This is a genomic window from Williamsia sp. SKLECPSW1, assembly GCF_054332755.1.
In genome coordinates this window covers 2,052,049-2,108,987 of the sequence record NZ_JBTGLI010000001.1, presented here as the reverse complement: position 1 = coordinate 2,108,987, position 56,939 = coordinate 2,052,049, and the positions used below count along the sequence as shown (strand labels likewise).

Sequence of the window (56,939 nt, the reverse complement as noted above, 5' to 3'; positions counted from 1 at the left end):
CCACGGGTCGCCACCGGTGTCGCGCAGCCCCGCGAGCTCGCGGTGGTATCCGTCCTCGATCGGCTCGATCTCGGTGGCGACGAACTGGGATACCGCGTCGACCAACTCGGTCGCTCGCAGTGACGGCGAGAAGTCCATCCCCCGAGGCTACGACCGCCCGTCGATCAGGGACGGGCGCGCCGGCGACGGCGAGCTGTCTCGGTGAGTTCTGCCGCGCTGGTGAGCTTGACCCGAGGGCGCCCGGCGCCACGACCCCGTTCCCGCTCGACCCGGTCGATGGTGCGGATCCCACGACGACGTATCGGGGTGACACCCCGCTTGCGGAGGAACGCCTCGAACCCGTCGGCGTCGCGGGTCGCGGGCGGCAGCACACCGTCCGCGATGTCGTCGATGACCGCGCCGACCGTGTCCTCGGCGCAGGCACGGTTGGCACCGATACCCCCGGACGGGCCGCGCTTGGCCCACCCGACGACGTAGGAACCGCGCAGCACATCGTCGCCGTCGACGACGCGACCGTCGCGGCTCGGGATCATGCCCGCCTCGGCGTCGAACGGCAGCCCCGCGATGGGACGCGTGCGATAGCCGATCGAGCTGATGAGGTTGTCGGCGGCGATGTCGTACTCGCGGTCGCCGGAACGCACACGGACAGCGGTCATCGCGCCCCCGTCCCCGACCACCTCGACGGGCCGGGTCCCGAAGACGAACACCACGCGACGGCGTCCCGGTTCGGGAGGCCCTGCGAACGTCGTGGGGTCGACGTCGTCGGCGTCGAGTGTGACGACGTCGACGCCGGGCATCGAGGTGAGCGCGGCGAACTCGGCCTTCGTGTAGGCGGCGGTCTCGGGTCCACGACGTCCGAGGAGGACGATCTCCGAGGTCGCGTTGTCGTCGAAGAACGGCAGCGCGCGGTCGGCGATGTCGGTGCGACGCAACGCGTCCGAGGACGTGTGGAACAGGCGCGCGATGTCGAGGGCGACGTTGCCGGTGCCGACGAGGACGGTGCGACCGACGACACCGGGACGCAGCGGGTTCCCCACGTCGGGGATGCCGTTGTACCAGGCGACGGTCTCGGTCGCGGACGTGCTGCCCGCCAGGTCCTCGCCCGGGATCCCCACTCTGCGGGGCTCGGACGCGCCGACCGCGTAGATCACCGCGTCGAAGTGGGATCCGAGATCCTCCGGCGAGACGTCGACCCCGACCTCCACGCCGGCGAGCACGGTGACCCGTGGATCGCGCAGGTGCAGGTCGAAGCCGGCCATGATGTTCTTCGTCGCCGGGTGGTCGGGTGCGACCCCGGACCGGATCAGTCCCCCGGGCGTCGGGAGCTTGTCGATGACGGTGATCGCGGCAGTCGTCCGGTTGAGCACCGTGCGCAACGCATATCCCGCCGACGGCCCGGTGCCCACGAGGGCGATGTACAGACCCTCGGGGAGCCGCGGGATCCGCGCGTACTGCGTCTGCGTCGGCCCCGGGTCGATCTCCGCGTCGCGGTAGTAGGCGGCGTTCACCTCGGCGAAGTGCGCGTCCTTCGGGCCCAACCGGTCGACCGGGAAGATCGCGTCGACCGGACACGCGTCGGCGCATGCGCCGCAGTCGATGCACTTCTCCGGGTCGATGTGCAGGATGTCGGCGGTGCCGAAGCCGGGCTCGCCGGGCGCCGGGTGGATGCACCCCACGGGGCACACCGAGACGCACCCGGCGTCGCTGCAACACGACTGGGTGATCGCGAAAGCCATTGCGCGATCAGAGGATGTGTGCGCGGCGGTACCAGAACGCCGCGGGGCGGGTGAGCAGCCCGACGCTGTCGAGGAACTCCATCAGGTGCGTGCAGCTGCCGCGCATCATCGAGTGGAAGTGGCTGTTCTTCCTGCGCGCGGCCATGGCCTGCTTGCGGTCGAGACCGGCGTTCTCATAGGCCTCCGGCGAGTGCAGGCTGCCGACGATGACGAACCCGGCGATCGCGATGATCAGGGCGCTGATCTGGCGACGCAACCAGCCCACACCCTGCAGCGAGTCGCGGACCTCCTCGCGGGCGAACTTCATGTGCCGCGATTCCTCGAGGACGTGGATCTCGTTGATGGTGCGCACGAAGGGCAGCACGCGGTCGTCGTTCATGCACCCGCGCTGCAGGACGTCGAGGACCTCCTCGGCGACGAGGATGCCCGCGTACGCGACCTCCTTGCGGGCGAGCAGCTTGAAGCCCTGGCCCAACCACCCGACGAGACGCGACGGACGGTAGGAGGTGCCGACGAGCTTCTCGGAGCCCTTGGCGAACATCAGCGAGTGGCGGCACTCGTCGGCGATCTCGATGAGCGACCACTGGAACTCGGGGCTGTGGTACTGCCCGAGGTACTGATCGCGCAGCACCATCTCCTGCAGGATCATCTCGAACCAGATGCCGTTGGACGCGACCGACGCGGTCTCGTGCTTGGTCAGCTCGATCTGCTGCTTCTCGTCCAGGCCGTTCCACAGGTCGGTGCCGTAGAGGGTGCACCACTCGGGGCTGCAGCCGTACTTGGTGGGGTCGACCGGCGCATCCCAGTCGACCTCGGTCATCGCATTGCGCGACAGCCGTGCGGCGGAGGCGATCAGACGGTTCGAGACCTCCTGCGCACCCTGGTCGAGCCGGGACTCCTGGGTCGCCCCGCTCGTTGCCGTGTTGTCCGCGACCACCGTCATCGTGCACCTCCGTCGTGAGACGACTTCGCTGTCGTCATCGATCGTGACAATTTCTGTTGTCGTCAACGTTCATTGTCACGATACGACTTGGGTGCACGTGTGTAAACCCACTGACGAGAGGCCGGTCGACGGCCGCGTCAGTGATCTACGTCACGAACAGCTCGCCCATTCCTGCGGGTCACAGAGTCGCCCCGTCATCAGACGCGGATGTAGTCGTCGGATCGCAGGTGCTGTGCGCGACGGCGGTAGGACCACATCGACCACTGCCAGTTGTGGATGTCGTGCCCGGCGCGGTCGCGGTACCAGTTCCGGCATCCCGCCCACACCGTCCGACGCTCGGCGCGTCGCACCGCACGCCGGAACCGGTCGTGGACCTCGGCCCGCACCTCGAGGGCGCCGCCGCGGCCGATCGCATCGACCGCCTCGAGGATGTGCGCCGTCTGGGTCTCGAGCATGAACACGATCGAACCCGCGCCGAGGTTCGTGTTGGGCCCGTAGACCAGGAACATGTTGGGGAAGCCGGGTACCGCGAGTCCGAGGTGTGCCGCCGCGACCTCCGCCCACTCCTGCTCGAGCGTGCGGTCATCGCGACCGCGGATGTCCAGGCCGTGGAGGAAACCGGTGGTCGCGAACCCCGTCGCGAGGACCACGACGTCCACCGGGTGCGTCGTCCCGCCGGCGACGAGCCCGTCGGGGGCGAATCCCTCGACCGCGTCGGTCACCACGTCGACGTGCGAGCGCTGCAGCGCCGGATACCAGTCGCTGGACACCGTGATCCGTTTGCACCCGATCTGATGATCGGGGGTGAGCGCCTCGCGGAGTTCGGGGTCGGGCACTGCCGCGCGCAACTGACGGAGGAACAGGCGACGCATCAGCGACATCGCCTGCGGGAAGCGCCAGAACGCCAGCGTGAACAGCTCGAACATCGCCCAGATCCCCGTCCGGGCGACGGCGGAGTACCCGGGCAGCGAGCGGTGACGCGAGCCGTACTCGGCGTCCGGGCGGTCGAGGACGTAGGGCGCGCTGCGCTGGACCACGGTGAGGTGCTCGACGTCGTCGACGATGGCCGGGACCACCTGCACCGCGCTCGCGCCGGTCCCGACGACCGCGACACGACGCCCGGTGAGGTCGACGTCGTGCCGCCACCGCGCCGTGTGGAACACCTCGCCGCCGAAGCCGGACGCCGCGATCACCCCGGGCGAGGCCCATGCCGGCACCGACGGGACCGACAGCTGACCCACCGCCGGGACGAGGACGTCGGCGACATGGGTGGTGCCGTCACCGAGTTCGAGGTGCCAGCACCTCTCACGCCACGCCGCGGACCGCACCGTCGTCGACAGTCGGATGTGGTCACCCACACCTGCCTCGTCGACGCAGCGGTGGAGATAGGCATGGATCTCCGGGCCCGGGGCGAAGCGGCGTGACCACGTGACCGTTCGGGCGAAGGAGTAGCTGTAGATGTGCGACGGTGCATCGCACGCCGCTCCCGGATAGGTGTTGGCCTGCCACGTCCCGCCGATGTCGTCGGCCTGCTCGAACACGACGAACGACCGATGCCCGCGGGCGGCCAGTCGGAGGGCGACGCACAGGCCACCGAAACCCGCGCCGATGATCGCCACACGCGGCTCCGACGACGGCATCACCGATGATGGACACGTCTGCGGACAGAGGTCAACCGTCCCGGAGGCGTGCTCCGGTCAGCGCTCGGGTGCGATCACGAGGGAGGCGATGACGCGCTCGACCCCGTGGTCCTGATCGGACGCCCGCGACTCCGTGATCCGCGACATCGGCGCGGAGATGCGAGCACCCCCGCCGACGGGCTGGAGCTCGACGAAGTCGACGGGACTGTGCCGCAATGCCGCGACCCGGCACACGCACCTGCGGCCGTCCGGGAGCGCGACCGACACGAGACTGCCCTTCACCATGCCGTGCTCCTCCCACCCACGCCCTGGTCCGGGCGCGCTCGGTGAGGGCGTACCCCCGTCGAGGACGAGCGAAACGGCGAGCGCCCGGCTACTGGTAGCTGATGTAGTCCGGCGCCGGCGACAGCGCGAGGACCTGCGCGGGCGACATCACCCCGACGTCCTGCCGGTAGAAGACCTTGAAACCGGGGTGCATACGCGGATCGGCGAGCTCGCCGTACTTCCGCACCTTCGTCGGGATGGTCCCGAACCCGTCGGTGTGGTTGACCAGTGCGAGGTCCGTCGGCACGACGAGCGATGCGCGAGCGGTGATCATCTCCGGCGTGAACTGGTGCAGCACCAGTGGCTTCTGCGGCAGGTCGAGTCGTCGCGTCACCGCGGACAGCCAGGTCGTCACACCGTCGACCTCGCCCGCGGACACCGAGCCGATCTGCGTACCCGGCACGACCCCCCGCGGCATGCGCCACTCGGCGTCGAGAGCGAGCCCGACATCGGGCTGCTCCAGGAAGCGTTGCCACCGTTCCACCTGTGGCAGGAACGGGCACTGCCCCGGTTGGACGTCCAGCACCAGCATCTGTCGATGCGCCCGGGCTGCGGCCAGATAGCGGTCCACGTCGCGATCGGAGATCGCGTGGGCGTAGCAGCCGTCGGGTCCGGGCGTCGGGTCGGCGACGGTCACGATCATCTCCATGACCGGCAGCACGGGTCGACCGGGGCGCGCGTAGGCGGCGGCCTGGCGTTCGAGCCGATCGGCCGCCTGATCCGCGGTGCCCACACCCAGTGCGCCTAGTCCGCCGCCGTCGTCGGTGCCGTACAACGCGACGAGCCGGTTCGCCGGGAAGATCGTGCGCCCACCGCGCGGCAACTGGGGGACGGACGGGGCTGCAGACGACGAGGACGCCGAGACCGCCGGCCGGTCGACTGTGGTCGGCGACGACGTCGAGCACGCCGTCCCGGTCACCGCGAGGACCGTGGCGGTCACCGCCACCACGACGCGCCGGAGCCCGGACGCCGCCCCGCCCCGTCCGACTCCCGCCCTGTCGCCTCCCACGATCGGTGATCGTGCCACCCGCCGCCGCACACCCGACCAGGTGGGCCGGATCCGGCGGGGCGGGCGTCAGGAGCGGGTGACCCCGACCGGCCGCAGCAGATCCTCCGGGGAGAGCAGGGAGACCTGGTCGGCGAACCACGGGCTGAACGCCCAGGGAGCGTGCTCGACCGCGGTCCAGACGTCGGCGACGTCGGCCCATCGGTGTTCGGCGACCTCGTCGGCGGCGGGCGCCACCTCCCCGACCGGGCTCGCCAGGAACACCGGACAGATCTCGTTCTCCACGATGCCGCTCGCGTCCACCGCGCGGTAGCGGAAATCCGGTAGGACACAGCGCAGATCGGTGACCGCGAAGCCGAGCTCACGCGGCGCGTAGCGGTGGACGGCGTCGTCGGTCGCCTCGTCGGGCCGGGGATGCCCGCAGAACGAGTTGGTCCAGACCCCGGGCCACGTCCGCTTGGTCAGCGCGCGGCGCGTCATGAGGATCGCACCCTCGTCGTTCACGACCAGGCACGAGAAGGCGCGGTGCAGAGGCGTGTCGACGGTGTGGACGGTGGCGCGGTCCGCGACCCCCGTCGGTCGACCGGCCTCGTCGGTGAGGACCACCAGATCAGCGTTCATGTCTCCCGACCCGTCGTCGCCGCCATTCTGAACTGATCGTACAGAAAACGCGAGGGTCGCGGCGGCATGGCCGACGGCCACCGCGACCGTATCGAGACCGTCCGGGTCGACGGGGTCACTGTTCGGCCGCATCTGTGACCGTGGGCACGAGCCCCCTGCCCAAGACCTCCCGGCGCTCGTAGCGTGACAGCGATGACCGATCCCGACGACCTCCCCGACCGCGACCCCGACAGCCCCGACGGCGCCGGATCCACCCCTCCCGCAGCGGAATCCACGTCCTGGGTGCATGACGACGCAGATCCGGCGGTGACCCGGCGCTTTCCGCCCGGCGGACGCACCGGAACGATCCTGGCCGCCGTCGTCGTCCTCCTGCTGCTCGCTCTCGTCGTCGCCGTGGCCGTCGGCGTGGGGATCAACTACGCCACCTGACCTGCTCGGCGCACCCGTCCGCACCGACTGTTACCGTGGCTATGTTTGCGATCTTTCATTCGTGATCAATCATGCTCGGCGCGCGGGGTGGTCGTCGGCGTACGAAAGGTGATGCCAGCGTCTGGGTGGGGAGCGGATCGGCGGGCCACGTCGCCCACGTGGGTGCCGTCGCGCGACATGGCCATCGACAGCCCGATACGGGTCACCACCACGATGGCGTGTGTCAGCTGCGCAGGCTGGGCCGCGGTGGCGGCGGCGTCCGGACTCGCCCCGTCGGCCGCCGACACGGTCGTGCTCTGGGCCCTGGGCGCCCTCGCCCTCCTGCTGGCCGTCGCGGCGGTCGCCACCCCGATGACGTTCGAGGGTCGCGGAGCGGTGGCCTTCGTGCTCGTCGCCGACGTCGGGATCGCGGTGGGGGTGACCCGACTATCCGACGAGACCCTGTCCCTGGTGGGGTGTTCGCTCTTCGTCTTCGTCGGTGCGTTCGCCGCACTCCTGGTCGGCCGGACCGCCTTCGCGGCCCACGTGGTCGTCTCCGTCTCCGCCCTCGTCGCGGTGGCGTCGTCGGCGACGCCCGGCGGGAAGACGACCCTGCTGCTCAGCCTGTCGACGTGGCTCGCACTCGGTGTCCCGCTCGGCCTCCGGGCACTCTGGCGTGACCTCCGTCCGCGCGCCGCCATGGCGTACACCGATCCGCTGACGGGCGCGGCGAATCGCGCCGGACTGGAACGCAATTTCGCCTCGCTGCGCACCGTGGCGCACCGACGGCACCTGTCCGTCGCGGTCGTCACCGCCGACCTGGACCGGTTCAAGGCCGTCAACGACATCCACGGGCACGCCGTCGGGGACGCGGTGATCACCGAGGCCGCCGAGCACCTCTTCCGACACTTCGGAGCCGGCGCGACGATCGCCCGCCACGGCGGCGAGGAGTTCACCGTGCTGGTGGCCGGCGAGCCCGGGGAGGTCCGCTACCGGGTGACGACCCTGCCCACCGTCACGCCGGGCGTGTGGGGTCCGCCGGTGACGATGAGCGTCGGCGCCGCCTGGTGTCCCACCGACCCCGACGACCACACCGACGCCCTGTGGTCGGCCGTCGGTGTCGCGGACGCAGCCATGTACGAGGCGAAGGCCGACGGCGGCAACTCCTGCCGAAGCCGGCTCTGAGCGCCCGTCCCCCGGTTCACGCCGACGCCGGAGTCGGCTCTACCCGCCTGCCACGTGGTCGACCGCACGGTCGGCGCGGTCGGCGCGGGCGGCGCGCACCCGCGCGGCGTCCCTGCCGGCGAGGGTGTTGGTGACGCCTGCGCGGGAGCCGGCGAGTTTGGCCTCGATGTGCTCTGCGACGGTGATCGGCGGGTACAGGGCGGGACCGTCGGTGGCACAGGTGGAGAGGGTCTCGATCCGGGCGTCGGTGTTCCCGTCGTGGAAGAACGCCGCGGAACGTCGGCGCAGGATGGTGCCGTCGACGACGGGCGGCGCGACCCGGTGCAGGGTCGACATCCACCGCTCGTTGGTCCACCGCGCCAGCAGATCTCCGAGATTGACCAGCAGCGCGCCCTCGGCGGGACTGACGTCGTGCCAGTCGTCGTCGCTCCCGAGGATCTGCAGGCCGGGAACCTGGTCAGCCCACAGCACGGTGACGATCCCGTAATCGGTGTGTTCGCCCATGCCCACGAGTTCGTCGTCGAGGTCGACGGTGGTACCCGCAGGGAGGGCGTAGTTGTTCATCCGCAACACGTCGAGTGAATGGTCGGTGTAGCCGGCGAAGTGGTCGGGGTCGAGCCCCAGTGCGTCGGCGAAGATCCTCGTCAACACCCGTGCGACGCGGGCCGCTTCGGCGAAGTAGGCGCCGACCCGCTGCTCGAAGCCGTCGATCCGGGGCCACACGTTGTCGGCGTAGTGCGGATGGGGCAACGAGTCGGCGTCGGGATAGGTGGCGGCCGTCGCCCCGATGTTGAACGCCTCGAAGAAGTCGTTCATCCGCCGTGCGGACTCCACTCCCAGCGACAGGCTCAACGACTCGGACCTGGGCGGGCTGTACCCCCGGTTGATCTCGGCCGGGGTGCGGTGACGACTCTTCTCCTCGAGGTCGAGGGCGAAGAACTCGTCCATCGCCGACATCAGGCCGTCGATGACCCCCGCGGGGATCCCGTGACCGACGATCTGGATGAAGCCCACAGTGCGACAGGCGGAATCGATCTGGGACGCGACCTGGGACCGCGCCCCGGCCGTACCGGCCGGGGACACATAGGCATCGATGTCGATGAGGGGGACTTCGAACACGGCGGCAACTCCTGACGAGAACGGAGGTCCACCGGTACCGGCGGACCCTGGGACGGGACACGCCGCTTCACGCTTTCCCGCCCAGGCATCCGTCTGTCGGGATCCGGGGCTCGCTTTCATGAGCGTCACGGTCAGGCTAGGACCGCGATGTTGCCGCTGCGTTACACCGGTGGCGCGACCTCGCTCGCGCGATCGTCGGCCGCGGTGCCCGGCAGACGGGTGGGTGCGTCTGCCGAGCCGCACGGGCTCAACGGGTGGTGTAGCCGCCGTTGGCGAAGATGGTCTGACCGGTGATCCACGCACCCTCGTCGACGAGGAACTCGACGATGGGCGCGATGTCCTCGATCCGGGTGAGCCGGTTGCCCATCGCCTGGCTCTTGTGGAACTCGACGCGCTCCGGGGTCTCCTGGCCGTAGAAGAACGGGGTGTCCATCGGGCCCGGCGCGACGGCGTTGACCGAGATCCCGCGATCGGCGAGCTCTTTCGCGGCGGCACGGGTGAAGTGCTCGACCGGGGCCTTCCCACCGGCGTAGGTGGAGTAACCGTCGGTGAACGCCGCGAGCAGCGCGGTGACGACGGTGACGATCTTGCCGTCGTCGTTCAGATGGCGGGCGGCTTCCTTGATGAAGAAGTACGCGGCTTTGGCGTTGATGTCGAGCATCGAGTCGTACTCGTCCTCGTCGGTCTCGACGATCGGCTTGCGGAGCACCTTGCCCGCGGTGTTGATCGCGATGTCCAGGCCTCCGAGTTCCCGCGTCGCGGTCTCGAAGACCTCGTTGACGACGCCCGGGCGGGTCAGGTCGCCCTGGACGCTCACCGCGGTACGGCCCATGGACTCGATCGCGGCGACCGTCTCGGCGGCAGCATCGGCGGTGGCGGCACTGTTGTAGTGCACCGCGACATCGGCACCGCTACCGGCCAGCGAGCGACTGATCAGACCACCCAGGTTCTTGGCGCCACCGGCGACGATCACTTTCTTTCCCTGCAAAGACATGGTGAGACGGATTCCTTTCGATCACGGTGTGTCGGACACCCCGAACGTATGGACGCGATCGACAAAGGAAAAGCAAAAAAGATCTGTGTTCGGACAATCAAAGCTTGTGGATCGGACAGATCACCACGACACTGCGAGGGTGAGCGCGCCACGGACACCGCTGAACCTGACACGCCTGCGTCACTTCGTCGCCGTGGCCGATGGCGGCAGCATGACCTCGGCGGCGGCGGAGCTCCACCTCACCCAGCAAGCCGTGAGCACCTCGATCCGTCAGCTCGAACGCGAGCTGGGTGTCGCCCTCTTCGCTCGCGCCGGACGCCGCGTGCACCTCACGCCCGCCGGGCGCACTCTGCGAGACGGGGCCACGACCCTGCTCGCCGCCGCGGATCACCTCGCCACCGCCGCCACCGCCGCCGCGGTCGAGTCACCGCGCCCCTTCGTGGTGGCGCACACCCCGGCCATCACCTCCGACGAGGTCTTCCTCGCCATGTCGCCTGTCCGAGACGCACTGCCGGAGCTGCCGATCGAGGTCCACCAGGTGTACCCGGGGGCGCTGACCGGTGGACTTCTCGACGGCACCTACGACATCGGACTCCGCCGCGGTGTCGTGCCCCCGACGCAACTGGTCGGGGCCGTCGTCACCTACGACCGGTTGCACGTCGCCGTTCCGGCCGAGCACCCCCTGGCCGACAACGACACCGTCACCATGACCGACCTCGCCGCGCACCCGCTCACCGTGTGGGCACCGCCCGGCGAGTCCTTCTACACCGACTACCTGCTGTCGATCTGTCGTCGTGCCGGGTTCGATCCCGTGGTCCACGTCAACACCGTCCAGGGGACGACACCGGCGACAGCGGTGGTGGGCACCGACGGCTTCGCGTTCGTCACACAGGCACCGGGGAGCATCCTCGGCGGCCGTGCGGTGATCGTTCCCATCGACGACGCACCCCGGGCCCCCATACAGGCATTGTGGTTGCCCCACACGCACTCTCGTCCCCGCGAAGCCCTGATCGCCGGACATCCGCCCGATGCCCACACGTAGCCACGGGCGCGATGGTGCTACCGGTCAGGCCGCCTGTGCGGTGTGGTCACCCTCGGACGCGACACCACCGCTCGCAGGCGCGCCAGGGTCGCGGCCAGGATCCGCGAGACGTGCATCTGGGAGATACCCACCTCGCGCGCGATCTGGGACTGCGACATCGAGTCGAAGTAGCGCAGCACCAGGATGCGGCGTTCACGGGCAGGCAGCGCGTCGATGGCGGGCCGGACAGAGACGAGCTCGTCGACCTGCCCGATCCGTTCGTCCCTGCGGCCGAGTGAATCCCGGATGGCCGGACTGGCGTCGTCGCCGAACTGCATGTCGATGGAGGTCGTGTGGTACGACGCGCCGGCGATCAGGCCGTCGATCACGTCGTCGACACCGAGACCGGTCTCCGCCGCGATCTCCGACGGCCGGGGCGAGCGCCCCAGACGCTGCGTCAGCGCATCCGAGACGCGCGTGATCCGCAGGTAGTTCTCCTTGGTCCGACGCGGGACGCGCATGCACCAGGCCGCGTCGCGGAAGTACCGCCTCACCTCACCCATCACCGTCGGGACAGCGAACGACAGGAAGTCGCTCCCCCTCTCGGGGTCGTATCGGTCGATCGCGTTGACCAGCCCGACGCGCGCTACCTGGACGAGGTCGTCGTAGGGCTCGCCGCGACCCCCGAAACGACGCGCGACGTGGTCGGCGAGGGGGAGACATCGGTCGATCACCGTGCTGCGTAACCGATCCCGGTCGTCACCGACCATCGCGTGCATGGTCGCGAGCTGGTGCGGGACGTCGGCGTAGCCGTCGTCGCGGGCCGCGCGAGGGCGGGCACCACCGAGTCGGATGGACGGGTCGGAAGAATTGTCGGAGTACATGAATCACCCTGTTTTCCGGGTTGATCAGGAGTCGGCGCGCCGACATGGCCGGCGACCGCGCCACGTCTGCGGGAGTTCAGAGGGAACTACAGACCCGGGTGTGCGCACTTCTCGCGCCGACAACCGGGATGATGCGGGGCTTCCAACTCAACCGCCGCGTCCGGTCCTCCACCGATGGTGGCACGTTTGCGCCGATCTGCCCACCCTGCCGGGCCTCATCCGCCGTCGCGGCCCCGCGCCGGTGCGTCACCGTGACGTGCCGATCACTCAGCGAGGGAGGGACCCGAACGCGACGGTGAGCAACACCAGAGCGAGCAGGAGCAGACCGACGATCACGGCGACGCCACCGTGTTCACCGAGCAGGAGGCGTTCCGGATCGAATGCCTCGACGATGCCGTCCTCGCCGGTGGCCGGCGCGGTCGGGGTCATGGCACCGCCTGCCGAGGCGGCGGTGGGGGACGGAGCGGGGGCCGCCGTCGCGGCGTCGAGGCGGGTCATGTCGGCACCGCTGGGTTCGAGTGGGTCGGTGGTCGGGTGCATGAGCATCCCTCCAACAGTGGGGGTGGCCGGACTCCGGTGTCTGCATCCGACGGACCTGTTGATCGTAGGTTCCGATGACCAGTGCGAACGAATCCTCGGGCGCCTCGCGGCCGGATCGGTACGACGCGCGCATGAGGTAACGATGAGGTCACGAATCCGCGTGCCCAGAAATCAACACAGGTTGAGAAATCGGCGGATCAGCCCACGCCGGGTTGGACGTTTGCCCAAACATCGCGAGCCCGGGTCTGGTCATTTGAAAGTCTCGGAGCCGAAACGACTCGTGTACTGAGCGACGCTTCATACCGTCTGCGCGTCGGTCGATCACGCGGTCGACGCCACTCACAGACACACGGGGAGTCCAATGTCCGTCTCGAACACCCGCCTCCGGCGCGCAGCAGTCGCCTGCATGTCGGTGGCCGCGGCCGTAGGCATCACGGTCGGCGCCACGGGTCCGGCCACCGCCGCACCTTCGGTCCAGCAGTTGGCCGACGTCATCAAGACCGGCCTGAAGTCACCGAAGACCTCCAGCAACCTGCAGGCGAGGCAACAGAACGTCACAACCGCCGCAGCGCCCTCGATCATCCCGACGGGCACGGACAGCACGTCGAGCGAGACCGTCGGCGTCGGACCGCGTCAGACCCGGTTCATCCCGGCGTTCGCCTACTCGGCCTTCCACCCCGACGCCGCGCCTCCCGGTGCGAACAACTACAGCTGCAAGCCCAAGTCCGGTCAGCGGCCCGTCGTGCTCGTGCACGGGACGTGGGAGAGCGCCTACGACAACTTCGCGATGATGTCGCCCGACCTGACCAAGGCCGGCTTCTGCGTCTACACGTTCAACTACGGCAAGCTCAACATCTCCAACGGCGGCGGCGTCATCTCGCTCATCCCGGGCGCGAACGGCACCGGCGACATCCCGACGTCCGCCGGTCAGCTCGCGACGTTCGTCGACAAGGTCCTCTCGCGGACCGGTGCGTCGAAGGTCGACATCGTGGGTCACTCGCAGGGCGGCGTGATGGCACGCCAGTACCTGAAGTTCAACGGCGGCCAGGCCAAGGTGCAGAAGCTGATCACCCTGGGTGCCACGAACCACGGGACCACCCTGGACGGGATCGGCGCGCTGGGTCGCACCATCAACAACCTCGGTATCGACATCCTCGGGGTCGCGTCGCTGCCCGTCGGCGTCTCCGGCATCCAGCAGGTCGTCGGATCGGACTTCATCAACAACGTCAACGCCGGCGGTGACACGCTGCCCGGGATCGACTACACGATCATCCGCACGAAGTACGACGAGGTCACCACCCCGTCGGAGTCGACGTTCCTCAAGGCCGGACCGGGTGCGACCGTGAAGAACATCACGCTGCAGGACGGCTGCCCGATCGACTTCTCCGATCACGTGTCGATGTCCTACTCGCCGCGGGCGATAACCCTCGTGCAGCAGGCCCTCGACCCGTCGACGAAGCTCGTCTGCACCGTCAACGGCTTCATCACCGGCTGATCCGACCACTATCATCGCTCCACCACTGCGCCCGGCCGCTGACGCGGCTGGGCGCGGTGTCCTTTCCACCACCAGCACGTTCCCAGGGGGGATCTCACATGGTCTCGTTCGGTCTCATCGACGAATGGCAACCCACACCCGGTCGGGTGCGCACGTGGTCGGCGACCGCCGACTCGCGCGCCGCTGCTGCCGCAGCTCCGGTGCACCCGATACCGCCGTCCTATCAGCAGCAGGCGTACCTGCGGTCGGCGCGTCGCCACCGCGACGCGGGTTTCCGCTTCTCCCGCCTGTGTCTGCTCGCGTTCCGTATCGACGGTCCCCTCGACGTGGACGTCATGACGCGGACCGTCGAGACCTTCCTGCGTCGCCACGACACCTTCCTGAGCTGGTTCTCGGTCGAGGACGACGGGACCGTCGAGCGCCATGTCGTCGATCCGGGCTCGGTCCGCTTCGCGCCGACCGACCACGGTGAGATGGACGACGCCGCGGCGATTCTCGATCACGTCCAGGCCACCACGCCGGGACCCGACCGCTGGGACTGCTTCACCGTCGGCACCATCGAGCACGGGTCGTCGTTCACCGTCTACCTCGCGGTCGACCACCTGCACTCCGACGGGGTCTCGCAGGCGCTGTCCTGTGTGGACCTGTTGAGCATGTACGGCGCCGACGCGGCCGGGACGACGCCGGTGCTGATGCCCGCCGGCAGCTACCTCGACTACTGCGCCCGCGAACGTGCGTCGGGGGCGGACCTCCGCCCCGACGACCCCCGGGTGGCGCGATGGACGTCGCTCATCCGCGAGAACGGTGGGCGTCTGCCGAACTTCCCCCTCGATCTCGACATCGCCGACGAGGGGTACACCCGCAGCCGGATGATCTCGGTGCCGTTGCTCGACACAGCCGGTGCCGACCGCCTCGAGGCCACCGCCCGGCGCCACGGCGCGGGTGTCGCCGCGACCGTTCTCACCGTCGCCGCGATCCTGTCGTACGAGTTCGCCGGCCGCGACCGGTACCTCGGGTTCACCCCCCGCAACACCAGGACCACCGCGGAGGAGTTCAACTCGGTCGGGTGGTTCACCAACCTCATCCCCGTCACCACCTCCGTCGACGAGCGGTCGTCGTTCAGTTCGCTCGTCGGCGGCGTCCAGCAGTCGTTCGACGCCGGGAAGTCGTTGTCGGACCTGTCGTTGCACCGGGTGCTCGAACTCGTCGGCGCCGACTCCGGGATCGACGTCCCGGAGGGCTGGGTGGTCCCGATGGTCAGCTACCTCGACGTGCGGCGACTGCCGGGTGCGGCGATGTTCGATCACATCGACGCCGAGGTCTACGGCAACCGCGGGTCGTCGGAGGAGGTGTTCATCTGGGTGACGCACTTCCCCGACCGGGTCCTCCTGACGATGCTGCTGCCGGACACCGAACGCGCTCGCGCGGCGATCGACACCTACGCCTCGGCGTTCCTCCAGGTCGTCTCGGCGATCGCGGACACCGGTGATCACCAGGTCACACCGCGCGACACCGCCGGTGTCCGGACGGTCTCGTCGAGCTAGGCGAACACCGCGACGGTCTGCGTCGCGACCATCACCGCGCGGCGGTCGGCGTCGAACACCCGCATCGTCTGGTGGGAGTAGCCGTCGCGGGCATGGTCTCCGGCGGAGTCCACGAGGAACCACCCCGTCGCGTCGGTGAGATCGTCGCGGCACAGGTGGACGTCCCAGGTGATGGTGCTGACCGGGGCCCACTGCTCGAACACCGCGGTCGCGGCGGGCGGCAGGGCGTCACCGAGGGCGACGAGCGCGATCGTCGGGTCGACGCCGTCGACATCGCGGTGGCGTACCCAGGCGACGAGGCGCGGCGGGCCCTCGGGGTGCAGCGGACCGTCGCCGAGAGCGCGCCGGATGTCGAAGTTCTCGGCGAAGGCCGGTCGGGGCGAGTCCGCGTCGGCGAAGGGCGGGCACTCCCCCGGCTCGGGGACGTCGGGTGCGGCGAGGAGGTCGTGCTGCACGGCGCTGGGGCGTGACGCCGCGAGGATCACGGTCGACTGCGCCGCCACCGCATCCTGACTGGTCGCCTGGACCGACACGCTGGTCACCGAGCGGCCCTGCCGGAGCACCGTCCCGGCGAGCGTGACGGAGTCGACGACCGGTGCGGTGAACGCGACATGGGCGGACACGACGGGCGGCGGGTTCTCGCCGGCGCACCGGCGTGCGACCACCAGCGACAGCGCCGCGGTGAGACCCCCGTAGGCGGTGCGCCCCTGGGTCCAGTTGGCGGGAACGACGACGGGGGCGTCCGCGTCGAGACGCGACACGAGCTCGGCCAGTGATGTCATGGTGACACCACCCGATCACACCGATGGGCCGACCGCCACGGTCGGCCCATCGGTGGATGTCACGGGGCGGAGGTCAGTCGCGCGGCGGCACCGACACCTTCACGCCGTCGTTGCCACCACTCTCCGGTCCGGCGTCCGGGTGATCGGAGGGCAGTCGACCGCGGAACGCCGCCGCCTCGCTCATCCGATCGTCGACACCGGAGTGCGCGGGGCGGTGGTACGGGCCTGCCTTGGGCCGGACCTTGCCGCCCGGGAAGGCCAGTCGCAGGATGGTGCGCTGCACCATGCCCCACTGCTTCATGAACGGCCCGGTGTTGTAGGGCAGTTCGTAGCGCTCGCAGATGTCCTTCACCTTCGGGGCGATCTGCGAGTACCGGCTGCTGGGCATGTCGGGATAGAGGTGGTGCTCCACCTGGTAGCTCAGGTTGCCGCTCGCGATGTGGAACAGCGGGCTGCCCTCGATGTTGGCCGCACCCACGAGCTGTCGGACGTACCACGCACCGCGGCTCTCGTCGGCGGCCTCCTCCTGGCTGAAGGTGTACGCCTGGTCCGGGAAGTGACCGCAGAAGATGATCCAGTTCGACCAGAAGTTGCGGATCAGGTTCGCGGTGAAGTCCGCCCAGAACGTCGCGATGAACGTCTGTTCCGCCGCCACGAGATGGCGATCGGCGAGCTTCGCGAGCGACCTGGACGGCTTGCCGTCCATGCGGCGCAACAGGTTTCCCACGCGCGACCGACCGGTCTGCGGCACCCGTCCGCCGGTCACCGCGTGCGTCAACAACACTGCGCCAGTGCTGATGAGGGGCCAACCGATGTAGTCCTTGACCACCTGCCGACGCATCTTGTACGCGATGCCGTTGAGGTCCTTCAACATCTCCGTCGCCGACTTGTCACCGCTACGGAACGCCTCGAGGTCCAGGTCGTGCAGGGCGACGCCCCACTCGAAGAAGGCCATCAACAGGACGTTGTAGACGGGCTGGAAGAGGTAGACCGGGTGCCACTTCTGGTGCGGGTCGATCCGCATGATCTCGTAGCCCAGATCCTTGTCCAGGCCACGGATGTTGGTGAAGGTGTGGTGCACGTAGTTGTGCGAGTGCTTCCACGCCTCGGCCGTCGAGGCCGTGTCCCAGTCCCACACCGACGAGTGGATGGACGGGTCGTTCATCCAGTCCCACTGGCCGTGCATGACGTTGTGCCCGATCTCCATGTTCTCCAGGATCTTCGCGGCACCGAGTGCCGCGGTCCCGACGAGCCATGCGGGCTTGGACCGCGAGTTGAGGAGCACCACACGACCCAGCGCGGCGAGTTGGCGCTGCGCGGCGATGACCGACTTGATGTACGCCCGGTCCTTGTCGCCGAGGTCGGCGTAGACCTCGTCGTGGATGGCGTCGAACTCTTTGCCGAGTCGTTCGATGGTGTCGGCGTCGAGATGAGCCAGTGGGCTGATCTCCTGCGACCGCTCGGTGGTGGTCATTGCGGGTCCCTCCGTAGATGTGGTGCGCCGGTGATGGCGCGGTCGTTCGGATCGTGAGCCCGGGGCGGGCACGAGCCGGACCTGTCGGCAGGGGTCTGGTCGCGCGGCGCGACCTACAGGTCCATCTCCACGTCGCCCTCGGCCGTGTGGACGCAGATCCGGACGGCCTGGCCCTCGGGGGAGCTGATGTCCCCGGTACGCAGGTCGCGGATCTGCCCCTTCTTCAACACTCCGGTGCAGGTGTGGCAGATACCGATCCTGCAGCCGTACTTGAGTTGCAGGCCCGCTTCTTCGCCTGCCGTGAGGATGGGTACGCCCGGCTCGACGTCGAACTCCTCGTCCGACTTGAGCATCGTGACGTGGCCGCCTTCGCCCTCGCCGGGTGTGGCGCTGAACGTCGGCTGGAAACGCTCGAGGTGGATCTTGTCCTTCACCCCGTTCGCCTCGTAGTGCTCGACGAGGTCGTCGAGCAGTTCTCCGGGGCCCGAGCACATGGCCTCGCGCTCACGCCAGTCCGGACACAGTTCGTCGAGGTCCTCCGGCTTCATGCGGCCCTCGTCGCCGGTCACCCGCAGGTGCAGCGTGAAGCCGTCGTGGTTGCGGTCGAACTTCTCGAGTTCCCGGCTGAACATGGTCTGCTCGCGTGCGTGGATCGAGTGGATCGACACGACGTCCTTCATCGCGTCACGGTGATCCAGGGCCCGCATCATGCTCATGATCGGCGTGATGCCACTTCCCGCGCTGATGAACAGCATCTTGTCCGGGAGCGGATCGGGCAGCGTGAAGACACCCTCGATCTCACCGAGGCGGACGATCTCGCCGGGCCGGATCCGCTCGACGAGATACGGCGACACGGTGCCGCCCTCGACCAGCTTGGGCGAGACGCTGATCAACCCGTCACGCGGTTCCGGGTCGGAGGTCAACGAATAGGCACGCCAGTGGAACTTGCCGTCGATCACGAGCCCGAGCCGCACGTACTGCCCCGGCTGGTGTCCGGGCCACTCGTATCCGGGACGGATCCACACCGTCGCGGCGTCGGTGCCCTCGGGCCGGATCTCCTCCACCCGTCCGCGCAGTTCCTTCGTCGTCCACAACGGGTTGATCAACTCGATGTAGTCGTCGGGCTCGAGCGGACTGAACAGTGCGCGGATCCCCTTCAGGAAGAGTCTCCGCGCCGGGGACACCTGAGGTGTCGCGCCGCGTTCAGCCATGCTGCACCTCTCCGGTCACTCGTCCGGCATCCTCAACGCGCTGTGGGCGCGACCGTCGGCTGAGCACGTACACCCCCTCCACGCATCGATGTGACCCTCGTCTCTGCCCGAGAGTACAAGTGTTCACGGGTGCCTGCCGCAGCTTGGGGCCCACGAAGGCAGAATCTCCACCGCGGTACCCGCGTCGCCGGCGCGGGGCACCCGGCATCCCGGGACCGCGAGAGACGAAGGGCCATGCGTGCGCAACCGATCCCCCCGTCGACGCCGGTGGATCCGACTGCGTTCCCGGGTGGGCCGCCTCGATCGCGCCGCCTTCCTCGCGGTCGCCCACGCCGACTCACCGGCGCTCGACGCGACCATGCGACGACTGACGGTGACGGCCGACTACTCACGACTGTGGTTCGGGATCGCTGCGCTGCTGGGACTCTCACGCGTCGCCTCCGCCCAGCGCGCGGCCGCCCGCGGCGTGACGAGCGTCGCGGTGAGCAGCGTCGTGACGAACCAGGTCGCCAAACGCATCTGGGTCCGGCGTCGCCCGGTGACCGACTCGATCCCCGTCGCGCGACTGGTGCCGACGCCGACCTCGGGGTCGATGCCGTCCGGCCACTCGGCGAGCGCGGCCGCGTTCACGGTCGCGGTGGCGGTCGAGAACCCGGCGCTCGGTGTCGCACTCGCACCGCTGGCCGCGGCGGTCGGTCTGTCCCGGGTGGCGACCGGGGCGCACTACCCCGGCGACGTCGTCGTCGGGCTGGCCACCGGCGCGGGCATCGCCTGGGGCATCGCGCGGGCGTTCCCGCCGCTGGCGGTCCACCGTGAGCGGGCACCCGACCCGGCGTGGGCGGACGTCGGATCCCGGCCGGACGGCAGCGGCGTCGTCCTGGTCGTCAACCCCGCCTCGGGTGGGGGTACCGGCGGCCAGGTCGCCGACGTCGTCTCCGATCAGCTCCCCGCGGCCCGGGTCGTCGCGCTCGACGAGGGTGACGATCTCGGTGAGGTCCTCACCGAGGCCGCCCGGGACGCCGAGGTGCTCGCCATCGCCGGGGGCGACGGCAGCGTGGGGGCGGCGGCCGCAGCGGCGCGCGCCCGAGGCATCCCGCTCGCGGTGGTGCCGGCCGGGACGTTCAACCACTTCGCCAAGGACATCGGCTGCGCCACGGCGCACGACACCGTCCGCGCGATCCGCGAGGGACATGCCGCCACCGTCGACCTGGCGCTCCTCGACGGCGAGACGGCATTCGTCAACAACGCCAACATCGGCACCTATCCGCAGTTCGTCCGCTTCCGCGAGCGCTACGAAGGCCGACTCGGCAAACCCGTCGCGTCGCTCATCGCGCTCCTGCACGTCCTCCGTCGCGAGCAGCCGGTGCGTCTCCGCCTGGGTGACCAGGAGGTCACCACGTCGATGTTCTTCATCGGGGCGTCGACGTACGAGACGCCGGGGTTCGCCCCCGCCCACCGACCGCACATGGCCGACGGTGTCCTCGACGTCCGCGTGCTCGACGTCGGCATGCGGTGGGCGATCCCCCGGATCATGGCCGCCGCCCTGGTCGGCCGGTTGGACAGGTCCCCGCTCTACCGGGAGACACGGGTGTCCGACCTCGAGGTCGTGTCCCTCGACGGCCCGACCGCGATCGCCCTCGACGGCGAGGTGCGCTCCCGCCGCGACCGCGCCACATTCCGCGTCGTCCACCAGGCGATCACGGTGTACGGGAGCTTCGGCCGCGCCTGAGGGGCCCGCCGGAGGGGTTTCGATCCCGCACCCACGGGGTATCGCGACGACGTGGACATTCACCAGCGCATGGCCGACCTCGCGCGCGAGATGCACGCGGTCCCCGAGTCCGCCTCCGACGCACTCGAGCGGGTCCTGACCACAGTGACCGCCGGCGCGCTGGAGAACGTCGCGGGCACCGACCACGCGGGGGTGCTGCTCGTCGACGCCCGCTCCCGGACACTGACCACCGTCGCGCCGACCGACGACGTCATGATCGCGCTCGACCAACTGCAGCAGGAGACCGGCGAGGGGCCGTGCCTGCGAGCCGCGTCCGGCCAGGCGGCGGGCGACGAGACGATGGTCGCCGTCGACGAGATCGCGACCGACCCGCGGTGGCCCCGGCTGTCCGCACGCACCGTCGCCGAGACGCCGGCCCGGTCCAGCGTCTCGTTCCGACTCTTCACCCACCAGGGCACCCTCGGTGCCCTGAACCTGTTCTCCGACACCGCGAACGCATTCGACGACGAGAGTCGGGAGGTTGGGCGCGTCTTCGCCACCCACGCGGCACTGGCGGTCTTTCGCACCCGACAGCAGGGCGACTTCCGCAGCGCGCTCGCCAGCCGCGACCTCATCGGTCAGGCCAAGGGCGTGATCATGGAACGCTTCGGGATCGACGCCGTCGAGGCGTTCGCCTTGCTGCGCAGGCTCTCCCAGGACGGGAACACCCCGCTCACCGAGGTGGCGCGGCGCCTCGTCGAGACCAGGCCCGAGGCCTGAGCGGCCTCACGCGACCCGATGGTCCTCGGGACGGAAGTGTCGGGCCAGTCGTCGGAACGTGAAACTGAAACCCGGATAGGTCACCACCACATGACCGTCGGCGGACTTGTACCAGGAGTTGCAGCCGCCGTCCTGCCACACCGTGCCCTGCATCTCGCGGTGGATCATCTCGGTGTAGCGCCGCTCCGCGGCCTCGGTGACGTCGATGGTCCGCGCAGACCGCGACCGCACCTCGTCGATCGCGGTCATGATGTAGTCCATCTGCGCCTCGATGAGGAAGATCGCCGACGTGTGCCCGATACCCGTGTTCGGGCCGGTGACGACGAACAGGTTCGGGAACGACGGGATCGTCGTCCCGAGGTATGCGCGGGGGAACGGCGACCACACGTCGGCGAGCATCCGCCCGTCCACACCCTTGACGGGGTAGGAGACGAGTCCGTCGGCGAAGTCGTACCCGGTCGACCACACGATGACGTCGACGTCGACCTCGGCGCCGGTGGTGGTGAGAATCCCGTCCGGCGTGACCTTCTCGATGCCGTCGTCCTTGGCGTGGACGGTGACGGAGTCACGCGCCAGGGCGGGGTACAGGGTGCTCGACAGGATCACCCGCTTGCATCCGAGGGTGTAGTCGGGGGTGAGGGTCCGTCGCAGCTCCGGATCGCGGATCGTGGTGCGCAGCAGTCGCTTCGCCGCGGTCTCGTACACCACCCGGATTGCGCGCTGGGAGTACTTGAACCCGATGATGCGTGTCTCCAGGGTCCAGTAGATCGCGGCGCGGATCAGACGGTTGACGGCCGGGCGGGCGAGGAACCGGGCCAGCCGCGGGCCGAACGCCACGTCGTGACGACGCAGCACCCAGTGCGGGGTGCGTTGGAACACATGCAGTTCCGCGACGTCGTCGACGATCGCCGGGATGATCTGCGCCGCGCTGGCCCCGCTGCCGACGATCGCGACACGCTTGCCGGTGAGGTCGACGTCGTGGTCCCAGTCGTTGGTGTGGAACGCCGGCCCCGCGAACGTCTCCCGCCCGGGGAAGTCGGGGACGACGGGCGTGCTCAGGGGGCCGGAGGCGTTCACGACGAACTGACCCCGGAAGTCGCCCGCGGACGTCCGCACGGTCCAGGCGTCGTCCTCCCACTCGATGCCGGTGACGTCGGCACCGAGGACGATGTGCCGCTCGAGACCGTGGCGGGCGATGACGTGGCGCGTGTAGTCGGCCAACTGGTGCTGGCGGGCGAAGAGCCGTCGCCACGGGTACGGTTCGCCCGCGATCGAGTAGAGCGGCGACGGCACGTCGACCGCTGCGCCCGGATAGCTGTTCTGCGTCCATGTCCCGCCGACGAAATCGCGACGGTCCAGCATCACGAAGTCGTCGATGCCCCGCTCGAGGAGCCGGATCGCGGCACACTGGCCGCCGAATCCGCTCCCGACGATCACCACGGTGTGTTCGCGCATCAGGTCTCCCGGCTCGGCCCCCACCCTGGGTAGCGTATCTGACACGACCACGTTCCCGACGCGGTGTCGTGCGACCACGTCCGATCGTCCTCACCGAGTTGCTCGACCGAACGGGTCGGTGTTGTCTGGCCTGGATTGCTTTCGGCCCGCACCACGATTCCGTGTGGTGGCTGGATGAACCGCCCCGGAAGATGAGTCTCCGCCCAGTGGAACCGCGAGGCGTTCGGGCAATGCGCTTGTCACCGACAAGTATGCACACCACCAACCCCAACAGGGCTTATGTCATAACGTAAATTATCAGCACTTAAGTGGGACGAGTTTCAAACAGATGAGAGAACTCGTCTCAACTCGACACGACCATCTGGCCAGCTCACGGGTGGCCGGTTGACCGCCGTTACGAACGCGCTGCCGACGTTCCCTGTCACGTCACCGCAGGCAGCAGCCGAATCTCTCGTTTAGTGAGAGATCCGTGCATCCGCTTGGGCCCGGTCCGCGAGATCTGCGGACCCCTTCCGTCGTGAACTACCGCTGACGAACTCCGGGCGATCAGCACAAGAACTATTGCGCAGATGTTCTTGCGGAGATGACGACTCGTTGGGTGTCATTGGTCGGGCGAACATGGCTTCGGCGATGGTGGCGACGGCTACGGCGTCGTCGAGGTCCAGGTGGCGCGGAGCCATGGGTCGAGTGACTGCGCGGACCGACAATCGCGGCCGACCACCGCTCCTGAGCTCCGGTCGGGAGAGCGTGCTTCCCGATGCCTTGGGCCGCCTCTGCTCGATCCCACCTCAGAATACGACGGCACATCGGTCTTGCGGCAAGGCCCTGCCCATGGTGCAGAATCCCGAGACCACCAGTGATGACAGAAGAGCGAGAACACCAGTGGACGAGCCGCCGACAGCACTCGAGACCGGGCCGTTTTTCCACGGGACGCGGGCGCATCTCCTCCCCAGCGACCTGCTGACCGCCGGCCACCGCTCGAACTACCGGCCTGAGATCGTGATGAACCACGTCTACTTCACCGCTTTGCGGGACGGTGCCGGGCTCGCAGCGGAGCTCGCAGCCATGGATGTCGAAGGGGCGTCACCGCATGTCTACGAGGTGGTCCCGACAGGCCCATTCGAGAACGACCCCAACGTCACGGACAAGAAGTTCCCGGGGAACCCAACGCGGTCGTTCCGGAGCAGTGCACCGCTGCGGGTGGTCCGGGAGATCGACGAGTGGACGCGCCTCGGTGACGCCGAGCTGCAGATGTGGCGGGAACGACTCGGCGTCATCCGCGATCGGCGCGGCGAGATCATCAACTAGTCACCGTGGGATCCGCGCCGCTCTGTTCGGGTTACTCCGATGCTCGCCAGCGCTGGCGACGTCACCAATGCGGGCGAGACGTGGGCATTTGAGTTCAAGTTCGACGGTCAGCAGGCGATGGTGATCGTCGACGGCCGCGGGTGCGGATGTCGAGCCGCAACGGTGCGTCGATCACGCGCACATACCCGGAGATCGTCGTCGATCTCCGTGCGGCGTTGGCGGGTCGCAGCGTGATCCTCGACGGCGAGATCGTCGCCCTGGAAGATGATGTCCGGGAAGAAGGGGATCTTCCTCTTCACCTCAAGTACCAGGGTGGGGCGAGTTAAAGCTCCATGAGACAATACGTCTCACAATGACACGACTATCTGGCCAACCCCGCCAACAGCGGGCGATCCGCGGCCGCGGATACCGTTCGCCTCGATGTGTGATCACTGCGAGAGGCCGTTACACGCGGGGTGAGTCAGGTCCGGTTCTGTCGTGGTGTTGGGTCTATTTTCGTGTGCCGTGGGCGTGTTGGTGGTTCGGGCGCGGGGGGCGATGGTGGAGAGGGTGAGGGCGAGGGTGCTTAGTGTGAGCAGAAGTGTGGTGACTGCGGGCAGTAGTGACACGGTTTGCGCGAGGATGCCCGAAAGCAGGGTGACCACCGCCGCGGCGCCGTAGGTGACTGCGCCGTACAGAGATGCCAGTGCTGATTGCGTGGCTGGCGGTGCACCTCGGACGAGGTGAACCAGTGCTGCGCGATATGCGACCCCTATTCCTGCTCCGGTGACGGCGATGCCGACGATGGCGATTCCGGCGATGGGATGTAGTAGGGACACGGCACTAATTGAGAGTCCAGCGGCGAGTAGTTCAAGTCCGGTGAGCCAGGGCGCGATCCGTGTTAGTGGGACGGCAGCGAGCTGCGCTACGGCGCTGCAGGCCAGGACGAGCACGACGGCCGCCGACGCTGTCGTGGGCAGGTGCCGATCGTGGAGCGTCGCCGGCAGCAGAACGACGGTGAGCGAGAGCGCGACCCACGCGATGGAGCCGCACGCGAGCGGTTTGCGGCCAGCCGAAATGTCGGCGCGTGTGAGCTTGGGGGCGCCTGCGGTCCTGAGTGCGTGGCGGTTTGAGCGGCGGCGGATGTAGAGGGGGATGCTCGCGGTTACGCCCATCGCACCGCAGGCTGCGCCATGGACGAGGAACACGATGTGTGTCGCGGATTCGCCGAATGTGAGCACCGCCAGTTGCGCGGCGCCGGCGCCGATGACCGCGCCGACGAGATTGCCGGTGGCCGTGACCGCTCTGCCCCGGTCCCCGATCGCCTCGACTACGAGGGCTGATGCCGCGCCGGCGCCCATTCCGCCGGCGACACCGCTGAGCGCGCGTCCCAGCAACACTCCGGGCGCGGTCGCGGTCCAGAGCAGCGCGTCGCTGACGGCGGCCAGGGCGAGCGCGGAGATGATGAGCTGCGGCGCCCACCGACCGAACGAGGGCCGCGCCATGACCACGAAGAACGCCGTCAATACGATCACGTAGGCGACGTAGGTCAATGACAGCAGCAGTGCGTCGAAGTGGAGCGTCGTGCGGTAGATCGGTAGCAGTGGGTTGACCGCGTTGGTGCCCACCAGAAGGAGCGCGAACGATGCGCTGATCAGACCCGCTTGCGCGCGTCGCCAGTGCTGAGCTCTCACCGAGACTCCAAAGCCGGTCGGGTTCAGGCGCCGCGGGCGAGGAGTTCGATCTCCACCGCAGCACCTAGCGGCAGGCCCGCCGCGGCGATCGTGGTGCGAGCGGGAAACGGTTCGTTGAAGTGCTCGGCGTAGATGTCGTTGACCACCCCGAAATCGTTGAGGTCGGTCAGGTACACGTTCACCTTGAGCACGTCGTCAAACGTCGCGCCGGCCGCCTCGAGCACAGCGCGAAGGTTCGCGAACACCTGGCGGGTCTGGGCCTCGATTCCGCCGGCCACGACCGCGCCGGTATCTGGGTCGAACGGCGCCTGCCCGGACAGGAACAACAACCCCCCATCGCGGACCGCCTGCGAGTAGGGACCAACAGCCGCAGGCGCCCCGGCCGCCTGAACGATTTCACGAGTCATAGCCCGAACCTACTTCTGCCTACAGTACGATGGCAAGGGCGGGTGATGACCTTGTTTTAGAAAGCCGCCCGGAGCAGATGGCGTCTGCGTGTGGCTACGAGAGTGAGGAGATGTCGGTCATGGGAGAGAACCGCCAAGGGACAGGGTCACGACCAGGTGTCGTCGACGCCGTCGATGCGCGCCTGCTGCAGCTGCTCGCAGACGACGGTCGCGCCTCACTGCGCGGCCTCGCGACGGCCGTCGGCCTGTCAGGACCGTCGGTGGCCGACCGCATCGCGCGTCTGACCGAGCGCGGCATCATCCGGCGCTTCACCGTCGACATCGATTGGGCGCAACTGGGACTGCCCACCCTGACCCATATCGCGTTGCTGACCGACAAGACCAGTCACATCGATCACATCGTGCGTGCGCTCCGCGCCGTCGATCGGGTCGAGGAGATCTCCATCGTGACCGGCACAGTTGATCTCCTCGTCCGCGTCCGTGTCACCGACCTCGCCGACCTACGCACCTTGCTCGTCGACCACATCTGGCCGATACGAGGAATCCAGCGCGTGGAAACCACTCTCGCGGTGGAAACGCACCGCATCCCGCAGTTCACCGACGCCGCCCTCGCTCAGTACCTGGTCGACTGACGTGCCCCAACCGTCACGCGTAGCCCACTACGCCGCGTTCGCCGATCACCCTGAACTGGGCAACCCTGCTGGAGTTGTCCTCGACGCAACCAACCTCTCCGCGCGGGATATGCAGAGCATCGCGGCTGCTGTCGGATACAGCGAAACCGCGTTCCTCACCTCCCCGATCCAGCCAGAATCTGCAATCTCCGTTCGCTTCTTCGCCCCAGAGGGAGAGGTCGACTTCTGCGGTCACGCAACCATCGCCGCCGCAGCTGCAATCAGCGACGCGGCCGGCGTCGGCACCTACAGTCTCGCCACGCGAATCGGAGAGGTACCCGTATCCGCGCGACACGAGGGCACCACAACAATCGCCGCGTTCCGCAGCCCTCCCGTGTCGGCTCTACCGCTGCACCCCGACCTGTGTGAGACGCTCCTCAACCTCCTCGGATGGACAGCCGAGGACCTCGACCCTGCCCATCCGCCCGCCATCGGATACGGAGGCAACAAGCACCCGGTGCTCGTCACCCACAGCCAGGAAGTCCTCGCCCACCTCGACTACGACTTCCCTGGCCTCCGCGCGCTCTGCCGATCACAAGACTGGATCACCGTGCAACTCATCGCACCCGACGGTCAACACCGCTGGCGCTCACGCAACCCCTTTCCCTGGGGCGGCGTGCAAGAAGACCCAGCCACCGGCGCCGCAGCGGCCGCCTTCGTCGGCTACCTGCGCAGCCTCCACCGAGTCGCCCCCGGCGACCACCTCACCATCACCCAAGGCGTCGAAATGGGACGGCGCAGCCGCATCGAACTCAACGTCCTCGACACCGCAACACTCATCTCCGGCCCCGCCACCCGCATCCCAATCCGCAGCGCTATGTACAAGCGTCGGGCCTAGATCTCTTAGCCGGGCCGCCCACGAGACGAGGGAAAACCGTCCCACCAGCACACCCGCACTGGAAGGTCACTTGCTCGATCGGACAAATAGGCAGGCCAGCTGTGCGGGCGCATCGCCTGCGCGGCAGGGGTATCGGTGTCGCAGAAGACCGGTCCCATCGCTGCGCATCGCTGGGGTCGAGAAACCTGCGCACCTTCTGGTGCCGTCGTGATCTATTCGTCTCAACGTGACACGTCTCAGTACCAGTAGACCAGGACGAGTTGCAGACAGATGAGAGACGTTGCTGCATCAGTAGGTCGCTTACGAATTACGTGTAGCTAGCGCTTCCTGCTCCGCTTCCGCACAACTCCCGCGATGACGAGCAGCATGCCCAGCACCGCAACCACCACAGCCCACGCGCCCAAGCCGGTAGGCCAGCTCCCCTCTTGTGATCAGGAAGTGGCATCACCTCCCACGACATGCGTAGATCTATTCGTCTTGACGTGACAGGTCTTGGTATTCGACGTTCGCCCCGGCGAGGTCACCCGACGCCGACAATGGGACGGTGAGTAGAATGACCAACGAGGCGACGTTTCACATCGTCTTGCCGGCGCACCTGCACGGTCCTGAACTCAGCGAGCGCATCAAGAAAGTCGTACGCGAGGAGGCCAGCAGGGCCGGAGCCATCTCCACCGGCGATGTCAGTGTCACCGGCAGCCTCCCCCTCGACGGCAGGACCGTCGAACACACCGTTCGAGTACGGCTGTACTTCGGTGGCCCCGCCTTCCGCTGACACCGCGGCCCCAAATGTGACGACAGCGCCGCGCCGGGGATGACAACGTCAACACATGAGCGTGCAACCCTGTCCCGACAAGACAGCAGCAGACTGGCTGCTCGCATCGGATTGCGACTGGTTCGACCTCGTCACCAGCGGGCCGCTCGGTTACGACGCCTACGCGCGACTGCGATTCATCCGCGACCCGGCATTCGTCGGAGAGAAAGACAGTGACGTCGACTTCACCCCGAACGGGCAAGGGCCCTCCGAGCTCTGGCAACTCGCGGTCGCGGTCGAGCAACTCGCCACTTGCACAACGACACCCGGCGATCTGTACTTCCTCATCTGGGACGGCTGGCCCGGTTCCCATGACACCGCCGGCGCCGCTGAGGTGCTACTCGAGGACGAGCGGTACGGCGTCGTTCGCCGCTACCACCTGTTCACCGGGAATTCGGACCTGTTCTCCTGGGAGACCTACAGCCCACGGGCCTCACCACAATCTGAGCTCCCAGATCCGGCGTTCATCTGGCCCGCCGACCGCGCCTGGTGCATCGCCGACGACATCGACCCTCACTTCGCCACCATCGCCGCGACACTCCCGGCCATTCGAGCCCTGGGCACCGACACCCGCATCGACGTCACCCCACCCGAGGATCGAACCGTCGGACCACCGCTCTGGTTCTGACAACCAGCAAGACACGCCGCCGACCTGCCCAGATCTGTTCGCCTCGGGTTCCGGTGACAGGAGCGTCGAAACCGATGGCGGTGTTCGTCCCGTACTGGCCACTACGAAGCCACGTCACGCGATGCTGCGCCGGTAGCATCGACGCCCGTGGGTGACGCGGCGGTGGGTCAGCGAACCGGTGGTCGCCGGTACGGCGGTCGGTCGACCGCTGCCCGCGTCGCCGAACGTCGCTCGGCGTTGCTCGAGGCCGGGCTCGACCTGTTCGGTACCGAGGGTTACCAGCGCGTCTCGGTCAAACAGGTCTGCGACCGTGCGGGGCTCACACAGCGCTACTTCTACGAGTCGTTCGACGAGCGGGAATCGCTGCTGCTCGCGGTGTACGACGAGATCGTCGACGACGTCGGACGGCGCACGATCGACGCGATCGACAAGACGCTCCCGACCATCGCGGACCTCGCACATGTGGCACTCGCCGAGTTCATCGGATACCTCACCGCCGACCGTCGACGCGCCCGTGTCATGTTGCTCGAGGTGGTGGGGGTCAGTCCCGCCCTCGACGCGCGTCGACGCCGCGTCATCGGCGACTTCGCCGACATCATCGTCACCGCCGGGATGGCCCACGCCGAGCTGACCGAGACGACCGACGAGTTCCGCCTCACCGCGATCGGACTGGTGGGCGCGGTCAACCAGCTGCTGGTCGACTGGGTCCTGGGCGAGGGAGCAGCCGATCCGGCCGCCATCGAGCACGTCTCCACCCGACTGTTCGCCGCGGCGTTCGGCGAGTTGCTGCCCGACTGATCCGAGCGCGGGTTCGCGCTAGAACCGCGCGCCGGTGAACGGTGCCGCCCGTTCACAGACCGCGGGCCTGGGGTGGTCCGGGTCGAGCGCGTTCAGGACGAAGGTCGCGGCTCGTCGGGATCCCGCGAGGCCGGCGTGCTCGGTGAGGTCCTGCGGGCATCCGTCCTGCACGACGATGTTGTGGACGTTCGCCCCGCCGGGGACCAGACCCGAGGTGTACGGCACGACGGCCTCGTCGTGGACGGTCGCGATGTTCGTGTAGGTGGTGTCCGGCGAGTAGAGGCCACCGGCGTGTAGTTCCCGGATGATCGGCGATCCCGGCTCGAACTCACCGCACGCAGCGCATCCAGGCAGTGGGCCGGTCAGGATCCCGCTTCGCCGGGCGAGGTCGAGCATCGCGCCGACGCCCGCCGGCGACGTCCCGTCCCACAGTGCGGCCAGCGAGACGTACTTCGCGATCTTCCCGGCGCCACCGCCCTCCTTCACCCAGAGGGCCGGGATCAGCGTGCCCTGCGAATGGCCGACGACGTCGACCCGGGTGGCACCGGTGGCGGCGAGCACGCGGTCGGCGAACGCGCCGAACTGGCGCGCGCTCTCGCGCATCGGCCCCATGCCGCCGACGGCCGACACCGGCCACGGGCCGGGAAGGGCGCCGTAGGTGAGGGCGAAGACGCAGTACCCCTGGTTCTTCAGGAGCGGGACGTAGGTGCCCCAGTTCGTCTGCTGGGATCCCCCGGTGCCGTGCACGAGGATCACGGGCTCCGGATGCGCGGCGCTCGGACGGCACGAGAAGTCGTTCGACCCGGGCAAGGAGCCGCCGGGGTGGGCGAGCTCCGGACCGATACCGGAGAAGAAGTTGTACGTCACCGGCAGGGGCGCCGGTGCGGCGCCGGCGGTACCGGCCAGTGCGGTGGCGACACCCAGGGCGAGACAGAACGAGGCGAGGAGACGTCGGAAGGGACTCACGCCGGCAACCTAGCAAGTGCTTGGTCGGTCAGGGGCCCGTTCGGCGGTTCGGTGCCGTCGGGAGTCGCGGACGATCAATCGCGATCCAGCACTGCCGTGACCGCGTCCTCGTCGGCGCCACCGGGTACCTCGACCACGCGCTCGCCCTCCAGCGACCCGTTGGCCCAGTCGTCGCCCTCGTCCTCGCGCCAGTCCATCAGCTTCCCGTCGGCGTCGAACGCGAGCGCCGCGCGGTCCGGGTACTGCTCGGTGATCTGCGCGATGCGCTGCGCGAGCGTGGTGTCGTCGGCCATGCGATACGGGATACCCCGCGTCGCCAACGGGCAAACAGCCGGATCAGACGTCGGCGTCCTCGGCCGGGAGGTCGTCGACGGTGACCCTCGGGACGGTCGTCACCGCGTACACGGTGCGCACGAGATGCACGGCGGCCAGCACCGCGAACACGGCCGTGGCCACACCGCAGAGGATGAGCAGCACCAGCGATCCGAGACCGTCGCCCTGCGCCGCGACGACCGTCCCGGCGGCGGCGAGCACGGCGCCGACGAACGCCCAGGTCGCCGAGACCAGCCTCGGAGCGACCGTGCCCGCGGCGAACAGTCGCTGGTAGATGCGCACCTCGAACTCGTCGACCGCGGCGCGGTGCACAGCATCCGCCCCCGCCAGCGACCGCAGCCGCTCGACGAGTGCGGCCTGGTCCTCGAGCCGTCGACCGTCGCCCCGTAGGTGGATCACGAAGGCGACGGCGACGACGGCCGTCACCACGACGAGGACGACGGCCGCTGATGAGCTGCTCACGCCGGTCACCGTACAAGCCGACGTACCGAACGCTCGGCCGGTACACCGCCGGGAGCGTGGTTACGATCTCGGCAGGGCGATCCGAGGGGGGCGCCGTGGACCATCCCGCACCCACGCGGCGGGCCGTGCTGGGCGGCCTCGCCGCGTTCGGCCTGCTCGGGATCACGCGCCCCGCGGCGGTGTCCGCCGACACGGGATCCTCGTCGGGATCGGTCTCGCGCGCGTTCGACGCACTGATCGACGTCGATGTCACGACGCCGGCCGACGCCGCGTTTGCCACCGCCAAGCACGTGTTCAACACGCGATTCGACGGCGCCCTCCCCGTCGCTGTCGTCGCACCGACGCGCGCCGACCAGATCGGCTCGACACTCCGTCTCGCCGGCGACCTCGGCCTGCGTGTGGCCGTGCGCAGCGGCGGCCACTCCTACGTGGGGACCTCGACGACGACCGGCACCCTCGTCCTCGACCTGCGCCGCCTGCCCGGCGGCGTCGCGATCGACGCGTCGACCCGGCTGGTCACCGTCACACCCGGCACGACCCTGGGGCAGGTCCAGCGAGCGCTCGCGCCGGCCGGCCTGTCGCTGCCCGTCGGGATCTGCCCGACCGTCGGCACGGGTGGGTCGACCCTCGGAGGCGGTATCGGGATCGACTCTCGCAGTGCAGGACTGAGCTGCGATCGGCTCGTCGCCGCCGAGGTGGTGCTGCCGTCGGGCGACGTCGTCACCGCGACCGACCGCGATCACCCCGACGTGTTCTGGGCCTGCCGGGGAGGGGCGGGAGCGGTCGGGGTCACCACGTCGCTGACCTACCGTGCGGCCACAGCACGGGGGCGCGACGTCGTCGCCATGACGTTCGACGACGACGCCGCGGTGGACGCGATCCTCGGCGTCGCAGCATGGACGGCGACGGCCGATCGGGAGGCGTGGGCGTCGGTGACCGTCGCGACCGACGGGGCGGACGACGTCTCCGCGACCATCCTGGTGACCTGCCCTCAGAATCAGGGCGTTTCCGCCGCAACCGATCTCGTGCGTGTGATCGGGACGTCGCCGCGTGCGTCACAACGCGTCGCGCTGGATCAGACCGGGCTGCTCGACCTGCTCGCGCGGTACTCGCCCCAGACACCGCACCCCTTCGTCGGCGGATCGGACGTCCTGCGGACGCTCGACGAGGCCTCCGCCGCATCGGTCGTCGACGCCATCCGCGAGCGCCGTCTCCAGGGGCGCAGAGCCTCCGCCATCGTGGACCCGCTGGACGGCGCCGTCACCGACATCGCCACCGACGCAACGGCGTTCCCGTGGCGTTCACATGCCGCGGTGGTGCAGTGGATCGTGGACCCACTCGCCCCGGACGACCCCGTGACCGGCGCGACGACCTGGCTCGGCGACTGTCACGCGCGGGTGGCCGCCACCTCCGACGGCGGTTACGTCAACTACGTCGAACCCGGGATGCCGCCACACCGCTGGTTTGCCGGCAACACCGCACGACTGGCGCGCATACGACGGCGACACGACCCGGATGGCCGGATCGTGTCGCCGGTGTTCGCGTGAGTCGCCGACTCACGCCGACGAGACCGCGACTCAGACGTGCGCGTGGACGGTCTGCTCGATGTTGCCCTTCGTCGCCTTCGAGTACGGGCAGAACTGGTGGGCGCCCTGCGCCAGCGTGTCCGCGGTCTCCTGGTCCAGCCCGGGCAGGGTCACGTCGATGGTCGCGGTGAGACCGAAGCCGCCATCGGCGGGGTCCTTGCCGATGCCGATGGTGACGTTCACGGTGCTGTCGGCGGGCGCGGGCGTGCCGGCCTGCTTCGAGGTCGCGTGCAGGGCACCGAGGAAGCACGCGGCGTAACCGGCCGAGAAGAGTTCCTCGGGGTTGCTGCCCTCACCGTTTCCGCCGAGCTCCTTCGGCGGGCGCAGGTCGAGGTCGATGTTGCCGGTCGCGGAGTACACCTGGCCGTCGCGTCCACCACCCGTGGCCTTGGAGGAGATGGTGTAAGCCGGATCGATGCTCATCTGCAGTCCTTTCGTCCATCGGTTCCACGCATGTCGCGCGGGTCGCCGATCCCGTCCAACGCTGCCTCACGCGTGGCGCATTCCCCGCCGGTGAGGGTGACCTCAGTACGAGGGCGTCCGGCCGGGACGAAGACGCATCGGCGGGGGCAGCCAGATGTTGACGTCGCGGCGGAAGGTGAACAGGGCGGACAGGATCAACAGACCGAACTGGATCCACGCGATGACCGACACCACCGTCGGGACCTGCGAGTAGGCGAAGAGCAGGTCGACACCGACAGGGATCGCGAGCAGGGTCACCACCACCACGGTCACGTAGAAGTTGCGACAGTTCCGACTGTGGTGCCGCGCGATCGCCGCGATCAGCGGGTACTGGATCGCGAGCGCGACGAGGATGCCGACCAGCAGGATCGGCGGGATCGTGGTGGACATCGAGCCGATGTCCGACGCGGGTGCCGCGTTGTCCGGATCGCGGACCACCCCGTCGGCCAGTCGGGCACGCAGTGCGTCACCGATGGTGCCGAGCGAGGCGAACCCGTAGACGACGGAGAACAGGGCCGCGATCGCCGACATGTACCAGGTGATCATCGCGTACCGCAGCGAAGCGGGAGGCGGACCGGGATCCTCGTCCCGGAGATGCTTGTCCGCCGAGGTGCGCCCGGCCGCGATCTCCGCCATGTCCATGGCGTCGAGCTCGGCCATGCTCGGCACCCGGTCGGGGTCGTCTCCTCCGGAGGGTGTTGTCACCACCCCAGTGTGGCAGCCCGCAGGGCGGACACGACGTCATGCCGTCGACGTTCAGCGCGCGACGAGCAGCTCCGCGATCTGGATCGTGTTCAGCGCGGCACCCTTGCGGAGGTTGTCGCCGGCGACGAACAGCGCGAGGCCCCGACCGTCCGGGACGCCCGGATCGACGCGGAACCGCCCGACCAGCGACTCGTCGACGCCCGCGGCGTCGCGGGGGGTGGGCACGTCGACGACGCGCACACCGGCCGCGGCGGCGAGGATCTCCTGCGCCCGGGCCGGCGACAGCGGCCGATCGAACTCGGCGTTGATCGACAACGAGTGCCCGGTGAACACCGGCACGCGGACGCACGTCCCGCTGACCAGCAGTTCGGGCAGGTCGAGGATCTTGCGCGACTCGTTGCGCAGCTTCTGGTCCTCGTCGGTCTCGAACGACCCGTCGTCGACGATCGCCCCGGCCATCGGCAGGACGTTGTACGCGATCGGCGCAACGTACTTCACCGGGTCGGGGCCGGTGACCGCCGAACCGTCGTGGACGAGGCCCTCGACACCGTCGATACCCGCACGCAGCTGACCCGCGAGCTCCTCGACGCCGGCGAGGCCGCTGCCGGAGACGGCCTGGTAGGTCGACACGATCAGCCGACGCAGACCGGCCTCGTCGTGCAGCGGCTTGAGGACCGGCATCGCGGCCATCGTGGTGCAGTTCGGGTTGGCGATGATCCCCTTCGGCGGGGTGTGCGCCAGGTGACCGTTGACCTCGGAGACGATCAACGGGACGTCGGGGTCCTTGCGCCAGGCCGAGGAGTTGTCGACGACGGTGACGCCGGCGGCGGCGAACCGTGGCGCCTGCTCACGCGACATGGTGGCGCCGGCGGAGAACAGCGCGACGTCGAGCCCGGACGGGTCGGCCGTCGATGCGTCCTCGACGGTGATCTCGCCGTCACGCCAGGGCAGCTTCTTCCCGGCCGATCGTGACGACGCGAAGAACCGCACCTCGTCGGCGGGGAAGTCCCGCTCGGCGAGGAGCGTGCGCATGACGGCACCGACCTGACCGGTCGCGCCGACGACACCGACTCGGATCCCCATGTCTCAGCGCCCCGTTCCGGCGTGGACGACCGCGGGCTCGTCGCCGCCGAGGTCGAAGGCGGCGTGGATCGCGCGGACGGCGTCGTCGAGTTCACTGTCCCGGCACAGCACCGAGATGCGGATCTCCGAGGTGGAGATGAGTTCGATGTTGACCCCGGCGGTGCTCAACGCCTCACAGAACGTCGCGGTGACGCCGGGGTGACTCTTCATGCCGGCGCCGACGAGCGAGACCTTGCCGATGTGGTCGTCGTAGAGCAGCTCGGAGAACCCGATCTCGTCCTTGAGCTTCATCAGCTTGTTCGTCGCGACCGGACCGAGCTCGCGCGGGAGCGTGAAGGTGATGTCGGTCTTGCCGGTGTCCACCTTGGACACGTTCTGCAGGACCATGTCGATGTTGATGTCGGCGTCGGCGACCGCGCGGAACACCTTGGCCGCGTACCCCGGCCGGTCGTCGAGACCGACGACGGTGATCTTGGCCTCGCTGCGATCGTGCGCGACACCGGTCAGGATTGCGTCTTCCACGGGGATGTCCTCCATCGATCCGGACACGATGGTGCCGGGCTTGGTCGTGTACGACGAGCGAACGTGCACGGGAACGTTGTAGCGGCGGGCGTATTCCACGCAGCGGAGCATGAGCACCTTCGCGCCGCACGCGGCCATCTCGAGCATCTCCTCGAACGAGACTGTCTCGAGGTGGCGGGCGTCGGAGACGATCCGCGGGTCGGCGGTGTAGATGCCGTCGACGTCGGTGTAGATCTCGCAGACGTCGGCCTTCAACGCCGCGGCGAGCGCGACGGCCGTCGTGTCCGAGCCCCCGCGTCCGAGCGTGGTGACGTCCTTGGTGTCCTGCGAGACGCCCTGGAAGCCGGCGACGAGGACGATCTTCCCCTCGTCGAGCGCGTTGCGCAGGCGACCCGGGACGACCTCGATGATCTTCGCCGAGCCGTGGCTGCTGGTGGTGATGACGCCGGCCTGCGACCCGGTGAACGACTGCGCGTGTGCACCGAGCGAGCTGATCGCCATCGCGACCAGCGCGTTAGAGATGCGCTCACCGGCGGTGAGGAGCATGTCCATCTCGCGGCCGGGCGGCGACGGACACACCTGCTCGGCGAGGTCCAGCAGCTCGTCGGTGGTGTCACCCATCGCCGAACAGACCACGACGACGTCGTGTCCGGCCTTCTTCGTCTCGACGATGCGTTCGGCGACACGCCGGATCCGCTCGGCTGACGAGACGGACGACCCGCCGTACTTCTGCACCACGAGTGCCACGCCGGCGTACCTCCACGCGATCGCTTGTTCCGGACACCGGACGCACGCGCCGGAGCGGCGCCTCGTCTCGGCGATGACGCGCCACACATTACCGACCGACCCGATCGGTGCAGATCGGGCGCCGCACGCCGACGAGATGCGGACCCCCACGCGCGTGCGCCTACGATCTCTGCCGTGGCGACCACAACCACCGCGACCGCCGACGACGCGAACCCCGCGATCGCACGGTCGACCGGCCCCGCCGCATGGCTCTCCGACCGGGACTGGGTGCTGCCGGTGGTGCTGTTCCTGGCCGTGCGCGCGATCGGTGTGGCGACGCTGGCGCGCTTCACCGACCTCCGTGGCGGCTCGCTCGCCTCGACCCTGTCGGCGTGGGACGGCAAGTGGATGCTCGCGATCGCCGAGTACGGCTACGACGGGGTCCCGTACACGCAGGCCGACGCCCACGGCTACCGCGACGCGAACACCCCGTACGCCTTCTTCCCCGGGTACCCGTACCTGGTGGGGCTCGTCGCCGACATCCCCGGCGTCTCCGCGCTCGGCGCGGCGATCGCGGTCAACATCGTGGTCGGGGCGATCGCGGCCGTCGGTGTGGCCCGGCTCGGCACGCTCTGTGCGCGCATGATGTCCGAACGTCCCCGCGGTGGTCGCGGCTGGTTCACCGACAACCTGCGCACCCGCACCCGGGTGTCGATGCTGTGGAACGAGAACCCCTCGCCCACCGGCGATCCCGATCCGACCCGTGTCGGACTCATCCTCGTCGTCCTGTTCGCCGCCGCACCGATGGGGATCGTGCTGTCGATGGCGTACACCGAGGCACTGTTCTGCGCGCTCGCCGTCTGGGCGCTGCTCGGTGTGCTGGAACATCGCTGGATCCTGGCCGGGCTCATGACGTTCGCCGCGGGGCTCACCCGCCCGACAGCCGTCGTGCTGATCGGCGTGGTGATGCTGGCCGCTGTGCTGGCCCGCCGCGACGGGCCGTCGACGTGGATCGCGTTCGTGCTCGCGCCGCTCGGGTACATCGGCTACCTCGCGGTCGTCTGGCACCAGACCGGCAGTCCCACCGGCTGGTTCACCATCCAGACGCAGGGGTGGGGCACCGAGATCGACTGGGGCCGCAGCACCTGGGATTTCGTCAACTACTCGCTCGTGAACTCCTCGGAGGTCGCGCTCGTCGCGACGGCGTGGATCACCGTCGCGACGGTCGCGTTGGTCGTCGTCGCCGCCTGGGAACGGCTGCCCTGGCCCGTGCTGGTCTACGGGACCCTCGTCGTGGTCTCCATCGGCGCGTCGAGCGGGCTGATGATGAGCCGCCCGCGATTGTTGCTGCCGGCGTTCGTGCTGCTCATCCCGGCGGCGATCGCGCTGGCCCGCAGCCGGCCGTTCACACAGGTGTGGGTGCTCGTCGCGGTGGTCGCGCTGAGCTCCTGGTTCGGCGCGCACATGCTGACGGTGTACCCGCACGCCATCTGAGTCGACGATCACCGCATCCCGATCCACCCCGGTCCGGGGAATCCGTGCCGGGTGTCGGTGACCGGCTGCTCGTGGGCGGCCATCGCCCGGATCTCCGCGCGGACGCGGTCGGCATCGGGGCTCAGATCGCTCACGCCGCCGGAGGTGCTGTCGAAGCCGAAGGGCACCCGCGGACGGCTCGCCGTGTGGATCTGGTTGCGGTACACCGCGACCGCGGCGACGAGGAGGACGGGGATCAGGATCACTGCAATGGTCATGGCAGCAATCCTGCGTTCACCTATTTCGCGCCACCAGTGGCAGTCATGACACCGTCGGTAAATCTTCTGCCATGATGGCGGGGTGCTGAAGACCGTCGCCGTCATCGTCCAGGAACCCGTCGCGCTCTTCGAGTACGGCGTGATCCACGAGGTGTTCGGACTCGACCGCACCGACGACGGCGTCCCCGCGTTCGAGCTGCTCATCTGCTCGCCGACTCCGGGTGTGCCGCTGAGCAGCGGGAACGGGGCATCGGTGATCGCGCCGCATCCGCTGTCCGCCGCACTCGAGGCCGACCTCGTCGCGATCCCCGGCGGCCGGACCGACATCGAACCGCCGGTCGAGGTCCTCGACACCCTGCGCGAGGCGGCCCGTCGCGGGTCGCGCCTGCTGTCGGTGTGTTCCGGAGCGTTCACCCTCGCCGCGACCGGCCTGCTGGACGGCAAGCGGTGCACCACGCACTGGCGGTACGGCGACGTGCTCGCCGAGCGGTTCCCCGCGGTCGAGGTCGACACCGACGTGCTGTTCGTCGACGAGTTCCCGGTCATCACCAGCGCCGGCACCGCAGCGGGGATCGACGCATGCCTGTACGTGGTGCGTGAGGAGCACGGGCCGGCCGTCGCGAACGCGATCGCCCGTCGCATGGTGGTGCCCCCGCACCGCGACGGCGGTCAGCGGCAGTTCGTCGCCGCGCCGGTGCCGAGGTGCTCCGACGACGGGTTCGGCGCGATCCTCGCCTGGATGGTCGAGAACCTCGACGCCGACATCGCCGTCGACGACCTGGCCCGTCGGGCCCACATGTCGTCGCGGACCTTCGCCCGCCGGTTCGTCGACGAGGTGGGGACCACGCCCCACAAATGGCTCACCGAGCAGCGTGTCGCCCACGCCCGCACGCTGCTGGAGTCGACCGAGATCGGCATCGAACAGGTCGCCGCCCAGGTCGGTTTCGGCTCGGCCACCCTCCTGCGCCACCACTTCACGTCGTCCGTCGGCCTGTCCCCCACCGCCTACCGCCGCCGCTTCGGCTGCGGTGTCGCCGACGCGAGCTGAAACCGAGTCTTGCCCGGGGTTTTCTGGTTTCGCCACCGTGGGCCGGTTTCGCCCGCGAGATCGTGCGGGCGAAACGGGGTTGCGTGGGCGAACCCCCCAAAACCAGCTGGGGACAGGGAGTGGGTGGCCAGTTCGCATGCCGGCCTGCCGTTCGCACGCTTCCGCGACGTTCGCATCCCACCGGAACCATGCGAACGACGTGAGGACGTGCGAACGCACCAGGGGCATGCGAACGCGCGCCCCACCTCCCCTGTCCTGGCTGGTTGTGGGTTTTCGCCCGTGGTGTGCCGACTTCGCCACCGGGGCCCGGGTTCGCCACCGCGATCGCCCGGGCGAATCGACACCGCGGTGGCGAAACAGGGAAACCGCGGGCGAATCAGGCCCTCGCAGCGGCCTCGAAGCCGATGCAGAGCATCTCGACCCCCCGGTCGAGGCGGCGACGCATGTCGGTGAGGCCGACGTCGCGGCCGGCTCCGACGAGTTCGGCGATGCGGGGAGGTGGTTCGTGCGACGGGGCTCCGTCGAGCACCTCGTCGAGGCCGCCGCGAGCGGGATCCTGTCCGGGCCCGCTGGTGCGCAGGAGGTCGGCGCTGACGGCGGTGAGCGCGACGCCCTGGATGTAGCTCCAGAGGGTGAGGGTCATCTCAGCGGCGGCGACGCGGTCGACGCCGAGCTGCGCGAAGCCGGCCATCATCCAGTCGAGACAGTTGAGGCTCGCCGCACCCATGCTGTGCCGGGGCGACGAGTACGCGAGCACCACCCAGGGGTGGCGGGTGTAGAGGTTCCAGTCGATGTCGGTCGCGACCTGGACGCACTCCCGCCAGCTGCGGCCGCCCACCGCCGCGCGATCGTCCGACGGATCGTCGGAGGCGTGCTCGCCGTACGGGTACGGGAAGCGGGCGCCGATCTCCTCGGTCATGGCCATGAGCAGTGCGTCCTTGTCCGCGACATGCCGATACAACGACATCGCGCCGACGCCGAGACGGTCGGCGATCTTGCGCATCGACAGCGCGGAGAACCCCTCGGCGTCGGCGACGTCGATCGCCGCGGAGACGATCGCCTCCCGGGTCAGTCGCCCTCCGGCATCGCTGTCGGTCACGGTCCTCCTGTCCAGGTCGCGCGTCGCGGGAGACGCGGTTTGCGTACACCGTACCCAGTCGGTATCTTCGCCTGAGCAACGTTCCGCGTACGCCGTACGCGTCGAGCTGCTCCACCGATCAGACGAAGGGGGTCGACCACGATGAGCACTGTCCACCACACCACGGACGACGCCGTCCGTCGCGACGCGATCCCCGCACCCACTGCCCGCACCTGGCTCGGTCTCGCGATCATGTGCATGCCGGTGCTCCTGGTGGCGATGGACTTCTCCGTCCTGTACCTCGCCATCCCGACGATCACCGACCAGCTCGCGCCGACCGCGGCGCAGCAGCTGTGGATCGTCGACATCTACGGCTTCCTCATCGCCGGCCTGCTCATCACGATGGGCAACCTGGGGGACCGCTTCGGTCGTCGTCGCGTCCTGCTCAGCGGCGCCACGCTCTTCGGTGCGGCCTCCGCGGTCGCGGCGTTCGCACCGAGCGCCGCGGTGCTCATCGCGGCGCGCGCGGTGATGGGCATCGGCGGTGCGACACTCCTGCCGTCGAGCCTGTCGCTGATCTCCAGCATGTTCCCCGACGCGCGTCGCCGGTCGATGGCCATCGGGATCTGGACCGCGTGCTTCGCCGGCGGTTCGGCAGTCGGCCCGGTCATCGGCGGCGTCATGCTGCACCACTTCTGGTGGGGCTCGATCTTCCTGCTCAACGTCCCGGTGCTGCTCGGCCTGCTCGTGCTCGCGCCGCGCCTCGTCCCCGAATTCCGTTCGAGGACAACCGAACCGTTCGACATTGTCGGCGTCGTGCTGTCGATGGCGGGGATCCTGCCGATCGTCTACGCCGTCAAGCACATCGCCGCCGACGGGTTCGACGGCACGGGCGTGGTGGTCGGTGCCGTCGGTGTGGCCGCCCTCGTCGCGTTCCTGCGTCACCAGCGCACCGCCCGGTATCCGCTGCTGCAGATCGCGCTGTTCCGGTTGCCGCGCTTCTCGTCGGCGGTCGCCTCGGCGCTCATCTGCATGATGACCCTCGGCGCCCTGTCCTACCTGACCGGCATCTACCTCCAGTCGGTGCTGGGTCGCGACGTGCTCGCAGCGGCGCTCGCGGGCCTGCCGATGGCGGTGGCCGTCGCCGTGTTCTCGCTCGGCGCCTCCCGCGTCGACGCACTCCTGGGCACCCGGGCGGCGCTGGTGATCGCCCTGCTCGCGGCCGCCGTCGGCAACGCGGGCCTGCTGCTCGTCGGCACCGACAGCCCGCTGTGGATCTACCTGGTCTGCACCACGATCGCGGGTGTCGGCTACGGCATCGTGTTCAGCCTGGTGTCCGAGGTCGCCGTCGGATCCGCGCCGCCCGAACGCGCCGGCGCCGCGTCGGGCATCTCCGAGACGAGTTTCGAGCTCGGGAGCGCGTTGGGGCTCGCCCTGCTCGGCTCGCTGGCCACCGCGGTGTTCCGCGCGGACGGCGAGGGCCGCGGCTTCTCGGACACCCTCGGCCAGACGCTGGACCGTGCCCGCGCCGTCGGTGACGGCACGCTGCTCGCCGATGCGCAGTCGGCGTTCGTTGACGGACTTCACATTGCCGTGGGCGCGTCGGCGGTGCTACTCGTGGTCCTGGCCGCGGTGATCGCGGTGGTGCTGCGTCGACGCGACCCGCGCGTCCGCTGAGCACCTGGTCGCCGGGCACCGCCCGACGGCGCCGTGACGACGGGAGGGCACATGCACGAACTGTTCGAGAAGCGCCGCAGCGCACGGGGACTCGACGCGGCGACGACGATCGGGAGCGACGACCTGCGGCAGATCCTGGAGGCCGGACGCTGGGCGCCCACGTGGGGCGCGACGCAACCGGTCCGGTTCGTCGTCGGCGTCCGCGGCGACGAGACCTTCGACGGGCTCGCCGAGACGCTCACCCGCGGGAACGCGTGGGCTCGAGCGGCAGCGGCGCTGATCCTGGTGACCACCCGCAACGACGTCGAGGACGAGAACGCGACGACGTACGGCGCCGTCGACCTCGGGTTGGCCGTGGGCCAGATGATCCTGCAGGCCGTCGCGTCCGGGCATGTCGCGCACCCGATGGCGGGCTTCGACGTCCCGACGGTCATCGAGCAGTTCTCGGTGCCGGCCGCGGAGCGACCGCTGGTGCTGCTCGCGATCGGCGCCATGGCGGACCCGTCCACGGTGGAGCCGGCGATCGCGGAGAAGGACGCGCGGGAACGCACCCGACTGCCCCTGGACGACATCGCCTTCGCCGGACAGTGGGGGCTGCCGTTCCGCGGCTGACCACCCTGTGACCACACCTGCCGCACCCGACCACCACGACGCCCCGCCCGGGCGTCCGTCGATCCTGCGCACCCTCGTCTCCGTCGACGGCATCGGGACGCGATGGCCCGCGGGGACCCGCGCAGCCGCCGCATTCCTGCTGCCGGCGTCGGCGCTGCTCGCCGCCGGTCTCGGTCGATCGGCGCTGCTCGCCGCCCTCGGCGGGTTCGCTGTGCTCTACGGCGAGAACCGTCCGTTCCGGATCCGCTGGCGGGTGATCCTCACCGCGGGGCTGGCGCTGGTCGCCTCGGCGGCCGTGATGGGTGTGCTGTCGGAGGTGGCGGGCGCAGCACCGTCGACGGCCGCCTCCCTCGGTCTGGTCGTCGCCGCCGTCGCGATCGCGGCGATCGGCGTCTACGTCGGCAACGCGCTGCGGATCGGACCGCCGGGGCCCTTCTTCGTCGTCCTGACCGGGGGTGTCGCCCTCAGCGTCGTCCGCCACGGCGTCCACCCGGGAGTCGTGGTCGGGTGCACGGCTGCCGGCGTGCTCGGGGCGCTGGTCGCCGGGATGGCCCCCGCGCTCGTCCGACGGCGTACGCCGGAGATCGCCGCGGTCGCCTCCGCCACCGCGGCCGTCGAGGCGTATCTCGATGCCGGCGCGTCCCGATCGTCACATCTGCGTCAGGGCGCGGCGGGTGCGCTCCTGCACGCGTGGAGTGTCCTGCACGACGCGGCGCAGGTCGACGGGCCGCTCGCCCGTCGACTGTGGGAGGCGCACCACCGGGTCCACACCGGTGACCATCCCGACGAACCGGATCCGACGTCGATGGCCCCGCTGCCCCGACCGTCGGTGCGACAGCGCCTGCGGGCGGCGGCACACCTCGACAGCCCCGCCGCGGTGGCGACCCTGCGCGTGACGGTGGCGGCGACGCTCGCCGGTGTGCTGTCGGTGGTGAGCGGTCTCGACCGGCCCGACTGGGCGATCGTCGCGGTCGTCCTGGTGCTGCAACTCGGCCCCGACCGCGTGCGGGGCGGTCTGCGCGGCATGCACCGACTGATCGGGACCGTCGCCGGGGTGGGCCTCTTCGCACTGATCCACCACCTCGACCTGTCGATCCCGGCTCTCGTGGCGCTGCTCACGCTCCTCACCTTCGTCATCGAACTGACGGTGGTCAGCAACTACGGCCTCGCCGTCCTCGCCATCACCCCGCTCGCGCTGTCGATGTCGGCGTCGGGGCCGGCCATCGCGGAACCGGCGCTGGACCGCATCTGCGAGACGGTCATCGGTGTGGTCGTCGGCGTCGCCGCCCTGTGGATCGTCGCGCCCCGTGCCCATCGTCGGACCACGCGGTTCACCCGCGCCGCGACGATCACCGCGACGCGACGACTCCTCGCCGACGTCGTCCACACCGCACCCGGATCGGAGCCGGCGATGACCCGACGCCGCGACGTGCAGTGGGCCCTGATGGAGGCCGAACTCGCCGCCGGGGCGGCCGCCGTCGACGAGCCCGACTTCGCCCGCCACGACTGGCCGCGGCACATCCGACTGCGCGCCACCGCGCACGAGATGCTCAGCCTCTGTTGGCGACACGGCAGGACGCCCCTCGGTGACACCGCACAGACCCGCGCGCTGGACGTCGACCTGCAGTCGATGGCCGACGACGCGATGTTGTCCCCGTCCGTTGCGCGGGGGTAGGGTCTCCGATCGTGCGGCGCTTTCTTCTCCTCGGCTGCCGCGGCGGGGTCTGATCGGACCGGCTCCTCGCCGCGGGATCCCTGCGTGTGCCGGTCTCCTCTTCCACGAAGACCACCTCACACGAACTCGGAGATCCCACTCATGCCCGCAGCAGACACTTTCACGTCGGCCGCCAGTCGCATCGTCGAACCCGCCGGCCCCATCCCCGACGGACAGCCCGCCTGGAACACGCAGCGCGGATCGGCCATGCCGTCCCACCGTTACCGGCCGTTCGCCGACGAGGTCGAGGCCATCACGCTGTCCGACCGCACCTGGCCGGACACGGTCATCGACCGGGCGCCCGCGTGGTGTGCCGTCGACCTGCGCGACGGCAACCAGGCCCTGATCGACCCGATGAGCCCGGCGCGTAAGCGCCGCATGTTCGACCTGCTGGTCCGCATGGGCTACAAGGAGATCGAGGTCGGTTTCCCCTCGGCCAGCCAGACCGACTTCGACTTCGTCCGCGAGATCATCACCGAGAACGCGATCCCCGACGACGTCACCATCCAGGTGCTCACCCAGTGCCGCAGCGAGCTGATCGAGCGGACGTTCGAGGCGTGCCGCGGGGCCCGCAACGTCATCGTCCACTTCTACAACTCGACGTCGGTGCTGCAGCGCCGCGTGGTGTTCCGCGCCGACAAGGCCGCGATCACGACGATCGCCACCGACGCAGCCCATCTGGTGAAGGCGGAGGAGAAGAAGTACCCGGAGACCCATTGGCGCTACCAGTACTCGCCGGAGTCCTACACCGGCACCGAACTGTCGTACGCCAAGGAGGTGTGCGACGCGGTGAGCGAGATCATCGCTCCCACACCGGACGAGCCGATGATCATCAACCTGCCGGCCACCGTCGAGATGGCGACGCCGAACGTCTACGCCGACTCGATCGAGTGGATGCACCGCAACCTGGCGCGGCGTGACTCGATCATTCTCAGCCTGCACCCGCACAACGACCGCGGGACCGCTGTCGCCGCAGCGGAACTCGGCTATCAGGCGGGTGCAGATCGCATCGAGGGCTGCCTGTTCGGCAACGGCGAACGCACGGGCAACGTGTGTCTGGTGACCCTGGGCATGAACCTGTTCAGCCGCGGCGTCGACCCGCAGATCAGCTTCTCCGACATCGACGAGATCCGTCGCACGGTCGAGTACTGCAACCAGCTGAACGTCCCCGAGCGTCACCCCTACGGCGGCGACCTGGTGTACACCGCGTTCTCCGGCAGCCACCAGGACGCCATCAACAAGGGCCTCGACCAGATGAAGGTCGACGCCGACGACTCGGACTCCGATGTCGACGACCTCATCTGGGCGGTCCCATATCTGCCGATCGACCCGAAGGACGTGGGCCGCAACTACGAGGCCGTGATCCGCGTCAACAGCCAGTCCGGCAAGGGCGGCGTCGCGTACATCATGAAGGCCGACCACGGCCTGTCGCTGCCGCGCCGGCTGCAGATCGAGTTCAGCCGCGAGATCCAGAAGATCACCGACGGCGAGGGCGGCGAGGTCAACCCGAAGGAGATGTGGGACGTCTTCGCCGAGGAGTATCTGCACCCCGTCCGACCGCTCGAGCGCATCAGTCAGCGCGTCGACGCCTCGGAGGTCGACGGCGGCGACGACTCGATCCACGCGATCGTGAAGGTCGACGGCGTCGAGAAGGAGATCACCGGCACCGGCAACGGCCCGCTGGCGGCGTTCGTCGACGCCCTGGGCACCGTCGGCTACGACGTCCGGGTTCTCGACTACAGCGAGCACGCCATGACTGCCGGGTTCGACGCGCAGGCAGCCAGTTACGTGGAGACCGAGATCGACGGCGAGACGGTGTGGGGTGTCGGCATCGCCACCTCCATCACGACGGCGACCCTGCGTGCCGTCGTCTCGGCGATCAACCGCGCGAACAAGCCGAGTGCACCCGAGAGCGGCGAGCAGGCCCCGCGGACCTGGGCGCCCTGAGACGGTCGGTCACCCGGCCGGTGACGGCCGGGTGGTCCCGACCTCCTTGCTCGCCCGTTCCCGCAGCTCCACCTTACGCACCTTGCCGGTGACCGTCATCGGGAACTCGTCGAGGATCTGGACGTACCGCGGGATCTTGTAGCGGGCCAACCCGTCTCGGCAGAACTCCCGCAGCGACTCCGCGGTGATGTCGTCGGCGCCAGGCCGCAGTCGCAGGCACGCGACGAGTTCCTCGCCGTATCTGTCGTCGGGGATCCCGACGACCTGTGCGTCGAGGATGTCGGGGTGCCCGTAGAGGAACTCCTCGATCTCGCGGGGGTAGATGTTCTCGCCGCCGCGGATGACCATGTCCTTGATGCGGCCGGTGACCGCGACGTAGCCGTCGGCGTCCATCACGCCGATGTCGCCGGTGTGCATCCACCCGTCGGGATCGATTGCCTGCGCGGTCATCTCGGGGTTGTCCCAGTAACCCAGCATCACCGAGTACCCGCGGGTGCACAGTTCACCGGGTTCACCGCGCGGCACACGCTCGCCGGTCGCGGGGTCGACGATCGCGACCTCGAGGTGCGGTCCGACCCGACCCACCGTCGACACCCGCTTCTCGACGGGGTCGTCGACCCGCGTCTGCAGGGAGACCGGTGACGTCTCGGTCATGCCGTAGGCGATCGACACCTCCGTCATGCCCATCCGGTCGATCACCTGCTTCATGATCTCCATGGGACACGGCGAGCCGGCCATGATCCCGGTCCGCAACGACGAGAGGTCGACCTCGGAGAAGGCGGGGTGGCCGAGTTCGGCGATGAACATCGTCGGGACGCCGTACAGCGAGGTGCACCGTTCGGCCTCGACGGCGGCGAGGGTGGCAGCGGGGTCGAACGACGGCCCGGGTATCACCATCGTCGAGCCGTGGGTGAGGCACGCGAGGTTGCCCATCACCATGCCGAAGCAGTGGTAGAAGGGGACCGGGATGCACACGCGGTCGACCTCGGTGTATCCACACAGCTCGCCGACGAAGTGGCCGTTGTTGAGGATGTTGCGATGGCTGAGGGTCGCTCCCTTGGGCGATCCCGTTGTGCCGGAGGTGTACTGGATGTTGATCGGGTCGTCGGGGGAGGTCGCGTCGCGGGCCTCGGTGATGGCGTCGGCGTCGATGTCGCGTCCGGCCGCGACGAACTCCGACCAGCCGTCGGTGCCGATCAGCACGACGCGCTGCACGCTGGGGACCTCCGGTGTCACCGCGGCGAGCATCGCCGCGTAGTCCGAGCCACCCGATGTGGGCGTCGCGACGACCATCCGCACCGTCGACTGCTGCAGGACGTACTTCAGCTCGTGCAGGCGATACGCCGGGTTGACCGTCACCAGGATCGCGCCGACCGTCGCCGTCGCGAACTGCACCAGTACCCACTCCGCACAGTTGGGCGCCCAGATCGCGACGCGGTCACCCTTCTGCACGCCCTCGGCGAGCAGAGCGGCCGCGACCTCGTCGACGGCGGTGCGCAGCTCCGACCAGGTCCACCGTCGTCCGGTCATCACCTCGACCAGGGCATCCCGGTCCGCGTGTGCGTCGGAGGTACGGTCCAGCACCGCGCCGATGGTGTTCTCGATCAGCGGCGGCTCGGTGGGTCCGACGTCGTGACTCGTCGCCGGGTGGTCACTGCTCTGCATCGCCGGACACCTCTCGTCGCACATCGGCGCCGGTTAAGCACCGATAACCGAGAGAGTAGGTGCTGGACGGGCCACCCCGGGCCGGTCTGTCGAGATCGATCCACCGAGGGACCCGACGGAGGCACGCACCCTTGACGGGTCCCGTCGCATGTCGCACACTCTCCGATACCTGTTACGGCGAGTTATAGACAGAAGGCGGGGGTGTCGACGATGACGCCAGAGTTCGACGCGGTGATCGTCGGCGCGGGGTTCGGCGGGATGGGAGCGGCCATCGCGCTCGGCGACCTCGGCTACCGCAACCTGACCATCCTCGAACGCGAGGACGACCTCGGCGGCACGTGGCACGTCAACCACTACCCGGGCCTGGCCGTCGACATCGCCTCGGTGACCTACTCGTACTCGTTCGCGCCTAATCCGAACTGGACGCGATTGTTCGCTCCCGGCGCCGAGTTGAAGCGCTACGCCGAGCACATCGCCGACTCCTACGATCTGCGCCGGTGCATGCGGTTCGGGGTCCTGGTCGATCGAGCCGAATGGGACGCCGACGGCGAGTACTGGCGCGTGACGACGGCGTCCGGCGAAGAGGTGACCGGACGGTTCCTGGTGACGGCCACCGGGTTCCTCTCCCAGCCGCACACACCCGACTTCCCCGGTATCGACACCTTCAGCGGCACCGTCCTGCACACCACTCGCTGGGACGACGACCACGACGTCGCCGGTGAGCGCGTCGCGGTCATCGGGACCGGCGCCACCGCGGTCCAGCTGATCCCCGAGATCGCCCGACGTGCCCGGTCTCTCACGGTGTTCCAACGGACACCGATCTGGGTGGTCCCGAAGGTCGACTTCCCGATCCCGCCCCTGGTGCGTCGGCTCTTCGCCCGAGTCCCCACCACGCAGAGGGCCGCCCGGAAGGTCAACGACGCGCTCCTCGAGGCGCTCATGATCGTCGGTGTGCTGCACTTCCGGCAGGCGAAGCCGATGAACAAGTCGGCCGCACTGCTGGCCCGAGCGCACCTGCGACTCTCGGTGCGCGATCGGTCGACGCGTCGGGCGCTGACCCCCGACTACGACTTCGGCTGCAAGCGACCGACGTTCTCGAACAGGTACTTCCGCGCGTTCAACCGAGCGAACACCCACCTCGAGACGTCGCCGATCGCGCGGTTCGATCCCGACGGCATCGTCACCGCCGACGGGCGCCACACCCCGATCGACACCCTCGTGCTGGCCACCGGGTTCAACCTCTGGGACGTCAACTTCCCGGCGCTGCGGATCGTCGGGCGGGAGGGTCGCGACCTCGGGCAGTTCTGGCGCGACAACCGATTCCAGGCGTACGAGGGCATCACCGTGCCGCGCTTCCCGAACCTGTTGAGCCTGAACAGCCCCTACTCCTACAGCGGGTTGTCGTACTTCACGACGATCGAGTCGCAGATGGGCCACATCCGTCGGCTGCTCGGTGAACTGCAGCGGCGCGACGCGGTCTCGTTCGAGGTGACCGACGCGGCCAACGACGCCTTCCTCGCCGACGTGACCGAGCGCCTCGGTGACTCCGTCTTCTACCGCGGTCAGTGCTCCACCGCCCGCAGCTACTACTTCAACCAGCACGGCGAGGCCGCACTGCTCCGTCCGACGTCGACAACCGCGTCGTTCCGGGCCGCGTCGACGTTCCCGCTGAGCGACTACGAGTTCGTCTCCGTCGACGCACGATGACCCCGCGGACACACCGACGGGGTCATCGGCCGATTGATCAGACTTTGTCGGCGAGCACGTCGAGATACGTGATCTCGGGCGCCACGGCGAAGAGTTCGTCAGCGCGTTCTCCGAGCGCGGTGCCGACCGGTCCGTTCAGATGTGTGTCCCGGGCCTCGTCGTCGGGGAAGGCGTCGACGATGCCGAACGTGGACGGCCCGAACTGGACCGCCAGCCAGGGCCTCGTGCCGGGCTCTTGTTCGACGAGGGGCAATGCCGATCGCAGGAACTCCGCGACGGCCTCCTCCTGACCCGGTTTGGCTTCCAGACGGACCATGAGCGCTTTGTTCACCATGACAAGTCTCCTACTCAAATTTGGCATACACCTTCGAAATCGGCATACACCGCAAGAGTCCCACATCCTCCGATCGAAGGACACCGCTGAACCGACCAAGGATACGTTCGACTCTTTGTCGTCGACGCTCACATTCCCTGGGACACGTGGACACACAGGTCCCGCAGTGCAGTCGCCACCGCGACGTTGACCGGCTTGTCGAGCGCACCTGGACGACAGAGGACCTCGTAGATCCGTGCGGCCCGTACGCCAGAGATCTCCAACTGGTGAATCCTGTTGTTGCGCACTGCATGCCGCGGTATCAGCGCGACGCCGTGTCCGTCGGCGACCATCGCCTCGATGACGGCGAAGTCGTTGATGCGGTGGACGACGCGCGGTTGGACGCCGGTGATCGTCGCCAGCGACAACAGCACGTCGTCGACGGGGAACCCGCCGCGCACACTGATCCAGTCCTCATCGGCGAGATCGTCGAGCGTCACCGAGTCCTGCGCCGAGAGGCGATGGCCCGGCGGCACGACGAGGTCCACCGGCTCACGCATCACGACCGACGACCGGATGCGCGGCGACCGCACGGACGGCGCCCGTTCGTCGCGGTGGGTGAGGACGAGGTCGTGGTCGGCAAGCGTGTCCGGTGCCGACGCGTACGGCACGTCGACGTCGGTGGCCACCACCTCGACGCCCGACGCCCCCATCCGCGTGAGCAGTCCGGGCAGCAGCAACGCGGCGGCCGACGGGAACATCGCGAGCCGGACGGTCCCGAGGGTGGTGCGGGCGCGGGCGGCCATCTCCTCGGCGGCACGATCCACCGCGGCGAGGACATCGTCGGCACGGAGTACCAACGCGCGTCCGGCGTCGGTGAGCCGAAGCCCACGTCCGTCCTGCTCCAGCAGATCGATCCCCGCCTCGCGGGCGAGCACCTTCAACTGCTGCGAGACCGCCGACGGCGTGAGCCGCATCGCATCCGCGACGGCCCCGACGCTGCCGCGGTCGGCGAACTCCCTGAGCAGCCGCAGGCGGTGTACGTCCATGTAGGAAAACTACATTGTCTGTCTACATCTATTCGATTGTGCTGAACGACTGCCCGCCTCGACGATGAGCACCATGAGCACACGGGATCGCATGATCGGGCTGACCGTCGTCGTGCTGTGGGGGTTGAACTTCCTCGCCATCCACGCCGGCCTCGACCACTTCCCTCCCTTCTTCTTCGCCGCGCTGCGCTTCGCCGTGATGGCGGTCCCCGTCATCCTGTTCGTCCGACGACCGCAGGTGCCGGTGCGCTGGCTGCTGCTGTACGGCACCGGTTTCGGCATCGTGCAGTTCGCGTTCCTCTTCCTCGCGATGGCGACGGGCATGCCGACCGGGCTGGCGTCGCTCGTGCTGCAGTCGTCGGCACCGTTCACCGTCGTCCTGGGTGTGCTCCTCCTCGGTGAGCGGATGACGCTGCGCCAGGTCGCCGGCATCGCCGTCGCCATCGGCGGGATGGCGCTGATCGCCGTCGACCGCATCGGACACGGTGCCGGAGCCGGCCTGCTCCCCATGCTGCTGACCCTCGTCGCGGGCCTCGGCTGGGCGTTCGGCAACCTCGGCAGCCGGCTGGCGAAAGCGCCGAACCCCCTGCACCTCACGCTGTGGATGTGCGTCATCCCGCCCGTCCCGATGTACCTCCTCAGCCTGGGCATCGAGGGTCCCGGCGCGGGATTCCACGCTCTGGCGACGGTCGGCGACCACAGTGGCCTGATCGCCCTCGCCGGGCTCGCCTACGTGGTGGTGCTCGGCACCGCCGCCGGCTCGGGGCTGTGGACGTTCCTCATGGGTCGGTACCCCGCGAGCACGGTCGCGCCGATGTCGCTGATGGTCCCCGTGGTGGGGATCACGGCGTCGTGGATCGTCCTCCGTGAGACCCCGTCGGCGCTGCAGCTCATCGGGGCCGCGATCGTGATCGTCGGGTGTGTGGCGGGCCTCATGGGACCGCGGGCGAAGGCCCGCGTTGTGACAGACTCGTCGCCATGTCCGACGCCCACGCTCGATCCCGGGCACGTCTCCCCCTCCGCACCCGCACAGCCCTCGCCGCCGCTGCCGGAGCACGGTGGACCTCGCAGAGAACCGGTCGCGGCAAGGGGTCGATGATCGGTGGGCTGATCGCCGCGAAGATCGATCCGTCGATCATGCGGCGACTGGCCGCGGGCAAGCGGACCGCCGTCGTCACCGGGACGAACGGCAAGTCGACGACGACGAAGATGACCGCCGCCGCGCTCGCGACCCTGGGCGAGACCATCAGCCAGGCCGACGGCGCCAACATGGACGCCGGGATCATCGCGACACTCACGCTGGGCCGCGCCGCACCCTACGCGGCGATCGAGGTCGACGAACTGCACGTGCCCCATGTCAGCGACGCACTGGAGCCGGAAGTGTTGGTGCTGCTGAACCTCTCGCGGGACCAGCTCGACCGCGTCGGCGAGATCACCATCATCGAGAAGCGGCTCCGGGAGGGCATCGCCCGTCATCCCGACATGGTCGTCGTCGCCAACTGCGACGACGTCCTCGTCGCGTCGGCTGCCTACGACGCGCAAAACGTCGTGTGGGTGGCCGCCGGGGGCGGATGGGCGGGCGACTCGGTGAGCTGCCCGCGCTCCGGCGAGCCGATCCTGCGCGACGGCGTCGACTGGTGGTCCACCGGGACCGACTTCCGTCGGCCCACACCGACGTGGTGGTTCGACGACGAGTCCATTCATGGACCCGACGGGTTCACCGCACCGATGTCGTTGGTGCTGCCCGGGAAGGCCAACCGCGGCAACGCGACCCAGGCCGTCGCCGCCGCCGTCGCGATGGGTGCCGACGCCCGCGCCGCCGTCGAGGCTGTCGGGACAGTCGGTGAGGTCGCGGGCCGCTACGGGATCCGACAGGTCGGCGAACACTCCGTCCGGATGTTGTTGGCCAAGAATCCCGCCGGGTGGCAGGAGGCGCTCTCGATGATCGACCCCGAGGCCGCCGGACTGGTCATCGCCGTCAACGGTCAGGTGCCGGATGGCGAGGACCTGTCGTGGCTGTGGGACGTGCGGTTCGAACACTTCGAGAACAGCGCCGTCGTCGCATCCGGTGAGCGCGCAGCAGATCTCGGTGTCCGGTTGCTGTACGCCGGGGCCGAGCACACCACCGTCGACGACCCGATCGCCGCGATCGCGTCGTGTCCACCGGGTCGGGTCGACGTCCTCGCGAACTACACGGCGTTCCGCGACCTCGGCGTCGCGATCGACCGGATCGAACGCACCGCGGGGGCTCGCCGTGGCTGATCAGACCTCCACCCTACGCGTCGGCCTCGTCCTCGGGGACGTGATGGGCACCTACGGCGACGGCGGCAACGCGCTGGTGTTGCGCCAGCGGGCTCTGATGCGCGGCATCGACGCCGAGATCATCCACATCACCCTCGACGACCCCGTCCCCGAGTCGCTCGACGTGTACACCCTCGGCGGCGCCGAGGACTACGCGCAGCGCCTCGCGACCCGACACCTGTTGCGCTACCCCGGACTCCAGCGCGCGGCCGAACGTGGGGCACCGGTACTCGCGATCTGCGCGGCGATCCAGGTGCTGGGCCACTGGTACGAGACGTCGGCGGGCGAGCGCGTCGAGGGCATCTCGATGCTGGATCTGACCACCTCTCCTCAGGAGAAGCGCAGTATCGGCGAACTCGTCGCCGAACCTCTCGTCGACGGGCTCACCGAGACCCTCACCGGATTCGAGAACCATCGTGGCGGAACGGTTCTCGGGCCGGACTCGGTTCCGCTGTCCCGGGTGAAGGCCGGTGACGGCAACCGCACGGGCGATCGCTTCGACGGCGCGGTGACGGGGTCGGTGATCGGGACCTACCTCCACGGCCCGGCCCTCGCCCGCAACCCGCAGCTCGCCGATCACCTGCTGTCACAGGCGATCGGATCGCCGCTGCCGCCGCTAGATCTCCCCGAGATCGACCGCCTCCGTCGCGAACGGATCGCGGCCGGTCGTCGCTGAGGTGGCAGGTCCCAGGACGGAGAAGGAAAGTGACTGGCGCGTGTGGACCCTAGGCCGGTCGACGGCGCCAGCAAGTCGGGCTGCTCGTAGGTTGCGGCCTCACAACGCATTTGCGGGTGCACGAGCACTGCGACGTCTTCCACGAGCGCTGAGGACGACGTAGTGACCTTCTCCCCCCATCCACACTTGCCTTATAGAGCATTTGTTCAGAGTTGCCGCGCCTTCCGGCCGAGTGACTTGATTCCCCAGATTGCAAAGCTCTCTGCCTCACTGGGCGAACCGCCCTACCCCCGGAGCGTTATCCACCGCTTGCCCCCTTGGGGTTTAGCCGCGGCCGCGCGTGAGTCTCTGCTTCACGGGAATGAGCATCGCTCGAAATCGGCAGACGACGAATCTGTTCTAGATCTGATGGCGAAGTTTCAAATCGCTATAGACATCGACCGAAGTTCGCTGGGCACTGTCGGCTTTTTGACTCGAACGTTGACCACGGTTGCGTACGAACAATTTCCGTACCAAGAGTCCGCTTTTGAGGAGCTGTCACGATCGAACGCCTGGCTTGTCGATGGTCTTCGAACGGTACGGACTTCGGTCATCACTGAAGCCTCCCTTGCGGAAATTCTAGGTGGCGTCTCGTTGCGAGAGACGATGGGAGCGACCTTTCTCTTGCAGACTAGTGCGCTGATGAACGGCGGCATCTTCAACCCTGATTGGTTAAATCAAGAGATTTTCCACGATGTGCTGAAGATATACCCACGAGGAAATATTGAGACTATTGCCAAGCGACTAACCACGACACCCACCAAATTTCGAGATGCTTTTCGCAGGCAAGCGCTGGGGAGCTCGATGGCTGCGCGATATGACTACAATCCTCTCGCAGCAACGCCATTTGTGGATATGGGAGATGGCATCCCCGTCGCGCCCGCGACCCGACTAATCTTGCGGACTGTCAGCCCGGGGGGTCTGTATTACGCCGGCGTGAAAGAGTACGGCAGCGATTTTGCCAATGATCTTGGGCTTCTGTTCGAGGACTACATTGGGCGCCAGCTTCGCTCGATTGACGGCGCAGCGGTCGAGCCAGAGATCACTTTCGCAAAGGGTGGCGGCAGCAAAAGTATTGACTTTTTCGTTATCTTCCCAAAGTTGGTAGTACTTGTTGAGGTAAAGTCCTACCGTCTTGGCGCGAGCGCGCGTGCTGGCCAAGCAGACTTATTTTCTGCGTTGCGCTCGTCACTGGATCGGCCGCGAAAGCAGCTCGCTCGAACGATGCAGAAGATATCTGAACGCCACCAGGCTTTTGCCCATATCCCGAGCGATAGACAGACGTTGGCGTTGATCGTGACGGCGGAGCCTTTTTATACGGCATCGGCCCATCTACTCGAGTATGGGAATACCCGCATCCCCGGAGGGTCCCTTCCAGATGTGCCGCTCGCAGTCGCAAGTGCGAGGGACATCGAGGCACTGGTGACTCACGGACTTAGCGTTGAGGATCTCTTACTTAAAGAGATTCAGACCAAACGGGACGGGGGTGCCGTTGACATTGGGGCAATCGGAAAGAACCCGTTGGCAGACAACGCCATACTTCTGGAGTCATGGAATTCCTATCCTTGGCCAGATTGAGGTATCAAACTCTCGGTACAGCTGACGGAAAGTCCGCCGTTCCTACTTGCATAAATCCTGCCGCAGGCAGCTGGTGGGTCGAAAGACAGAACTTCTCGCCAGCCGCCGAATAAACTTATCCGTGGATTCACTTGGTCCCAATGTCACGGGTGTCGACCGGCGACGGGAACGGTGCTGGCGACCGCATCGACGGCGCCGTCACCGAATCGGTGACGGAGTCGTAACTTGACGGGCCGGCGCTGGACCGCAACCCGCAGTTCGCCGACCACCCTCTGTCGTGGGCGACCGGGTCTCCCCTGCTGCCGCCGGACCTCCCCGAGATCGACCGCCTTCGTCGCGAGCGTTTTGCTGCAAGCCATCGCTGAGTGGCGGTCGTCCAACCGCTCTCAGGTACTCGTAGAATTGGCGGCGCGTCATACAACTTGGACCTCCCCGGACGGCCAGCTTGGTCTAGCTCTCGGCCCGTCCGTGGAGCCGAAAAAACGGAGTCAACTTCACTGTTGGGGCGGGTGAACATCCATGAGAGCGACGACACGCTGAGGAAGCTTGGACCAGTAGCCGCCGGTCGTCATCGCCTCCTGGTGCGCGCTCTTCATTGTCTGGTCGATTGCAGCGGACAGGTCGGTGTCCGAAATTTCTGAGAACAATTGTTCGCGGACTTCGTGGTCAGTGACAATTTTCTCGAGTACCGGGTTGACGCGGCTCTGATCGAAAGCTGCCGACGCGGGATATCCTTCGGCCATCCCCCGGCCTTCCTTCAGAGAGTCGGCGGCGACGATGACGCAGTACAAGATGTCGAACTGGCACAGCGTATTTAGCATGGCGTCTCGGCGACCGATGAGGTCTTCGGGTTCAGCTGGGATGAATGGTAGGTCGGGGCGCATCGCTGGGTGCTGAACCATGAGCTGGCGGGCCGCGGAGATCATCAGTCCAGG

At 68.6% G+C, this 56,939-nt stretch carries 55 protein-coding genes and 1 pseudogene (2 of these 56 only partly in view); 26 read left to right on the top strand and 30 right to left on the bottom strand.

From position 1 onward, the window contains the following. From ACXVUM_RS09825 to idi, 7 genes are all read right to left on the bottom strand, one after another. Window positions 1-138: the beginning of an acyl-CoA dehydrogenase family protein gene (locus ACXVUM_RS09825; RefSeq protein ID WP_458521627.1), read on the bottom strand. The gene continues 1,122 nt to the left of window position 1, outside the view; 138 of the gene's 1,260 nt are visible here — the first part of the coding sequence; its start codon is at window positions 136-138; the stop codon falls past the left edge of the window. A gap of 26 nt (window positions 139-164) precedes the next feature. Further along, a complete protein-coding gene (locus tag ACXVUM_RS09820) occupies window positions 165-1,736 on the bottom strand; it encodes an FAD-dependent oxidoreductase (RefSeq protein WP_458521626.1) in 1,572 nt (523 codons plus the stop codon). A 7-nt stretch (window positions 1,737-1,743) separates the two neighbouring features. After that, window positions 1,744-2,679: an AurF N-oxygenase family protein gene (locus ACXVUM_RS09815; RefSeq protein WP_458521625.1), complete on the bottom strand. Its 936-nt coding sequence runs from the start codon at window positions 2,677-2,679 to the stop codon at window positions 1,744-1,746. Window positions 2,680-2,876: 197 nt separating this feature from the next. Next, window positions 2,877-4,298: a flavin-containing monooxygenase gene (locus tag ACXVUM_RS09810; RefSeq protein WP_458521624.1), complete on the bottom strand. Its 1,422-nt coding sequence runs from the start codon at window positions 4,296-4,298 to the stop codon at window positions 2,877-2,879. 78 nt (window positions 4,299-4,376) lie between these two features. Next, the gene (locus ACXVUM_RS09805; protein WP_458521623.1) at window positions 4,377-4,604 is read right to left on the bottom strand and encodes a hypothetical protein; all 228 of its coding nucleotides are present in this window, start codon (window positions 4,602-4,604) and stop codon (window positions 4,377-4,379) included. Between the two features lie 88 nt (window positions 4,605-4,692). Beyond that, the gene (locus tag ACXVUM_RS09800) at window positions 4,693-5,652 is read right to left on the bottom strand and encodes a hypothetical protein (protein ID WP_458521622.1); all 960 of its coding nucleotides are present in this window, start codon (window positions 5,650-5,652) and stop codon (window positions 4,693-4,695) included. 66 nt (window positions 5,653-5,718) lie between these two features. Next, complete coding sequence (gene idi, locus ACXVUM_RS09795; RefSeq protein WP_458521621.1) at window positions 5,719-6,270, bottom strand: isopentenyl-diphosphate Delta-isomerase; 552 nt, start codon at window positions 6,268-6,270, stop codon at window positions 5,719-5,721. Window positions 6,271-6,462: 192 nt separating this feature from the next. Here idi and ACXVUM_RS09790 point away from each other — a divergent pair, with 192 nt between their 5' ends. Both ACXVUM_RS09790 and ACXVUM_RS09785 read left to right on the top strand, forming a co-directional pair. Further along, window positions 6,463-6,699, top strand: a complete 237-nt coding sequence (locus ACXVUM_RS09790) for a DUF6480 family protein (protein ID WP_458521620.1) — start codon at window positions 6,463-6,465, stop codon at window positions 6,697-6,699. Window positions 6,700-6,876: 177 nt separating this feature from the next. Continuing rightward, the gene (locus ACXVUM_RS09785; protein ID WP_458521619.1) at window positions 6,877-7,863 is read left to right on the top strand and encodes a GGDEF domain-containing protein; all 987 of its coding nucleotides are present in this window, start codon (window positions 6,877-6,879) and stop codon (window positions 7,861-7,863) included. Window positions 7,864-7,902: 39 nt separating this feature from the next. Here the strand turns inward: ACXVUM_RS09785 and ACXVUM_RS09780 are convergent, their stop codons facing one another. Together ACXVUM_RS09780 and ACXVUM_RS09775 are read right to left on the bottom strand one after the other, a co-directional pair. After that, complete coding sequence (locus ACXVUM_RS09780; protein ID WP_458521618.1) at window positions 7,903-8,982, bottom strand: isopenicillin N synthase family dioxygenase; 1,080 nt, start codon at window positions 8,980-8,982, stop codon at window positions 7,903-7,905. 247 nt (window positions 8,983-9,229) lie between these two features. Then, window positions 9,230-9,976: an SDR family oxidoreductase gene (locus ACXVUM_RS09775; RefSeq protein WP_458521617.1), complete on the bottom strand. Its 747-nt coding sequence runs from the start codon at window positions 9,974-9,976 to the stop codon at window positions 9,230-9,232. A gap of 139 nt (window positions 9,977-10,115) precedes the next feature. On the opposite strand from ACXVUM_RS09775, the gene ACXVUM_RS09770 reads away from it, so the two are divergent. Continuing rightward, window positions 10,116-11,018 carry a LysR substrate-binding domain-containing protein gene (locus ACXVUM_RS09770; protein WP_458521616.1) on the top strand — a complete coding sequence of 301 codons (903 nt, stop codon included), beginning with the start codon at window positions 10,116-10,118 and terminating at the stop codon, window positions 11,016-11,018. A 17-nt stretch (window positions 11,019-11,035) separates the two neighbouring features. Here ACXVUM_RS09770 and ACXVUM_RS09765 read toward each other — a convergent pair whose 3' ends face one another. Both ACXVUM_RS09765 and ACXVUM_RS09760 read right to left on the bottom strand, forming a co-directional pair. Further along, window positions 11,036-11,881 (bottom strand): SigB/SigF/SigG family RNA polymerase sigma factor, encoded by an 846-nt coding sequence (locus ACXVUM_RS09765; protein ID WP_458521615.1) that lies wholly within the window; start codon window positions 11,879-11,881, stop codon window positions 11,036-11,038. Between the two features lie 267 nt (window positions 11,882-12,148). Continuing rightward, entirely contained in the window at window positions 12,149-12,427 is a 279-nt protein-coding gene (locus ACXVUM_RS09760) for a hypothetical protein (RefSeq protein WP_458521614.1), read from the bottom strand. Window positions 12,428-12,782: 355 nt separating this feature from the next. On the opposite strand from ACXVUM_RS09760, the gene ACXVUM_RS09755 reads away from it, so the two are divergent. Further along, window positions 12,783-13,916, top strand: coding sequence for an esterase/lipase family protein (locus tag ACXVUM_RS09755; RefSeq protein WP_458521613.1), 1,134 nt, complete (start codon window positions 12,783-12,785; stop codon window positions 13,914-13,916). Window positions 13,917-14,014: 98 nt separating this feature from the next. Continuing rightward, window positions 14,015-15,460, top strand: coding sequence for a condensation domain-containing protein (locus tag ACXVUM_RS09750; protein ID WP_458521612.1), 1,446 nt, complete (start codon window positions 14,015-14,017; stop codon window positions 15,458-15,460). Here the strand turns inward: ACXVUM_RS09750 and ACXVUM_RS09745 are convergent. From ACXVUM_RS09745 to ACXVUM_RS09735, 3 genes are all read right to left on the bottom strand, one after another. After that, window positions 15,457-16,242 carry a thioesterase family protein gene (locus tag ACXVUM_RS09745; RefSeq protein ID WP_458521611.1) on the bottom strand — a complete coding sequence of 262 codons (786 nt, stop codon included), beginning with the start codon at window positions 16,240-16,242 and terminating at the stop codon, window positions 15,457-15,459. The genes ACXVUM_RS09750 and ACXVUM_RS09745 overlap by 4 nt on opposite strands. Before the next feature lie 73 nt (window positions 16,243-16,315). Continuing rightward, window positions 16,316-17,716, bottom strand: coding sequence for a fatty acid desaturase family protein (locus ACXVUM_RS09740; RefSeq protein WP_458521610.1), 1,401 nt, complete (start codon window positions 17,714-17,716; stop codon window positions 16,316-16,318). A 113-nt stretch (window positions 17,717-17,829) separates the two neighbouring features. Further along, window positions 17,830-18,927: a ferredoxin reductase gene (locus ACXVUM_RS09735; protein WP_458521609.1), complete on the bottom strand. Its 1,098-nt coding sequence runs from the start codon at window positions 18,925-18,927 to the stop codon at window positions 17,830-17,832. 238 nt (window positions 18,928-19,165) lie between these two features. Here ACXVUM_RS09735 and ACXVUM_RS09730 point away from each other — a divergent pair, with 238 nt between their 5' ends. Together ACXVUM_RS09730 and ACXVUM_RS09725 are read left to right on the top strand one after the other, a co-directional pair. Then, entirely contained in the window at window positions 19,166-20,656 is a 1,491-nt protein-coding gene (locus tag ACXVUM_RS09730; protein ID WP_458521608.1) for a diacylglycerol kinase family protein, read from the top strand. A gap of 51 nt (window positions 20,657-20,707) precedes the next feature. Then, window positions 20,708-21,415: an ANTAR domain-containing protein gene (locus tag ACXVUM_RS09725; RefSeq protein WP_458521607.1), complete on the top strand. Its 708-nt coding sequence runs from the start codon at window positions 20,708-20,710 to the stop codon at window positions 21,413-21,415. A gap of 6 nt (window positions 21,416-21,421) precedes the next feature. Here ACXVUM_RS09725 and ACXVUM_RS09720 read toward each other — a convergent pair whose 3' ends face one another. Continuing rightward, window positions 21,422-22,894, bottom strand: a complete 1,473-nt coding sequence (locus ACXVUM_RS09720; protein ID WP_458521606.1) for a flavin-containing monooxygenase — start codon at window positions 22,892-22,894, stop codon at window positions 21,422-21,424. A gap of 858 nt (window positions 22,895-23,752) precedes the next feature. Here ACXVUM_RS09720 and ACXVUM_RS09715 point away from each other — a divergent pair. Next, a complete protein-coding gene (locus tag ACXVUM_RS09715) occupies window positions 23,753-24,178 on the top strand; it encodes an NAD(+)--rifampin ADP-ribosyltransferase (protein ID WP_458521605.1) in 426 nt (141 codons plus the stop codon). Window positions 24,179-24,324: 146 nt separating this feature from the next. Continuing rightward, the gene (locus ACXVUM_RS09710; protein WP_458521604.1) at window positions 24,325-24,504 is read left to right on the top strand and encodes an ATP-dependent DNA ligase; all 180 of its coding nucleotides are present in this window, start codon (window positions 24,325-24,327) and stop codon (window positions 24,502-24,504) included. Window positions 24,505-24,606: 102 nt separating this feature from the next. Here the strand turns inward: ACXVUM_RS09710 and ACXVUM_RS09705 are convergent, their stop codons facing one another. Both ACXVUM_RS09705 and ACXVUM_RS09700 read right to left on the bottom strand, forming a co-directional pair. Then, on the bottom strand, window positions 24,607-25,851 hold the full coding sequence (locus ACXVUM_RS09705) for an MFS transporter (RefSeq protein WP_458521603.1): 1,245 nt from the start codon (window positions 25,849-25,851) through the stop codon (window positions 24,607-24,609). Window positions 25,852-25,874: 23 nt separating this feature from the next. Beyond that, a complete protein-coding gene (locus ACXVUM_RS09700; RefSeq protein ID WP_458521602.1) occupies window positions 25,875-26,258 on the bottom strand; it encodes a RidA family protein in 384 nt (127 codons plus the stop codon). 110 nt (window positions 26,259-26,368) lie between these two features. Between ACXVUM_RS09700 and ACXVUM_RS09695 the strand changes: the two genes are divergently transcribed. The 5 genes from ACXVUM_RS09695 to ACXVUM_RS09675 all read left to right on the top strand — a co-directional run bounded on the left by ACXVUM_RS09695 (window position 26,369) and on the right by ACXVUM_RS09675 (window position 30,004). Continuing rightward, entirely contained in the window at window positions 26,369-26,890 is a 522-nt protein-coding gene (locus ACXVUM_RS09695) for an Lrp/AsnC family transcriptional regulator (protein ID WP_458521601.1), read from the top strand. 1 nt (window position 26,891) lies between these two features. Beyond that, window positions 26,892-27,767, top strand: a complete 876-nt coding sequence (locus ACXVUM_RS09690) for a PhzF family phenazine biosynthesis protein (protein ID WP_458521600.1) — start codon at window positions 26,892-26,894, stop codon at window positions 27,765-27,767. A gap of 553 nt (window positions 27,768-28,320) precedes the next feature. After that, complete coding sequence (locus ACXVUM_RS09685; RefSeq protein WP_458521599.1) at window positions 28,321-28,539, top strand: hypothetical protein; 219 nt, start codon at window positions 28,321-28,323, stop codon at window positions 28,537-28,539. Between the two features lie 55 nt (window positions 28,540-28,594). Then, the gene (locus tag ACXVUM_RS09680; RefSeq protein WP_458521598.1) at window positions 28,595-29,206 is read left to right on the top strand and encodes a hypothetical protein; all 612 of its coding nucleotides are present in this window, start codon (window positions 28,595-28,597) and stop codon (window positions 29,204-29,206) included. Window positions 29,207-29,353: 147 nt separating this feature from the next. Continuing rightward, window positions 29,354-30,004, top strand: a complete 651-nt coding sequence (locus ACXVUM_RS09675; RefSeq protein WP_458521597.1) for a TetR/AcrR family transcriptional regulator — start codon at window positions 29,354-29,356, stop codon at window positions 30,002-30,004. An 18-nt stretch (window positions 30,005-30,022) separates the two neighbouring features. Here ACXVUM_RS09675 and ACXVUM_RS09670 read toward each other — a convergent pair whose 3' ends face one another. From ACXVUM_RS09670 to ACXVUM_RS09660, 3 genes are all read right to left on the bottom strand, one after another. Next, window positions 30,023-30,970 carry an esterase/lipase family protein gene (locus ACXVUM_RS09670; RefSeq protein ID WP_458521596.1) on the bottom strand — a complete coding sequence of 316 codons (948 nt, stop codon included), beginning with the start codon at window positions 30,968-30,970 and terminating at the stop codon, window positions 30,023-30,025. Window positions 30,971-31,044: 74 nt separating this feature from the next. Then, window positions 31,045-31,263 carry a hypothetical protein gene (locus tag ACXVUM_RS09665; protein WP_458521595.1) on the bottom strand — a complete coding sequence of 73 codons (219 nt, stop codon included), beginning with the start codon at window positions 31,261-31,263 and terminating at the stop codon, window positions 31,045-31,047. Window positions 31,264-31,306: 43 nt separating this feature from the next. Beyond that, window positions 31,307-31,765 carry a hypothetical protein gene (locus ACXVUM_RS09660; RefSeq protein ID WP_458521594.1) on the bottom strand — a complete coding sequence of 153 codons (459 nt, stop codon included), beginning with the start codon at window positions 31,763-31,765 and terminating at the stop codon, window positions 31,307-31,309. A 95-nt stretch (window positions 31,766-31,860) separates the two neighbouring features. On the opposite strand from ACXVUM_RS09660, the gene ACXVUM_RS09655 reads away from it, so the two are divergent. Further along, a complete protein-coding gene (locus ACXVUM_RS09655; protein ID WP_458521593.1) occupies window positions 31,861-33,312 on the top strand; it encodes an FAD-binding oxidoreductase in 1,452 nt (483 codons plus the stop codon). A 30-nt stretch (window positions 33,313-33,342) separates the two neighbouring features. Here the strand turns inward: ACXVUM_RS09655 and ACXVUM_RS09650 are convergent, their stop codons facing one another. From ACXVUM_RS09650 to ACXVUM_RS09635, 4 genes are all read right to left on the bottom strand, one after another. Then, a complete protein-coding gene (locus ACXVUM_RS09650) occupies window positions 33,343-33,774 on the bottom strand; it encodes an organic hydroperoxide resistance protein (protein WP_458521592.1) in 432 nt (143 codons plus the stop codon). Between the two features lie 102 nt (window positions 33,775-33,876). Then, on the bottom strand, window positions 33,877-34,518 hold the full coding sequence (locus ACXVUM_RS09645) for a hypothetical protein (protein WP_458521591.1): 642 nt from the start codon (window positions 34,516-34,518) through the stop codon (window positions 33,877-33,879). Window positions 34,519-34,569: 51 nt separating this feature from the next. Continuing rightward, on the bottom strand, window positions 34,570-35,601 hold the full coding sequence (locus ACXVUM_RS09640) for an aspartate-semialdehyde dehydrogenase (RefSeq protein ID WP_458521590.1): 1,032 nt from the start codon (window positions 35,599-35,601) through the stop codon (window positions 34,570-34,572). Window positions 35,602-35,604: 3 nt separating this feature from the next. After that, complete coding sequence (locus ACXVUM_RS09635) at window positions 35,605-36,870, bottom strand: aspartate kinase (RefSeq protein ID WP_458521589.1); 1,266 nt, start codon at window positions 36,868-36,870, stop codon at window positions 35,605-35,607. Between the two features lie 174 nt (window positions 36,871-37,044). On the opposite strand from ACXVUM_RS09635, the gene ACXVUM_RS09630 reads away from it, so the two are divergent. Continuing rightward, window positions 37,045-38,343, top strand: coding sequence for a hypothetical protein (locus tag ACXVUM_RS09630; protein WP_458521588.1), 1,299 nt, complete (start codon window positions 37,045-37,047; stop codon window positions 38,341-38,343). Between the two features lie 8 nt (window positions 38,344-38,351). Here the strand turns inward: ACXVUM_RS09630 and ACXVUM_RS09625 are convergent, their stop codons facing one another. Next, window positions 38,352-38,600, bottom strand: a complete 249-nt coding sequence (locus ACXVUM_RS09625) for a hypothetical protein (protein ID WP_458521587.1) — start codon at window positions 38,598-38,600, stop codon at window positions 38,352-38,354. An 82-nt stretch (window positions 38,601-38,682) separates the two neighbouring features. Here ACXVUM_RS09625 and ACXVUM_RS09620 point away from each other — a divergent pair, with 82 nt between their 5' ends. Then, entirely contained in the window at window positions 38,683-39,648 is a 966-nt protein-coding gene (locus ACXVUM_RS09620) for a GlxA family transcriptional regulator (protein ID WP_458521586.1), read from the top strand. A 376-nt stretch (window positions 39,649-40,024) separates the two neighbouring features. Here the strand turns inward: ACXVUM_RS09620 and ACXVUM_RS09615 are convergent, their stop codons facing one another. After that, window positions 40,025-40,747: a TetR/AcrR family transcriptional regulator gene (locus tag ACXVUM_RS09615; RefSeq protein ID WP_458521585.1), complete on the bottom strand. Its 723-nt coding sequence runs from the start codon at window positions 40,745-40,747 to the stop codon at window positions 40,025-40,027. Between the two features lie 141 nt (window positions 40,748-40,888). On the opposite strand from ACXVUM_RS09615, the gene ACXVUM_RS09610 reads away from it, so the two are divergent. The 4 genes from ACXVUM_RS09610 (at window position 40,889) to leuA (ending at window position 46,676) form a co-directional block, all read left to right on the top strand. Further along, window positions 40,889-42,403 carry an MFS transporter gene (locus ACXVUM_RS09610; RefSeq protein ID WP_458521584.1) on the top strand — a complete coding sequence of 505 codons (1,515 nt, stop codon included), beginning with the start codon at window positions 40,889-40,891 and terminating at the stop codon, window positions 42,401-42,403. Between the two features lie 51 nt (window positions 42,404-42,454). Next, window positions 42,455-43,015, top strand: coding sequence for a nitroreductase family protein (locus ACXVUM_RS09605; protein ID WP_458521583.1), 561 nt, complete (start codon window positions 42,455-42,457; stop codon window positions 43,013-43,015). A 7-nt stretch (window positions 43,016-43,022) separates the two neighbouring features. Further along, a complete protein-coding gene (locus tag ACXVUM_RS09600; protein ID WP_458521582.1) occupies window positions 43,023-44,690 on the top strand; it encodes an FUSC family protein in 1,668 nt (555 codons plus the stop codon). A 141-nt stretch (window positions 44,691-44,831) separates the two neighbouring features. After that, window positions 44,832-46,676: a 2-isopropylmalate synthase gene (leuA, locus tag ACXVUM_RS09595; RefSeq protein WP_458521581.1), complete on the top strand. Its 1,845-nt coding sequence runs from the start codon at window positions 44,832-44,834 to the stop codon at window positions 46,674-46,676. A 9-nt stretch (window positions 46,677-46,685) separates the two neighbouring features. Here leuA and ACXVUM_RS09590 read toward each other — a convergent pair whose 3' ends face one another. Next, window positions 46,686-48,341: an AMP-binding protein gene (locus ACXVUM_RS09590; protein WP_458521580.1), complete on the bottom strand. Its 1,656-nt coding sequence runs from the start codon at window positions 48,339-48,341 to the stop codon at window positions 46,686-46,688. A gap of 210 nt (window positions 48,342-48,551) precedes the next feature. On the opposite strand from ACXVUM_RS09590, the gene ACXVUM_RS09585 reads away from it, so the two are divergent. Further along, entirely contained in the window at window positions 48,552-50,048 is a 1,497-nt protein-coding gene (locus ACXVUM_RS09585) for a flavin-containing monooxygenase (RefSeq protein ID WP_458521579.1), read from the top strand. A 37-nt stretch (window positions 50,049-50,085) separates the two neighbouring features. Here the strand turns inward: ACXVUM_RS09585 and ACXVUM_RS09580 are convergent, their stop codons facing one another. Beyond that, window positions 50,086-50,382, bottom strand: coding sequence for a putative quinol monooxygenase (locus ACXVUM_RS09580; protein ID WP_458521578.1), 297 nt, complete (start codon window positions 50,380-50,382; stop codon window positions 50,086-50,088). Between the two features lie 128 nt (window positions 50,383-50,510). Next, window positions 50,511-51,410: a LysR substrate-binding domain-containing protein gene (locus ACXVUM_RS09575; protein ID WP_458521577.1), complete on the bottom strand. Its 900-nt coding sequence runs from the start codon at window positions 51,408-51,410 to the stop codon at window positions 50,511-50,513. 73 nt (window positions 51,411-51,483) lie between these two features. Here ACXVUM_RS09575 and ACXVUM_RS09570 point away from each other — a divergent pair, with 73 nt between their 5' ends. The 4 genes and pseudogenes from ACXVUM_RS09570 (at window position 51,484) to ACXVUM_RS09555 (ending at window position 56,004) form a co-directional block, all read left to right on the top strand. Next, window positions 51,484-52,509, top strand: a complete 1,026-nt coding sequence (locus ACXVUM_RS09570; protein WP_458521576.1) for an EamA family transporter — start codon at window positions 51,484-51,486, stop codon at window positions 52,507-52,509. Then, window positions 52,410-53,672, top strand: a pseudogene (locus tag ACXVUM_RS09565) (MurT ligase domain-containing protein); the annotation flags it as partial. The gene ACXVUM_RS09570 and the pseudogene ACXVUM_RS09565, both read left to right, overlap by 100 nt. Continuing rightward, window positions 53,665-54,387: a type 1 glutamine amidotransferase gene (locus tag ACXVUM_RS09560; RefSeq protein WP_458521575.1), complete on the top strand. Its 723-nt coding sequence runs from the start codon at window positions 53,665-53,667 to the stop codon at window positions 54,385-54,387. The pseudogene ACXVUM_RS09565 and the gene ACXVUM_RS09560, both read left to right, overlap by 8 nt. Window positions 54,388-54,795: 408 nt before the next feature. Further along, complete coding sequence (locus ACXVUM_RS09555) at window positions 54,796-56,004, top strand: nuclease-related domain-containing protein (RefSeq protein WP_458521574.1); 1,209 nt, start codon at window positions 54,796-54,798, stop codon at window positions 56,002-56,004. A gap of 494 nt (window positions 56,005-56,498) precedes the next feature. Here the strand turns inward: ACXVUM_RS09555 and ACXVUM_RS09550 are convergent, their stop codons facing one another. Then, window positions 56,499-56,939, bottom strand: partial view of an AlbA family DNA-binding domain-containing protein gene (locus tag ACXVUM_RS09550; protein WP_458521573.1) — the final stretch only. 1,050 nt of this gene lie beyond the right edge of the window; 441 of the gene's 1,491 nt are visible here — the last part of the coding sequence; its start codon lies off the right edge, out of view — the gene reads right to left on this strand; its stop codon occupies window positions 56,499-56,501.

Excerpts from the sequence above, each read along its gene's own strand:
- ACXVUM_RS09820 (WP_458521626.1), bottom strand. The coding sequence starts at position 1,736 with ATGGCTTTCGCGATCACCCAGTCGTGTTGCAGCGACGCCGGGTGCGTC.
- ACXVUM_RS09815 (WP_458521625.1), bottom strand. The coding sequence starts at position 2,679 with ATGACGGTGGTCGCGGACAACACGGCAACGAGCGGGGCGACCCAGGAG.
- ACXVUM_RS09805 (WP_458521623.1), bottom strand. The coding sequence starts at position 4,604 with ATGGTGAAGGGCAGTCTCGTGTCGGTCGCGCTCCCGGACGGCCGCAGG.
- idi (WP_458521621.1), bottom strand. The coding sequence starts at position 6,270 with ATGAACGCTGATCTGGTGGTCCTCACCGACGAGGCCGGTCGACCGACG.
- ACXVUM_RS09790 (WP_458521620.1), top strand. The coding sequence starts at position 6,463 with ATGACCGATCCCGACGACCTCCCCGACCGCGACCCCGACAGCCCCGAC.
- ACXVUM_RS09785 (WP_458521619.1), top strand. The coding sequence starts at position 6,877 with ATGGCCATCGACAGCCCGATACGGGTCACCACCACGATGGCGTGTGTC.
- ACXVUM_RS09775 (WP_458521617.1), bottom strand. The coding sequence starts at position 9,976 with ATGTCTTTGCAGGGAAAGAAAGTGATCGTCGCCGGTGGCGCCAAGAAC.
- ACXVUM_RS09765 (WP_458521615.1), bottom strand. The coding sequence starts at position 11,881 with ATGTACTCCGACAATTCTTCCGACCCGTCCATCCGACTCGGTGGTGCC.
- ACXVUM_RS09760 (WP_458521614.1), bottom strand. The coding sequence starts at position 12,427 with ATGCTCATGCACCCGACCACCGACCCACTCGAACCCAGCGGTGCCGAC.
- ACXVUM_RS09755 (WP_458521613.1), top strand. The coding sequence starts at position 12,783 with ATGTCCGTCTCGAACACCCGCCTCCGGCGCGCAGCAGTCGCCTGCATG.
- ACXVUM_RS09750 (WP_458521612.1), top strand. The coding sequence starts at position 14,015 with ATGGTCTCGTTCGGTCTCATCGACGAATGGCAACCCACACCCGGTCGG.
- ACXVUM_RS09745 (WP_458521611.1), bottom strand. The coding sequence starts at position 16,242 with ATGACATCACTGGCCGAGCTCGTGTCGCGTCTCGACGCGGACGCCCCC.
- ACXVUM_RS09740 (WP_458521610.1), bottom strand. The coding sequence starts at position 17,716 with ATGACCACCACCGAGCGGTCGCAGGAGATCAGCCCACTGGCTCATCTC.
- ACXVUM_RS09735 (WP_458521609.1), bottom strand. The coding sequence starts at position 18,927 with ATGGCTGAACGCGGCGCGACACCTCAGGTGTCCCCGGCGCGGAGACTC.
- ACXVUM_RS09710 (WP_458521604.1), top strand. The coding sequence starts at position 24,325 with ATGTCGAGCCGCAACGGTGCGTCGATCACGCGCACATACCCGGAGATC.
- ACXVUM_RS09700 (WP_458521602.1), bottom strand. The coding sequence starts at position 26,258 with ATGACTCGTGAAATCGTTCAGGCGGCCGGGGCGCCTGCGGCTGTTGGT.
- ACXVUM_RS09695 (WP_458521601.1), top strand. The coding sequence starts at position 26,369 with ATGTCGGTCATGGGAGAGAACCGCCAAGGGACAGGGTCACGACCAGGT.
- ACXVUM_RS09685 (WP_458521599.1), top strand. The coding sequence starts at position 28,321 with ATGACCAACGAGGCGACGTTTCACATCGTCTTGCCGGCGCACCTGCAC.
- ACXVUM_RS09680 (WP_458521598.1), top strand. The coding sequence starts at position 28,595 with ATGAGCGTGCAACCCTGTCCCGACAAGACAGCAGCAGACTGGCTGCTC.
- ACXVUM_RS09665 (WP_458521595.1), bottom strand. The coding sequence starts at position 31,263 with ATGGCCGACGACACCACGCTCGCGCAGCGCATCGCGCAGATCACCGAG.
- ACXVUM_RS09650 (WP_458521592.1), bottom strand. The coding sequence starts at position 33,774 with ATGAGCATCGATCCGGCTTACACCATCTCCTCCAAGGCCACGGGTGGT.
- ACXVUM_RS09640 (WP_458521590.1), bottom strand. The coding sequence starts at position 35,601 with ATGGGGATCCGAGTCGGTGTCGTCGGCGCGACCGGTCAGGTCGGTGCC.
- ACXVUM_RS09625 (WP_458521587.1), bottom strand. The coding sequence starts at position 38,600 with ATGACCATTGCAGTGATCCTGATCCCCGTCCTCCTCGTCGCCGCGGTC.
- ACXVUM_RS09610 (WP_458521584.1), top strand. The coding sequence starts at position 40,889 with ATGAGCACTGTCCACCACACCACGGACGACGCCGTCCGTCGCGACGCG.
- ACXVUM_RS09605 (WP_458521583.1), top strand. The coding sequence starts at position 42,455 with ATGCACGAACTGTTCGAGAAGCGCCGCAGCGCACGGGGACTCGACGCG.
- leuA (WP_458521581.1), top strand. The coding sequence starts at position 44,832 with ATGCCCGCAGCAGACACTTTCACGTCGGCCGCCAGTCGCATCGTCGAA.
- ACXVUM_RS09590 (WP_458521580.1), bottom strand. The coding sequence starts at position 48,341 with ATGCAGAGCAGTGACCACCCGGCGACGAGTCACGACGTCGGACCCACC.
- ACXVUM_RS09585 (WP_458521579.1), top strand. The coding sequence starts at position 48,552 with ATGACGCCAGAGTTCGACGCGGTGATCGTCGGCGCGGGGTTCGGCGGG.
- ACXVUM_RS09580 (WP_458521578.1), bottom strand. The coding sequence starts at position 50,382 with ATGGTGAACAAAGCGCTCATGGTCCGTCTGGAAGCCAAACCGGGTCAG.
- ACXVUM_RS09575 (WP_458521577.1), bottom strand. The coding sequence starts at position 51,410 with ATGGACGTACACCGCCTGCGGCTGCTCAGGGAGTTCGCCGACCGCGGC.
- ACXVUM_RS09570 (WP_458521576.1), top strand. The coding sequence starts at position 51,484 with ATGAGCACACGGGATCGCATGATCGGGCTGACCGTCGTCGTGCTGTGG.
- ACXVUM_RS09555 (WP_458521574.1), top strand. The coding sequence starts at position 54,796 with ATGGCGAAGTTTCAAATCGCTATAGACATCGACCGAAGTTCGCTGGGC.